The organism is Luteimonas sp. Soil_N_1, from assembly GCF_057656255.1.
Genome location: NZ_JBDGKS010000002.1, coordinates 190,042 through 247,712, shown reverse-complemented (window position 1 = coordinate 247,712; position 57,671 = coordinate 190,042). Strand labels below are relative to the sequence as shown.

Sequence of the window (57,671 nt, the reverse complement as noted above, 5' to 3'; positions counted from 1 at the left end):
GTCTCGAGCAGCCCTGATCGATGCCGGCCGATGTGCATCGGCCGATCGTGACGCTGCCTGCGGATGCGAGGCAGCACCCTGTCTGACGACCGATTGTTAGTTTTCCGTCAGACTGAATCCAATTGAAATCAATCACTTGCGACGAATCCGAGCGCTGCGGCGCTTCGTGGCGCGGTTCTCCTGGCGTCGCGCTGTAAGCGTTTCCGCGCCTGACTGCGACCCGGACCCGGAATCGGGTTTTTCGCCCTTGTAGGCCCCCGATCCGAGGAGTAGGGTCGGTTGTCCGGGTGGCACCGATTCCTTCCGCCATCCGGTCACTGAGCCAGGCCGATGACCGAGATGATCCCCCACGAGGTCCCCGTATTCCGTCCGCAGGACGGCGACGGCGACCTGATCGGATCGTCCGCCCCACGTTCCTGGATGCAGCCCACGTAGCGCCCCGCCCGTCGCCGGTCGGGGCGTTCGTATTTCCAGTCAGGAGGATTCCATGTTCGAAGCGCAATCGCAGACCGAACTCGAAGAGATCATGAAAGGAAACGTCGAGTTCCGGCAGCTCTACTACCGGCACAAAGAGCTGGACAAGAAGGTGCTGAACGCAGAGCTCGGCGTGTTCGCCGTCGATGAGACCACGCTGTCGCAGATGAAGCGCGAAAAGCTCGCGGCAAAGGATCGCCTGACCCAGATGTACGACCAGATGCAGAAACACTAGGTTCGTCTGTCGCGGGCGGTGGTGGCCATCCTCGTCGGTCGCCATCGCCCGCGAATGTTGTCCGCGGATGCGATAATCGCGATCTGTCTCGCTGCAACCCGGACCTGCAATGCCGATCGCCGACTCCGTTCTCGACCTGATCGCCGACACGCCCATCGTGCGTGCGCGCCGCCTCGATGCGGGCCCCTGCGAACTCTATTTCAAGCTCGAGAGCCAGAATCCGGGCGGCTCCATCAAGGACCGCATCGGCCTGCGCATGATCGAGGCCGCCGAAGCGCGCGGTGACATCGCGCCCGGTGCGACGCTGGTGGAAGGCACCGCCGGCAATACCGGCATCGGCCTGGCGCTGGTGGCCCAGCAGAAGGGCTACAAGCTGATCCTCGTGGTCCCGGACAAGATGAGCCGGGAGAAGATCTTCAATCTCAAGGCGATGGGCGCCGAGGTCGTGCTGACCCGCTCCGACGTCGCCAAGGGCCACCCCGAGTACTACCAGGACCTCGCCGAGCGCATCGCGGGCGAGACCGAGGGCGCCTATTTCATCAACCAGTTCGGCAACCCCGACAACCCGGCCGCGCACGAGCACGGCACCGGGCCGGAAATCCTGCGGCAGATGAGTGAGGTGGGTGGGCTGGACGCGATCGTGTTCGGCTGCGGCAGCTCGGGCACGATGACCGGCCTGTCGCGCTGCTTCGCCAAGGACGCGCCGGACGTGGAGCTGGTGCTGGCCGATCCGGTCGGCTCGATCCTCGCCGAATACATCAATGACGGCGTGCTCAACGACAAGTCGGGCAGCTGGATGGTCGAAGGCATCGGCGAGGATTTCCTGCCCGGCATCTCCGACTTCTCGCGGGTCAAGCAGGCCTACGCGATCAGCGACCAGGAAAGCTTCCTCGCGGCGCGCGAACTGCTGCGCACCGAGGGCATCCTGGGCGGCTCGTCGACCGGCACCCTGCTGGCCGCCGCGCTCAAGTACTGCCGCGCGCAGACCACGCCGAAGAAGGTGCTGGTGTTCGTCTGCGACACCGGCAACAAGTATCTGAGCAAGCTCTACAACGACTACTGGATGCTCGACAACGGCTTCCTGGAGCGCGAACAGCACGACGACCTGCGTGACCTGATCCTGCGCCCGTACTCGCGTCGCGACACGGTGGTGCTGCAGCCGACCGACCTGCTGGTCACGGCCTACCAGCGCATGAAGCTCTACGAGATCTCGCAGTTGCCGGTGATGGAGGGCGACCGCATCGTCGGCATCCTCGATGAAAGCGACGTGCTGCTGCATGTGTACGGCGACGAAGCCCGCTTCCGCGAGCCGGTGTCGTCGGCGATGGTCAGCAAGCTCGACTTCCTCGACGTCAAATCGCCGGTCGAGGCCCTGCTGCCGGTGTTCGACCGCGGCCAGGTCGCGATCGTCACCGATGGCGACAGATTCCTGGGTCTGATCACCCGCATCGACCTGCTGAACTACCTGCGCCGCCGCGTGCAGTGACGCCTGCGCGTTGATCGCCGCGGCTCTGAACCTGTCGTTCAGGGCTGCTGGCTAGAATCTCCCGTCCTTTCAGGAAGCTGTCATGTCCGACTCCAGTTCCCGGCAGCGCGAGTTCGCGCTGGCCACGTTGGCGATCCACGCCGGCCAATCGCCCGATCCCTCGACGGGCGCGGTGATGCCGCCGATCTACGCGACCTCGACCTACGCCCAGTCCAGCCCGGGCGAGCACCAGGGCTTCGAGTACTCGCGCACCCACAACCCGACGCGCTTCGCCTACGAGCGCTGCGTGGCGGGCCTGGAAGGCGGCACCCGCGGCTTCGCGTTCGCCTCCGGCATGGCGGCGACTGCGACCCTGCTCGAGCTGCTCGACAGCGGCGACCACGTCATCGCGATGGACGACCTCTACGGCGGCAGCTACCGCCTGTTCGAGCGCGTGCGCACGCGCAGCGCCGGGCTGTCTTTCAGCTACGTGGACATGACCGACCCCTCGACGTTCGAGGCGGCGATTACCGACAAGACCAAGCTGGTCTGGATCGAGACGCCGACCAACCCGATGCTCAAGATCGTCGACATCCGGGCGATCGCGGACATCGCCCACAAGCGCGGCCTGATCGTCGTCGTCGACAACACCTTCGCCTCGCCGATCCTGCAGCGCCCGATCGAGCACGGCGCCGACATCGTCATGCACTCGGCCACCAAGTACCTCAATGGCCACTCCGACATGGTCGGCGGCATGCTGGTGGTCGGCGACAACGCCGAGCTCGCCGAACAGCTCGCGTTCCTGCAGAACTCCGCAGGCGCCGTGCAGGGCCCCTTCGACAGCTTCCTCGCGCTGCGCGGTCTCAAGACCCTGCATCTGCGCATGAAAGCGCACTGCGAGAACGCGCAGGCGCTGGCGGAGTTCCTCGACGCACATCCCGCCGTCGAGCACGTGATCTACCCCGGCCTCGCCTCGCACCCGCAGCACGCACTGGCGAAGCGCCAGATGGACGGCTTCGGCGGCATCATCTCGGTCCGCATCAAGGGCGGCTACGAGGCGGCGAAACGGTTCTGCGAGCGCACCGAACTGTTCACACTTGCCGAATCGCTCGGTGGTGTGGAGAGCCTGGTCAATCATCCGGCTGTAATGACGCACGCGTCGGTGCCGGCTGAGCGACGTGCCGAGCTGGGTATGCATGATGATCTGGTTCGGTTGAGCGTCGGCGTGGAAGCGCTCGATGATCTCCGCGCCGATATCGATCGCGCGCTGGAGGCCTGACATGCGTACCAGCATGTCTCCGACCCCGCTGTTCTCGATCGGCGGGCCGTTCAGCGCATGGATCAAGCATCGCTCGCTGACGATCGAACTGTCGCGTCGCGACATCCTCGGTCGTTATCGCGGCGCGAGTTTCGGACTGCTCTGGTCGTTGATCAGCCCGTTCCTCATGCTGATCGTCTACACACTCGCGTTCGGTTACATCCTCAAGGCCAGGTGGCCGGGGACCAGCGGCAATACCTCCGACTTCGCCATGTTGCTGTTCCTGGGTCTGCTCACGCATGGATTCTTCGCCGAATGCCTGACCCGTGCGCCGACTCTGATCTCGGGTAACGTGAATCTGGTCAAGAAGATCGTGTTTCCGCTCGAAGTGCTGCCCTGGACGGTGGTCCTGTCGGCACTGTTCCATGCGACGACGAACATCGTGGTGTTTATCGTGCTCAACTTCCTGCTCCGTGGCGAGATCCACTGGACGCTGGTGTTCTGGCCGCTGGTACTGACGCCACTCGCTTTCGTAGCGTTGGGGACAATCTGGCTGCTGTCGTCGCTGAGCGTGTTCCTGCGTGACATCGCGCAGATCACCGGTGTCCTCGCGACAGCGCTGCTGTTTCTGTCCTCTGCGATCATTCCGGTCGAAACGTTGCCTGAAAGCTATCAGGCGATCTTCCGGCTCAACCCGCTGACCTTCATCATCGACCAGGTGCGCGAAGTCGCGTTCTGGGGACGTATTCCGGACTGGTCGGGGCTGCTCGCCTATCTGGCAGGCGCCATGGTCTTTGCCTATCTTGCGTTCGCGGTATTCCAGAAGACCCGCCGGGGGTTCGCCGATGTCCTCTGAACCGGTTTCCGTCGGCATGGACGGTGTGATCATCGACGCCAGCGGCGTCGGCAAGTGCTATCAGATCTACGACCGGCCTTCGCATCGTCTGTTGCAGGGACTGTTCGGCGATTCGAAGCGTTTCTATCGCGAGTTCTGGGCCTTGCGCGGCGTTAATCTGCAGGTGCGTCGTGGCGAGACGTTGGGCATCATCGGCAAGAACGGGTCCGGCAAGTCGACGTTGCTGCAGATGATCGCGGGCACGCTTGCTCCCACCGAAGGTCGTATCGATATCCAGGGCAGGATCGCTGCGCTGCTTGAACTGGGGAGTGGCTTCAACCCCGACTTCACCGGGCGTGAAAACGTGTTTCTCAACGCGTCGATCCTCGGCCTGTCGAGCGCGCAGATCGAAGCGCGGCTTCAGGACATTCTGGACTTCGCCGACATCGGCGAGTTCATCGACCAGCCCATCCGCAACTACTCCAGCGGCATGGTGATGCGCCTGGCGTTCTCGGTCATGGCGCACGTGGATGCGGACGTGCTCATCATCGACGAAGCACTGGCGGTGGGCGATGCGTTCTTCACCCAGAAGTGCATGCGCTTTCTGCGCGAGTTCAAGGCGCGCGGCACCTTGCTGTTCGTCAGTCATGATGACGCTGCGGTCAGTGGCCTCTGCGACAAAGCCCTCTGGATCGACAGTGGTCGCCCGATGGCATACGGCGAGTCACGCGACGTCGTGCAGCAGTACCTCGAGTCCGTCATCGCGAATCGCCAGGGCGAATCGACGGTGCAGTCGGCCCCGGGGCAAGGGGTGGCAGCCGAGCGCGCGCGACATGACATGCGGCGCGACGTGGTCAACGCGTCCAATCTCCGCAACGACATCGAGATCGTGCCGTTCGATCCCAATGTCCAGGGGTTCGGCGAGATGCGCGCGAAGATCCTCGAGGTCACCCTGCGTGATCGCGACGGGCGCGACCTGTCGTGGTGCGTCGGCGGGGAGTCGGTGGTGCTGGATGTGAATTTCAGCGCAGAAGGCGTGCTGGAACGGCCGATCGTCGGTTTCTATGTCAAGGATCGGCTCGGCCAGCTCCTGTTCGGAGACAACACCTACGTGTCATCTCTGGTCAATGGGGTTGCCTTCGAGACGGGGACCCGGGGGCGCGCGCGCTTCGAGTTCGAGATGCCACGTCTGAAGGCCGGCGATTACTTCATCACTGTCGGAATTGCCGATGGGGGCAAGGACGAGCATGCGATCCAGCATTGGGTGCACGAAGCACTTGCTCTGAAGTCGCTTTGCCAGTCGTGGTCGATCGGCATCCTGGGGCTTCCCATGTCGAAGATCTCGCTGGAGGTGGTGGAATGAATGATTCCTTCCGGATCGAGCAGCACCCGGTGGTGCTCCTTCGGCCGCATCTGTCGCAGCCGTACTCCTGGACTGGACATATCCCGTTCGCGTACCTGGCCATCGATCTGCTGCGGCCGGGCCTGCTGGTCGAGCTGGGCACGCATTCGGGAAACTCCTACCTCGCGTTCTGCCAGGCGGTCGACCATCTCGGGCTGGAGAAGAGTCAATGCGTCGCCGTCGACTCCTGGCAGGGCGATGCGCATGCACAAGGCTATGGCGAAGGCGTGCTGGACGCGCTGCGTGCCTACCATGACCCGCGCTACGGCAGCTTTTCCCGGTTGTGTCGCCGGTTCTTCGACGACGCCGTGGGCGAATTCGAGGATGGCAGTATCGACCTTCTGCACATCGACGGTCTGCACACCTACGAGGCGGTGCGGCACGATTTCGAAACCTGGCTTCCCAAGCTCAGTCCACGCGCGGTGGTGCTGCTGCACGACACGGCAGTGGAGGAGCGGGGCTTCGGTGTAGGGCGTTATCTCGGAGAGCTCTCGACGCGCTACCCGACCTTCAGCTTTCCGCACAGCAATGGTCTTGGCGTGGTGCTGGTCGGCGAGGACGTGCCCGAGCCGATGCGTGCGTTTGCCGACGCGTTTGGCCGCGATGCAGCGCTTGCGGACTTCCTGGCAGCGGCAGCCCCCGATCCGGCAGCTACCGGTCTGGTGGCGAGCGCGCAGGCCCATGAAGACGTGCGCGTGTACTTCCGGCGGTCGGGCGGGGACTTCGACGAGTCCCGCCAGGCGGTCGCCAGCAGGCCACTTGCCGCAGGTCCCTCCGCGCTGCGTTTCGCGCTTCCCAGGGACGGTACAGCGAACCGCCTCCGGATCGATCCGGCGGAGCGTGCGGGCGTGTTCGGAATTGCGCGGCTTGCATTGCTGGACGACGAAGGCGGCCTCCTGCAGGAGGTTGGCGGCCTGGAGGCACGCCTGGTCGCACTGGAGGGCGATCTGCTGCGACCGCAGATGCCGAACTGGCTGCGTTGGGTTTCGCTTGGTCGTGATCCGCATGTCGAGCTGGATCTCCCAGAGCTCGAGCAGGACGGCGTGCGTTCCATCGAGCTGACTCTGGACTTCGAAGCAGTTGTCGCGGAAGAGGGCGCACAGGGTGTGTTCGATTCGCTGAAGACTGCGTTGGACGGAATCCTCGTGCAGGCCAGAACGCAGACGCATGTGGCACATCTGCTGGAGGCCGCGCTGCAGGAAGTGCGGGATATCGGCGCATCAGCTTCGGACGTACCGCAGGCGGTCGGCGCGGAGTTGCGTTCCGAGCTCCGGCTTGCATTCGAGGCACTGCAGGACCGGGTCACGACCGCGTCCGAGAATGCGGACCGTGCCGCAACGGCCATGCCTGCGCTGATGGACGCGATCGCGACCCTGCAACATGCCGCGAACGGCTCGGCACAGTTCTCCCTCGATCTGCTCGCCGATCACAGCGGCCGGTTCCAGGTCATTCTTGACCATGTGGGAGGTTTGCCGGCGGCACACACACGAATGCAGGAACAGGTGCACGCAATCGGCGAGACTGTCGAAAGGATCGAGCAGGCCCAGAACAAGTCCTGGTGGAAAAAAGCATCTCCCCATGATTGATGCCGGCGCGCTCGACGCACCTTCCGAATGGAAGCTGATCGCAAGTTCACAACTGCAACTCGAAGGCGATGCACTGGTCAGCGAAGGCAGTGATCCCCATCTGGTGTTTGCGCTCGCCGCAGACCTCGCGCCTGGCTGGTACCGCCTTCGCGTGCAAGTGGATGGGCGGATTTCACTCCCCAGTCTGTATCTGGATTGTGGCGAGGGTATGCGCGAAGCCGAACGTCAGGATCTCGACCTGGACGATGCCGGCGGAATCGATGCGATCGTCCGTGTGTGGGGCGCTTTGCGGCATGTCCGGCTGGATCCCAGTACCCGCCCCGGGCGATTCTCGCTCGGCAGAATCCGCTTTGAAACGATCGCGCCCAGTGAGGCTGTCTGGCGGATGTGGCACGCCCTCGGTCGCGGGCCGGCAGCAGAGCTGGCATTGACCGACGAATCGGCCCAGGTGCGGGCCGAGCAGCTATGGCCTGCCTACAGGGTGCAGGACGTCGGTGGTGCCCGCATCGCGTACAGGCACTGGCTGTCATCGAACCGGACCACCGTGCGTTCAGTGGAAGCCGGGCCTTCAACTCCACCACAGGCGACCGTGATTACGCTGGTTCTGTTGCCTGGCGCAGGGAGAGCTGCCCTGCAGGCTGCGGCGCAGGCGCTCGGCGAACAGCTCGTCCCGGGCGTGGAGCTCATCCTGCCGGCGGTTGCCGCGGGAGCTGGACCTGCGGAGGCGCAGGTCCTTGCGCCCATGACGCCCGGCGTTGCACCTGGTCTGGAACAGGCAAGCGGATGTTTCATCGGCTGGATCTCCGCCGACGAACGCGTGCCGTGCGATGCCCTCCACCAACTGTGTGATGCCCTGGCTGGCAAGGCAGACATCGGTGCGCTCTATACCGACGAAGATTTCGCGGACTCTGCGGGAGATGCGGATGCCCCGTACTTCAAGCCCGCCTGGGACCCGGATCTCCAAAGCCAGCATGACGTGGTCGGTCCATCGTCCTTCTACCGGGTGGATCTGCTGCGGCAGATCGAATCGGACATCCGTGCCGATGGCGCCGCATGGGCGCACGTCCTGCCTTTGCGGATTGCCCGCCTCGCAGGGGACGCGAGCATTCGACACCTGCCCGTGCAGGCGCGTCGCCACCTCGCTGCGCCGGGTCCCGCGCATCGCCCCTTGCGCACATCGGGTGCTTCGGCCGATCAGGTCGCCGAGGCATTAGCACGACTGCGTCCGCTGGACGCCGCGGGCGCGCTCGTTGCCGACGAGAGCGGGCTCCCTCGCCTGCGCTATGAGCTTCCGCAGCACATCCGGTGTGACATCGTCATTCCGACGCGCGACCGGCTTGACCTGCTGTCGGTCTGTGTCGACAGCATTCTCGCCCGCACGGACGGCGTCGATTACGGGATCGTGATCGTCGACAACGGCTCGACACAGGTGGACACCCTCGCGTATCTGGAACAGCTTTGCGAAGACAAGCGGGTCCGCGTGATCCGCGATGACTCTCCGTTCAATTATTCGGCGCTGAACAATCGTGCCGTGGCGGATTCCACCGCCGACGTGGTGGTCCTGCTCAACAACGACATCGAGATCACCGAGGGTACGTGGCTCCGGGAGCTGGCGATGCACGCCTGCCGTCCAGGAGTCGGGGCCGTGGGTGCCAAGCTTCTCTACCCCGACGCAAGCCTCCAGCATGCGGGTGTGATCCTCGGCGTGGAGGGCGTGGCGGCGCACGCGTATCCGGGCTTCCCCCGATTCCATCCGGGTCAGTTCGGTCGTGCGTTGGCGGCCCAGCGGATGTCGGCGGTCACGGCAGCGTGCCTGGCAATCCGGCGCTGTGTTTTCGAGGAGGTGGGCGGGTTGGACACCGAGCTGGCCGTCGCGTTCAATGACGTGGATTTCTGCCTGCGCGTCGGCGAGGCGGGATACCGCAATCTCTGGCTGCCCTGGGTCTGGATGTACCACCATGAATCCGCCAGCCGTGGTCAGGAAGACAATCCGGAGAAAATCGCCCGCTTTGCAGCCGAAGTCGGGGCGATGAAAGCGCGATGGGCGAACGTGCTTGTCAGCGATCCCGCCTACAATCCCAATCTTTCCCTCTTCGGTCGGGCTTTCTCGATCGATCCCGCCCGGTCTGCGGCATGTGTGTCGCGGGCCAGTACGCAGGTTGACCGTTGCAATGAATGCAGAGCTGAGTCCGATACAGCAGCTTGAGCGCCTGGATGGCGCGGGTGCCCAGACCCGATGGCGCGCCTCCGGCAATGATCCGTACTTCGACGTAAGCCTCCCTCAAGGGGCGTTGACAGGTGGTTGGTACATCGTCGAACTGGAATTCGAAGTCCTCCGTGGACGCATTCACGGCCCCGTGCTGTATCCGGACTATTCTAGGAGCCATGTACTCGAGGCGGATCGTCTGTCAATTCCGCTCAGCGACGCGCGTGCAGGCCGGCATTCGGTGCGTCGGCTGGTGCGGTTCGTCGCGGATGTCACCGCCTTGCGGTTCGATCCAACGCTGATTCCGTGCGAGTTTCGCGTGCTCGGGTTTTCACTTGAAAGGATCGGAAAGTCCGCCGCGGCACGCACGATGGCGTACACCCTATGGAATCGGAGTTCGTGGACGGAGCGCGCGCGGCTGCTGCGCGGGGCCGCTCTCGACGTGTTGCATGGCCCCAGGCGTATGGCCGATCGGCTTTATCGCCTCTATGCAGCTGAAGTGACGACGATGAGCGTCTCCGATTATCAGGTGTGGGTGGACTTCTACGACGACTGCTCGGAAGAGGGCGTCGCGCTGACACTGGATACGATGCCAGTGGTTGAAAACGGGCCCCGCTTTTCAATCGTGGTGCCGACCTACAATACCGATCCCGAGTGGCTGCGTGCATGCATCGAAAGCGTGCAGGCCCAAGCTTATCCGCACTGGGAGTTGTGCATTGCGGATGACGCATCGCCTGATCCACACGTCTGGGCGTTGATCGAAAGCCTTGCAGCAGAAGACTCCAGAATCAAGGCAATCCGGCGGAGCAGCAATGGACACATCGCCGCTGCTTCGAACAGCGCGCTCGCGCTGGCCACGGGCAGCCACATTGCGCTGCTCGACCACGATGACGCGTTGCATCCGTTGGCCCTCGCGTGGTGTGCCGTGGCGCTCGATCACAATCCCCGGTGGCGGATGCTCTTCACCGACGAGGACAAGATCGACACTGAGGGCAATCGCAGCGATCCTTACTTCAAGTCAGACTGGAATCCCGACCTGTTCCTGTCGCAGAACTGCGTTTGCCACCTTGGAGTTTACGAGCGCGCGCTGATCGAGGAAATCGGAGGCTTCCGTGAAGGGTTTGACGGGGCCCAGGATTGGGATCTTGCACTGCGCGCCAGCGAAGCTCTCCTGTCTGACCAGATCGGCCATGTACCCAAGGTGCTGTATCACTGGCGAATGATCGAAGGATCAACCGCGCTGGCGCCGGGTGAAAAGAGCTATGCGCACTTCGCCGCTCTGCGCGCTATCCAGGATCATTTCGACCGCACCGGCACACCTGCCAAAGTCGAAGAGATGCCCGGATACAGCGGGTACTATCATATTGCCCATGAGATTCCAGAGCCGCAGCCAAGGGTCAGTTTGCTCATCCCGACACGAGACCGTGTCGACCTGTTGCGACAGTGTGTGGATTCCATCCTGGAACGTACGACCTACCGAAACTATGAAGTCGTAATTCTCGACAACGGGTCGGTAGAGAAAGAAACGATCGCGTATTTTCGAGAGCTGAAAGCCCATTCGAATGTCCGGGTGCTTCGTTACGACGCGCCGTTCAATTACTCGAAGATCAACAATTTCGGAGCGTCCAGCACTCAAGGCGAAATCATCGGACTGCTCAACAACGACATCGAGGTCATCAGTCCGGACTGGTTGACTGAAATGGTGTCCCACGCGAATCGCACCGAGATCGGTGTGGTCGGTGCGATGCTGTACTACCCCAACGATACGATCCAGCACGCAGGTGTGGTTCTTGGGATCGGGGGCGTAGCGGGGCATTCCTATGTCGGCATGCCACGTGGCTATCCCGGGGACAAGCATCGGGCCGGTCTCGTGCAGAGCATCAGTGCAGTAACCGCCGCTTGCGCCGTCGTTCGGCGTTCCGTTTTCGAAGAGGTCGGTGGTCTCGACGAGGCACTGGTGGTGGCGTTCAATGACGTCGACTTCTGCATCCGCGTGCGCGAGGCCGGGTATCGGAACCTCTGGACGCCGTTTGCGGAGCTTTATCATCATGAGTCCGCGTCGCGCGGATATGAGAATACCCCTGAGAAGATCGAGCGGTTCAAGCGGGAAGAAGGCTTCATGAAGCAGCGTTGGGGAGGCCTGCTCGAGTCCGATCCCTACTACAACCTTAATTTCAGCCTGACGAATACGCCGTTCACGCTGTCCTACCCACCACGCGTCCCGCACGCCTGCACTGCTGTGGGAGCGCGTGGATGAGATTGCGCGTGGTTGCGATGGCTCTTGCGGTCATCGCTTTGGTTTTCTGGGGTCTGGCATTCAACGCTGCGCTGCGCGGCCACGTTGCCACAATCGAAGTCGGCTTCTCCAACCCTGACACCAGCCTCGGCACACAGCTTTTCTTTGCTTCTTCGGGGGGGTTCTCCGAGCAGGGTTCGGCAATTGCACAGAGCCCGATGCCCACGTGGCGCATGCGGGTTCCGGTTGATCGTACAAGTACGCTTCGTCTTGACCCGCCCTCAGGGTCACCCGTGTCGATCTGCAGGCTTGATGTCCAAAGCGGCGGGCATGCCTTGACCCTTTCGGATTACAGAGTCGCAGGATTCCATCAGATCGCCGACATCCGGACACAGGAGCAGTGTCTGATAATCACGCCGGTCCAAGATGCAACCGATCCGCAGGTGCTGCTTGAACTGGTAGGAACACCTCTTTCCCCCGACCGGGCGGCAATGTCGGCGTGGTTTGCGCTGGGTTTGATCTTCGCAATAGCGTCCAGTGTTCTCGTTCGCCGCGCCTCGGTTACCCCACCAGGCACTGGCTTATCGGAGCGAATCGGAGGTCAGCTCGTCGCGATCTATATCGTGATCTCGCTCGCATTCGGTGCGGCTTACGCGATCATCACGCCGCCAGGGGCGGTGCCCGACGAATACGCGCATGTCACCAAAGCCGTCAAGATAACGAACGGTGTGCTGGTAGGTTCGACCGGGGATCGGCTGTTTCCCAACATCTTCGAGATGTACGGCGGCTTCAATGGTTATCTGGATCCAAGCCTGCGTTTTTCTGTAGTGCAATTGTTGTCCCAGATTGAAGCACCGGTCCCCTGCGAAGCGACCACTGCGGCGTTGCCGCATGGCGCGGACGGTTACGCCCCGCATCTGTACGCGATCCCTGCCGCTTCTTACGCCTTCAGCTGCGCCACCGGACAGGATCTCGGCACGTTTCTGCTGCTCGCGAGGCTGGGCAATCTTCTTCTTTCGACCTTGCTAGTTGCGATTGGTATATGGGCAACGATGCGTGCACGATGGGCATTGTTCGTGTGCGCGCTTTTGCCCATGAGCTTGTTCCAGCTTGCCTCAGTGTCCGTTGATGCGGTGTACCTCGCGCTGACTTTCGCTTGGGTTGGCGCGGTGTGTGGCGTGATCGAAGGGCGGATATCCATACGGAAAGCCGTTTGGCTGCTCGGGCCGCTTGCGATCGCGCTTGCGATCTCCAAGCCGGGCTCCGCTTGGGTGCTGAGCGCGATCCTGTTTGCCAGGCCAACTTACCTTCGCGTTGTCGGAAGCTTCACGCCTGCAGCGATGAAGTTCCTTGTCTTGCCGTTTGCCGTGCATTTCGCCTGGGTTCTGTATGCGGCGGGATCCGCTGCGCCTCTTGAAGGAGTTGACCCTGCTGCAAACCTCGCGCGATTCACTAGTGAACCACTGGGTGTTGCCAAGGTATTTGCACAGACCTTCTTCGGGTCGCATGGCCTTTGGCTCTGGAAATCTTCTCTTGGCGTTCTGGGGTGGTTGGACGTCAATCTCTCCCGTTGGAGCTATGTCGGTCTGACGGGATGCATCGTCGCTGCGTGCTGGATGTCACTAAGGGGCGGGCTGAAAAGCTGGACGCCCTGGGTGGCAGTTGCGTTTTCGGCAGTCGCTGCGTTGATGCTCGCATTGCCTCTGTTTCTGTTCTGGACTTATCCGGACTCGGCCGTCGTTATGGGCCTACAGGGTCGATATTTCATACCTTGCATCGTCTTCTCCATGTGCTTCCTGGCGCGCGAGACGGGCCCCAGGGTCCGCACCATCCTGAGCATTTGTGTGCCCCTCGTCATGATGCTCGCACTTGCAGATGGGTTAGTCGCGCTCATCGAGCGTTATTACTTCTGAGAAAGAGTATGTATCGCGAAATTCTGATGATCGCTTTCGTCACCTGCTGTACGCTTGGAAGCCAGCTGATGGTCAAGCGGGCGGTGACGCTGCTTGCCTTGCGTGAACCAGTGCCGACCGGGATCCACTGGCTGATCGCCGCCTGTCTTTCTCCTTATGTAATCGCTGCCGTCGCGATCCAGGCCGTGGGCTTCATCACCTGGGTGGTGATCGTAAGCCGGGTCAAACTGGGTCTCGCATTTGCGATTTCCGGCGCCTTCCTCTACATCCTGATTGCTGCGTCGAGCTGGCTGCTTTACGGAGAGCGCCTTCAGCCGTTGCAGTGGATGGGGCTTGTGCTGGTATCGTCCGGCGTTCTTCTGATGATGTTGGCAGGCAAGCCGGCTTGATCGGGCAGCAGAGCGCTCCCGGCGCGCTTTGTTCACTACGTGGCAGTGCAGCGCTGGCCGATCCCAGCGCGCGATGCCTTTGCCGTGTTCGCAGGGGTAGCTGTGTTAGAGCATGCGAGCCGTTTTCGTTATGCTATCCCTCTTCTACGACTCCACCGGTTCTCTGGGCGGCGGCGCAGTGCCGTTTGACCCGGGTGAGACCGGCAGCAGTTCAGCCAGGCCGCGACAGGTCATGGCGATCCAATAATCAGTCAGGAACCCAAATGACGAAGCGCGCACTCATCACCGGCATTACGGGCCAGGATGGCTCCTATCTCGCAGAGTTTCTACTCGAGAAAGGCTACGAGGTCCACGGAATCAAGCGTCGTGCATCGTCGTTCAATACGCAGCGTGTGGACCACATCTATCAGGATCCGCACGAGAGTGGCGCCCGCTTGCACCTGCACTACGGTGATCTTACCGATACGAGTAATCTCACCCGGATCCTCGCGGAGGTCCAGCCGGACGAGGTCTACAATCTCGGCGCACAGAGCCACGTCGCCGTGAGTTTCGAGTCGCCGGAATACACAGCGGACGTCGATGGCATCGGCACGCTTCGGCTGCTGGAGGCCATCCGTTTCCTCAAGATGACCGATCGGACGCGCTTTTATCAGGCATCGACCTCTGAGTTGTACGGACTCGTGCAGGAAACGCCCCAGCGTGAAACGACGCCCTTCCATCCGCGCAGTCCCTATGCTGTCGCCAAGTTGTATGCCTACTGGATCACCGTAAACTACCGCGAGGCATACGGGATGTACGCGTGCAACGGCATCCTTTTCAATCATGAAAGTCCGCGTCGCGGGGAGACTTTTGTGACCCGCAAGATCACCCGCGGGCTTGCCAATATCGCGCAGGGCTTGGAGTCGTGCCTGTTCATGGGCAACATCGACTCGCTCCGCGACTGGGGTCATGCCAAGGACTATGTGCGGATGCAGTGGATGATGCTGCAGCAGGATGTCGCCGAGGACTTCGTGATTGCGACCGGCGTGCAGTACTCCGTGCGTGAGTTCATTGCTTGGTCTGCAGCAGAGCTTGGAATTGAGCTGACGTTCTCCGGTGAGGGCGTGGAGGAAGTGGCCACTGTCGTGTCGGTGGCGGGCGACAATGCGCCCGCGGTGAAGGTGGGAGATGTTCTGATGAGGATCGACCCCCGCTATTTTCGACCGGCTGAAGTCGAAACCTTGCTGGGCGATCCAAGTAAGGCCAAGGAGCGGCTTGGATGGGTGCCTGAGATCACTACACAGCAGATGTGTGCGGAGATGGTGGCTGCGGACCTGAAGTCAGCGCAGCGTCATGCGCTGCTCAGGGCGCATGGGCATGACGTACCCGTCAGCCTGGAGGGCTGAATATGGGCTTTGAACTTTCCGGCAAACGCATCTGGGTGGCTGGCCATCGCGGCATGGTCGGTGGCGCCGTGGCCCGACGCCTTGCGAGTGAGGGCTGCGAAGTTATCGTCGCGGGCCGTGACGATGTCGACCTCGTCGAACAGTTGCAGGTTCGCGAATGGATGGCAGATAAGAAGCCCGATGCGATCGTGCTCGCGGCTGCCAAAGTCGGCGGAATCAAGGCGAACAGTGAATTTCCTGTCGACTTTCTTTACCAGAACCTGATGATCGAGGCGAATATTCTTCAGGCTGCACACGAGCAGGATGTCGCGCGCGTGCTGTTCCTCGGCTCATCGTGCATCTATCCGAAGCTTGCGCCGCAACCCATCGCAGAGGAAAGCCTGTTGACGGGCCCATTAGAGCCGACCAACGAGTGGTACGCGGTTGCCAAGATTGCCGGCATTAAGTTGACTCAAGCCTACCGCACCCAATATGCGCGCGACTGGATCTCCGCCATGCCCACAAATCTTTATGGGCCAGGAGACAACTACGACTTGGATTCGTCCCACGTACTGCCAGCATTGCTGCGCAAGTTCCATGAAGCCAAGCAAGCTGGATCCAAGAGCGTGACAGTCTGGGGTTCAGGCACACCTCTGCGTGAGTTCATGCACTGCGATGACCTGGCAGATGCGCTTGTGTTCCTGCTGAAGGAGTACTCCGGCTACGAACATGTCAACGTAGGCTCGGGCGTCGAAGTCACCATCCGCGAACTTGCCGAAACAATCGCAACCGTGGTGGGTTACGAAGCCGAGCTGGTGTTCGACGCCAGCAAGCCGGACGGCACGCCTCGCAAGCTGATGGACTCCAGTCGTTTGAAGGGGCTTGGGTGGGACGACAGTCGCAACCTGAGAGACGGCGTCGCCGATGCATATCGGCACTTCCTGGCCGCAAACGTCTAGGCTTTTCGCCACAGCGGAGGGCATCGTCGCCACGGTGGCCTTCCCCTTGAAGATGGGTCAACAGTCCTGTAGCTGGATAACGCGCGATAAGCTCTATTTTGCCGACCCTCGCGGGTCGGGACACGACGCGCCGCGAGATCAACAGCCTCGATCAAATCGTCCCAGGTAAGGGCCGCAGGCCACTGCTGTGTATGTCCAAGCAGTTCAGTCGCGGCCTTGGGGCGGGTGTTGTCAGATCGAGCCAAGGAATGGCGAGCTCTGCGCAGTGCAATCTTCTCGAATTCGTTCAGCTCTCAAGCGCTGCTGCCGCGATGGCGCGCGCGCGCGCACTCACACGGTTTGCCGCCATCGATGAAGCCCAGCGGATCGGCAATGCCCAGAGTGGCATCAGTGGACGAAGTGCGGGCGGCAAATGCCGCTTCTTGACGGCTTCCGATTCGGCGCTCGACGCACTGCGGTTCGCCACTGTCAGCGAATCGGGATGCCAACGGAAGCCGGAAACCGGTTCGCGCGTAAAGGCAAACTCGCCAAGCGAGCGCAACTTCAAAAAGGCGTCGAGATCCATTGCGTACTTGAGCGACGTATCGAAGCCACCAATTGCCTGCAGCTCGTCTAGCCGGACCATCGTGCCAGGGTGTGGAATCAGATCGGGGCCCCATGCCAGGATCAGGGTAGCAAGCGCACCGGCGTTGCTCGTCGCGATAGTGCGACCGGCAGAATCGATGTAGTCGCATCCGCCGAAAGCCAGTACCGCCTTGGGGCGCGACTCCAGGATGCTTCGGAGTTTCCCCAGACCGCCGGGGCGGAAAATATCGTCGTCTCCGATCCAAGCGTAGTATTTTTCAACGCTGCGCGCGTCCAGGCCGCAGTTGATTGCGGCTGAAATACCCTGCCTTGGGTCGTCAACGACAACGGCACCTTTGGATGCGGCCAGTGCTCGCGCAGCGGTCGCGGCGGGTGGCGCAACGACGACCAAGGTGAGAGACACGTCGCCGCGCTGTGCTTCGACCGAATCGAGTGTTTCGCGCAACGTATCCAGTCGATCGCCCAAAGTCGGGAGTACGACGAGCACTTCAGGTTGGGCCATGACTGGATCCTCTTCAACACTTCATAAGCAGATGCGGTAACCAGACAGCACAAAACGCCTGTTGACGGGCCGTCCGATGTGGACGCAAGTATAGCGACAATGCATATGCGATCACGTTCGATGCGCCGCGAAAGAGTTGCAGGCCGAGCGCTCTGACTAGACTTGTAACGCACGGGTGCCCGCAAGCGATTTGTGATGGCGTTTTTGTCCACCCTAGTGTCTTGATCGACGCTGCGTCGCTTGCATATCTGGCCGTGATAGCGGGAGGGCCTTTCAGACAGGCAAGCATTGGATTTCGCACAACGCAGCTGCTGTGGCGAATGCAAGCGCTTTCGCGGGGTGGCCCTTCGCCTATACCATGCCGGGGCTGAGAAGCGGTGCTATCAGCCATCTGTGATGGCAGCGGCTGCAGCCGAAGCGTCAAGCCAAGCGTCGCCAACATACTGCGTGTGCGCGGTTACTTATGAAGCAGGTCATCCATGATCAATGAAGCAGTTGTCGGAAAAGCCGGAAGCCCATACCCAATCAATGTCCGGACAGGGATCGTCATTCCGTCCTATCGAGTGACACGACACATCCTAGATGTCATCGCAGGCATTCCTGCGTGGGTGTCGCGGATCTACGTCGTCGATGACAAGTGTCCGGATCAGAGCGGCGCACTCGTTCGCGAGCAGTGCCGGGATCCGCGGGTGACGGTGGTCCTCAACGAGATCAATCTCGGCGTAGGCGGCGCCGTGATGGCAGGATACCTGCGCGCCGAAGAGGACGGTTGCGACATCATCGTCAAGATGGATGGCGACGGACAGATGGATCCCGAGATACTGCCCCGTCTTGTTGCGCCTATCGCGGCAGGGGGGGCCGACTACACGAAGGGCAACAGATTCTACGATCTTGCGCAAATCGGAAAGATGCCGCCCATCCGGATCTTTGGCAATGCAGCGCTTTCCTTCATGACGAAAATATCATCCGGATACTGGGACCTATTCGATCCGACGAATGGCTACACGGCGATCCATGCGCGCATCGTTCCGAAGTTGCCGATGGACAAGATCAGCCGCCGGTATTTCTTCGAGACCGATATTCTGTTCCGTCTGAATACACTGCGCGCTGTCGTCGTGGATATTCCGATGGACGCCAAGTACGGCGATGAAGAGAGTGGGCTGAAGGTGGGGCGAATACTGTTTGACTTTATGTACAAGCATGCGAGGAACACGTTCAAACGCGTTTTCTATAACTATTTTTTGCGTGATGTCTCGCTTGCAAGCATTGAACTGGTTGGTGGGCTGGTGCTGCTGGCCGCAGGCTCGACTGCGGGCGCGTATTTCTGGCTGGACGCCGCAAATTCCGGTGTCACGGCGTCAGCGGGACGCGTGATGCTTTCGGCGTTACCCCTCATTTTGGGGCTGCAGCTACTGCTCGGCTTCATTGCTTTCGACATCGCATCGGTGCCACGGCGGGCCGTACACAAGCTTTTGCGCTGATCGATAGACGAATCAAGACACTTTCTGGGCAGCAGGCGCTGTGTTGCGCTACCTCACACGGGCACACAGTCCGGGCGTCCTAGGATTGCCGACAGAAAAAGAGGCCCTCGCGAGAGGGCTTCCAATTCCTATCCACCAAACCCGCGAGCTAGACGGTCAGGTCAGCGCCGCTTCGAGCTCCGGCAACACTTTGAACAGGTCGCCCACGAGGCCGATATCCGCGATCTCGAAGATCGGTGCGTCGGCGTCCTTGTTGATCGCGACGATCGTGCCGGCATCCTTGATGCCGGTCAGATGCTGGATCGCTCCGCTGATGCCGATGGCGACATAGAGCTCGGGGGCGATGATCTTGCCTGTCTGGCCGACCTGCAGCTCATTGGGCACGTAACCGGCATCGACTGCGGCGCGCGAGGCGCCGACCGCGGCGCCGAGCTTGTCGGCAAAGTCGAACACGATCTTGAAGTTCTCTTCCGAGCCGACACCGCGGCCGCCCGAGACGACACGCTTGGCACTCTGCAGGTCGGGGCGGTCGGTGCTGCCTGCGGCGAGACCGATGAAGCGGGTGTGCGTCGGCAGTTTGGCGTCGACGCTGGTGGTTTCGACCGTTGCGCTGCCGCCGCGTGCCGCTTCCTGCCAGGACGCGGTGCGCACCGTGGCGACGACCGGCTGGTCGGCCGGGGCTTCGACAGTGACGATTGCATTGCCGGCATAGATCGGGCGCTTGAAGACATGGCTGCTCTCGACCGTCATCAGATCGGAGATCTGGTTGACGCCCAGCAGCGCGGCGACGACCGGCAGCAGGTCCTTGCCGAATGTCGTCGACGGCGCGAAGACGTGGCTGTAGCCGGCGGCAAGCTTGGCGATCTGCGGGCCCAGCACCTGCGCGAGGGTTTGTGCGTTGGCCGGATTGGCGACGGCGAGCACCTTCGACACGCCGGCAATCGTGGCGGCTTCGGTGGCGGCGCCGGCGGGATCCGCGGCAAACACCGCGACGTCGATGGCGTCGGGCGACAGCGCCTGCGCCGCGGCGACAGTCTTGGCGGTCGCGCTGGCGTTCAGGGTGCCGTCGAGGTGTTCGGCGATGACAAGGACTTTGGACATGAGGTTCTCCTGCGATCCGGCCCCGGGCCGGATGTCACTGGGCTCCCGCGCGCGCGGGAGCGACGGAATTCAGAGCAGGCCCTTGGCCTTGAGCGCGGCGACCAGTTCGGCCGCGTCCTTGACCATGACGCCCTTGCCGCGCTTGGTCGGCGCCTCGTAGTGCGTGGTCTTGAGCGTGTCGACCGACTCGACGCCGAGGTCGGCGAACGGGATCGATTCCATCGGCTTCGACTTCGCTTTCATGATGTCGGGCAGCTTGATGAAGCGCGGCTCGTTGAGGCGCAGGTCGGTCGTGACGACGGCCGGCAGGTCGACTTCGAGCGTCTCCAGGCCGGCATCTACTTCGCGCGTCACCGTGGCCTTGCCGTCGGCGATTTCGACCTTCGAAGCGAAGGTCGCCTGCGGGCGGCCCCACAGCGTCGCCAGCATCTGACCGGTCTGATTGGCGTCGTCGTCGATCGCCTGCTTGCCGAGGATCACCAGATCCGGCTGTTCCTTCTCGACAAGCTTGAGCAGAGTGCGTGCGGCCGTCAGCGGCTGGATCGCCTGGTCACAGACCACGTGGATGGCGCGGTTGGCGCCCATGGCCAGACCGTTGCGCAGGTGCGCCTGGGCGTCGGCGGGCGCGATCGTCGCGACGACGACCTCCGTCGCGATGCCCTTGTCGCGCAGGCGCAGGGCTTCTTCCAGCGCGATTTCATCGAAGGGGTTGGCCGACAGCTTCACGCCGTCGGTGACCACGCCGGACCCGTCCGGCTTGACTTGGATGCGGACGTTGTAGTCCACCACGCGCTTGTAGGCGACGAGGATCTTCATCGGTACGGCATTCCTTGTGCGTTGCGGATCACCCGGCCACGGCGGCTGGCGCGGGGCAATCCGTCAATTCTAACGGGGCGGCCTCCGGCGCGCGAACTCCGGGTTACGCCTTCCGGGTGTTCATGTTCGTGCCGAAATCACCCGGGGTGAGCCGGTATCCTTGGCAACTGGCCCCGAAGGGGGCATTTCGATCGTCCACAGGAGTGAATTCGTGCCCACATGGCTCGTCACCGGCGGCGCCGGTTTCATCGGCGGTAATTTCGTACTGGAGGCCGTGCGTCGCGGCGTCCGCGTGATCAATCTCGATGCCCTGACCTATGCAGGCAACCTGCAGACGCTGGCGTCGATCGAATCGGCCCCGAATCACCTGTTCGTCCATGGCGACATCGGGGATTGCGATCTGGTCGCGGGGCTGCTGGCCGAGCACCAGCCTGATGCGGTGCTGAACTTCGCCGCCGAGAGCCACGTCGACCGTTCCATCGACGGCCCGGCCGCGTTCATCGAAACCAACGTCGTCGGCACACTCGGTCTGCTCGAGTCGGTGCGCGACTACTGGAAGGTATTGCCTGACGGCCGTCGCGAGGCATTCCGTTTCCTGCATGTGTCGACCGACGAGGTCTACGGCACGCTCGGGGAGACCGGCAAGTTCTCCGAAACCACGCCGTACGCGCCGAACTCGCCGTACTCGGCGTCGAAGGCCGCGTCCGACCATCTGGTGCGTGCCTTCCACCACACCTACGGGCTGCCGGTGCTCACCACCAACTGCTCGAACAACTACGGGCCGTACCACTTCCCCGAGAAGCTCGTCCCGCTGGTGATCGCCAAGGCGTTGGCCGGCGAGCCGCTGCCGGTCTACGGCGATGGCAAGCAGGTCCGTGACTGGTTGTTCGTCACCGACCACTGCGCCGCGATCCGCACGGTGCTCGAGAAGGGCCGCGTCGGTGAGACCTACAACGTCGGTGGGGATTCCGAGCGTCAGAACATCGAGGTGGTCGAGACGATCTGCCGCCTGCTCGACGCACGCCGACCGCGTGAGGACGGCCAGTCGCGCGCGACGCAGATCACCTACGTGACGGATCGTCCGGGCCACGATCGCCGCTATGCGATCGACGCATCCAAGCTCCAGAGCGAACTCGGCTGGAAGCCCGAGCACACCTTCGAGACCGGCATCGAAGCGACAGTGGACTGGTACCTCGACAACCAGCCTTGGGTACAGCGCATCCTCGACGGCAGTTACCGTCTGGAACGTATGGGAGCTGAGGCATGACTGCGCGCAAGGGCATCATCCTCGCCGGCGGCTCCGGCACGCGGCTGTATCCCATCACCAAGGGCGTCAGCAAGCAGCTGTTGCCGGTGTACGACAAGCCGATGATCTATTACCCGCTCAGCGTGCTGATGCTGGCCGGTATCCGCGAGGTGCTGATCATCAACACCCCGCACGAGCAGGTGCTGTTCCAGACCCTGCTCGGCGACGGTTCGCAGTGGGGGATGGATATCCAGTACGCCGTGCAGCCGAGCCCGGACGGTCTGGCGCAGGCGTATCTGATCGGTCGGGACTTCGTTGGCGGCAAGCCGAGCTGCCTGGTGCTGGGCGACAACATCTTTCACGGGCACGGCCTGACGGACACGCTCAAGAACGCCGATGCGCGCAGCGATGGCGCGACCGTCTTCGGCTATTGGGTCAACGATCCCGAGCGCTACGGCGTGGCCGAGTTCGATGCCGCCGGCAAGGTGATCGATATCGCAGAGAAGCCCGAGACGCCGCGTTCGAACTACGCCGTTACGGGCCTGTATTTCTACGACGGGCGTGCCAGTGACTATGCCGCCGAGCTGAAACCTTCACCGCGTGGCGAACTGGAAATCACCGATCTCAATCGCCGCTATCTCGACGAAGGCGCGCTGTATCTCGAGCAGCTCGGTCGCGGATTTGCTTGGCTCGACACCGGCACGCACCAGTCCTTGCATGAGGCCTCGAATTTCATCCAGACCATCCAGGATCGTCAGGGTCTGCAGGTGTGCTGTCCGGAGGAGATCGCTTACGGCAACGGCTGGATCGATGCCGAGCAGTTGTTGGCACTCGCCCGGCCGCTGTCCAAAAACGGCTACGGTCAGTACCTGATGTCACTCGTCCACCGTGGAGTCGTGCGTTGAAGATCATCGAGACGAAACTGCCGGGTGCCGTCGTCATCGAGCCGGCCGTGTTCGGCGACGCGCGCGGTTTCTTTTTCGAGACCTGGAATTCCGAGCGGTTCGGTCAGCACGGCCTGCCGACGAATTTCGTGCAGAGCAACGTGTCGTCATCCTCCAAGGGCGTGCTGCGCGGGCTGCATTACCAGTGGCCGCGTCCGCAGGGCAAGCTGGTCAGCGTGCTGCGCGGTGAGGTGCTCGACGTCGCTGTCGACATCCGCCGCGGGTCGCCGACATTCGGTCAGTGGGAGGGCGTGATCCTGAGCGAAGAGAACAAGCGCCAGTTCTGGATTCCGGAGGGCTTTGCGCATGGTTTCGCGGTGCTTTCAGACAGCGCGGTCTTCAGCTACCTGTGCACCGACGTGTACGTGAAAGAGGCCGATGCCGGCGTGCGCTGGAACGATCCCGCGATCGGTGTCGACTGGCGGATCGACGCGCCGTTGCTGTCCGACAAGGACACGCACGCACCGTTGCTGGCCGACATCGCACAGGACCGTCTGCCGGTGTTCGCCGCATGACCTCGCTGGTCTTCGGTGCGAACGGTCAGGTGGGGCAGGAACTGCTGCGTGCGCTCGCGCCGCTGGGCGCTGTGGTCGGCACGACCCGGACCGGCACGCTGCCCGACGGCGGCGCTTGCCGGACCGCGGACTTTTCGGATTCGGAATCGGTCGTGGCGCTGCTCGATGCGACGCGGCCGACGCGTGTGATCAATGCCGCCGCGTACACCGCGGTCGACAAGGCCGAAAGCGAGCCCGCGGCGGCGCAGGCCGCCAACGCAGAGACCCCGGGCGCGATCGCACGCTGGTGTGCCGCGCACGATGTGCCGCTGGTGCATTACTCCACCGACTACGTGTTCGACGGCAGCGGCACGCGTCCGTATCGCCCTGACGACGCCACGGCGCCGCTTGGCGTCTACGGCGCCAGCAAGCTCGCGGGCGAGAATGCGATCCATGCAGCGGGTGGCCGCCATCTGATCTTCCGTACCGCATGGGTCTATGCCGCACACGGCCAGAACTTCCTGCGCACGATGCTGCGCGTGGGTGCTGAGCGCGACATGCTGCGCGTGGTTGCCGACCAGATCGGCACGCCGACACCGGCGGCACTGATCGCGGATGTCACCGCGCAGGCCCTGCAGGGAGACGTCGCGGTTTCCGGGACCTGGCATCTGACGGCAGCGGGTGAAACCAGCTGGCACGGATTCGCGCAGGCGATTTTCGAAGGTGCGGTCGAACGTGGCCTGATCGCGCGTGCGCCGACGGTCGAGGCGATCACCACGGCCGACTATCCGACGCCGGCCAGGCGTCCGGCGTATTCCCGCCTGGACACCGGCACGCTCGAGCGTGATTTCGGGATCACGTTGCCTGACTGGCAGGCTGCGCTGGGCGATGTGCTCGATACCCTGGCCGCCACGCAGCGCTGAGGCGCTGCGGCCGGACACGTGAGAACGGCGCCCTCGGGCGCCGTTCTGCATTGGGGCGGGGTCGACCGGATTCAGGCGCGTCCGTAGGTGTCCTCGAAACGCACGATGTCGTCCTCGCCCAGGTAACTGCCCGACTGCACCTCGATCAGTTCCAGCGGCACCTTGCCGGGGTTGCGCAGCCGATGCGTCACGCCGAGCGGAATGTAGGTGCTCTGGTTCTCGCTCAACAGCAATACGTCGTCGCCACGCGTGACTTCGGCAGTGCCGCTGACGACGATCCAGTGTTCGGCGCGGTGGTGGTGCATCTGCAGGCTCAACACGCCGCCGGGCTTGACGGTGATGCGCTTGACCTGATGACGCGGACCGTTGTCGATCGAGTCGTAGGCGCCCCACGGACGGTAGACCTTGCGATGCCAGGCTGCCTGCGGCAGCTCGCGCGACTTGAGTTCGGCCACCACATCCTTGACCTGCTGGATGCGGTCGCTGCGCCCCACGAGGATCGCATCGGGCGTTTCCACGACGATCGTGTCTTCCAGACCGATCATCGCGATCAGGCGCTCGCCATAGGCGTACGTGTTGCGGCAGTCGATCGAGACGACCTCGCCGTGATGGGCATTGCCGTCGGCGTCCTGCGGCGAGACCTCGCGCAAACTTGCCCACGAGCCGACATCACTCCAGCCGGCATCCAGTGGCATCACCACGGCCGCGTCGGTTTTCTCCATGACGGCGTAGTCGATCGAATCCGACGGGCTCGCGGCGAAAGCATCCGCATCGAGGCGGGTAAAATCCACGTCCTGGCGCGCGGCGGACCACGACGCGCGCACCGCAGTCAGCATGGCCGGCGCGTGACGCTCCAGTTCGGCGAGATAGGCATCGGCGCGGAACAGGAACATGCCGCTGTTCCAGAAATGATCGCCGGACGCGACATAGGCCTGGGCGCGCGCCAAGTCCGGCTTTTCGACGAAAGCCTGGACAGGCACAGGGCCGTTGCCGTTGCCGGCTGCTGCCTGGATGTAGCCGTAGCCGGTCTCCGGTCCGCGCGGCACCACACCGAACGTCACCAGCTTGCCGGCTTCGGCCGCAGGCAGCGCGGCGCGTACCGCCGCGTGGAAGGCCTCGGGCGTCTGTACGACATGATCCGACGGCAGCACCAGCAGGACCGCATCGGGCGTTCTGCGCAGCGCTTCGAGCGCGGCTGCGGCGATCGCAGGCGCCGTGTTCCGACCGACGGGTTCGAGCACGATCGCCGCCGGCGTTGCGCCAACCTGCTGCAACTGCTCGGCAACGACGAAGCGGTGCGCTTCATTGGCGACGACAATCGGACCGGCCTCACCTGCCAGCGATGCGACGCGGAGCCAGGTGGCTTGCAGCATGGTGTGGTCACCGACCAGCGGCAGGAACTGCTTGGGATGCATTTCGCGTGACAGCGGCCACAACCTGGTGCCGGAGCCACCGGAGAGCAGAACAGGAACAATCTTGGACATAGGGGAATCTCAGGGCTTGGCCGACAACAGGTCGGAGATTTCACGGGTACGCGCTTCGAGCAGAGCCTGATTCGCACGCGTCTCGATGTTGAGCCGCAGCAGCGGCTCGGTGTTGGAGCTGCGCAGATTGAAGCGCCAGTCGCCGAAGTCGGCGCTGATGCCGTCGGTCCGGTCGATCTCCGGTGACTGCGCGGCGTAGTGCGCCATCACGCGGTCGACCGCAATCTTCGCGTCTGCGACGCGGAAGTTGATCTCGCCACTGCACGGGAATTTCGCGACCCGCTCGGCCACCAGATCGCCCAGCGAACGACCACTGGTGGAGACGAGTTCTGCGATCAGCAGCCATGGAATCATGCCGGAGTCCGCATACGCGAACTCGCGGAAATAGTGGTGCGCGCTCATCTCGCCGCCGTAGACCGCGTCTTCAGCGCGCATCTTCTCCTTGATGAAGGCGTGGCCGCTCTTGCACAGCACCGGCACGCCGCCGGCGGCTTCAACCTGCTCGACCGTGTTCCAGACCAGGCGCGGATCGTGTACGACCTTGCCGCCCGGTTGTTTGGCCAGGATCGCCTCGGCCAGCAGGCCGACGAGGTAATAGCCTTCGATGAAAGCACCGGTCTCGTCGAAGAAGAAGCAACGATCGAAATCGCCGTCCCAGGCGATGCCGAAATCCGCGCCGTGTTCGCGCACCGCGTCGGCGGTCGCCTGCCGGTTCTCCGGCAGCAGGGGATTTGGAATGCCGTTGGGGAAATTGCCGTCGGCCTCGTGGAACACGCGCACGAACTTGAAAGGCAGGTGGGGCGCGAGCAGGTCGACGATCGAGCCGGCGCCGCCGTTGCCGGCATTGACCACGAGCTTGAGCGGACGCAGGGCCGTGGTATCCACGTAACCCAGCAGGTGATCGATGTACGCGGACTTGTCGGTCGCAGCGGTCTCGGTACCCGGCGTCGAGACGGGCGTAGGCAGGTTGCCTGCCTCGACCGCGTCGGAGATCGCGAACAGGCCGGTGTCCGAACTGATCGGACGCGCATGCTCGCGCACCAGCTTCATGCCGTTGTAGTCCATCGGGTTGTGGCTGGCGGTCACCATGACGCCGCCAGCCGCACCGAGATGGTCGACCTGGAAATAGACCTCCTCCGTGCCGCCGACGCCGATGTCGATGATCTCGCGCCCTTGGCTGCGCAGGCCGTCCGACAACGCGACCTGCAGTTCCGGACTGCTCAACCGCACGTCACGGCCCAGCACGATCGCGCCGGGCGGCAGCTGCGCGGCCAGTGCAATGCCGATGTCGCGGGCAAGGGCGGGATTGAGTTCGTCCGGCACGCGGCCGCGGAGGTCGTAGGCCTTGAAGGCGGGCAGGGGCATGGTCGATCCAGCGGTGGGGAAGCCCGATTCTAGCGTCTCGCGCGGACAGGACCGTTTGCGCCACTGCACCAAGGTCCAAGGCCGTGTGCACGCGCAACCGGTAGAATCGAAGGCCGTTGCGCCATGAGGATCGAAATGAGCGAGCAGAGTTCCGCCGCGGGTCGACGCGGCAAGCAGTATCCCGATGCCGCGACGGCATTGGCCGACATCGTGGCCGATGGCCAGACCTTCGCGGTCGGCGGCTTCGGCCTGTGCGGCATTCCCGAAGCGCTGATCGCCGCACTGCGCGATTCGGGCGTCAAGGACATCACCGCGATCTCCAACAATGCGGGCGTGGACGGCTTCGGCCTCGGCCAGCTGCTCGAGACCCGGCAGATCCGCAAGATGATTTCGTCGTATGTGGGCGAGAACAAAGAGTTCGAACGCCAGTACCTCGGCGGCGAACTCGAGCTGGAATTCAACCCGCAGGGCACGCTGGCCGAGCGCCTGCGCGCCGGTGGGGCCGGCATCCCGGCGTTCTTCACCGCGACCGGCTACGGCACCATCGTCGCCGAGGGCAAGGAAACGCGCGAATTCGACGGCAAGCATTACGTTCTGGAAACCGCGCTGGTCGCCGACGTCGCGCTGGTCAAGGCGTGGAAGGCCGACACCGCCGGCAACCTCGTGTTCCGCAAGACCGCGCGCAACTTCAATCCGGCCTGCGCGATGGCCGGCAAGGTCTGCGTGGTCGAGGTCGAGGAGCTGGTGGAGATTGGCGCGATCGATCCCGACCAGGTGCATCTGCCCGGCATCTACGTCGACCGCATCGTCGTCAACACGACGCCGGAGAAGCGCATCGAACAGCGCACCGTGCGAGGAGTGAAGTAATGGCCTGGACCCGTGACGAAATGGCCGCGCGCGCTGCGCGCGAGCTGACCGACGGTGCGTACGTGAACCTCGGTATCGGCCTGCCCACGCTGGTGGCGAACCACATCCCCGATGGCGTCGACGTCTGGCTGCAGAGCGAGAACGGCCTGCTCGGCATCGGTCCGTTTCCGGCTGAGGACGAGGTCGATGCCGACCTCATCAACGCTGGCAAGCAGACCGTCACCGCACGCAAGGGCGCGAGCTACTTCGGCAGCCATGACTCGTTCGCGATGATCCGCGGCGGGCACATCGATCTGGCGATCCTCGGCGCGATGCAGGTCACCGGCAGCGGCGATCTCGCGAACTGGATGGTGCCCGGCAAGATGGTCAAGGGCATGGGCGGCGCGATGGATCTCGTCGCCGGCGTCAAGCGCGTCGTCGTGCTGATGGAGCACGTCGCAAAGGACGGCAGCCACAAGATCCTGCCCGAGTGCACCCTGCCGCTGACCGGCGTCGGCGTGGTCGACCGGATCATCACCGATCTGGCGGTGTTCGATGTGACGGCCGATGGGCTCGTGCTGGTCGAAGCGGCAGACGGCGTGGATGCAACAGAGTTGAAGTCCAAGACCGGTGTCGCATTCGCGAACGCGAACTGAGCCTCAGGTCCCGGCGCGTCTACCACCCGCCGGGACCTGGCCGCGTCCGGTAAACGCGTCCTCGACGCCGATATCCGCGAGCCAGTGCGCCTGCCAACGGCCAGTGCCGATGCACACGAGCGGGATCTGTACCGCAGCGGCATCGAATGCCAGTTCGTCCGCGAGCGGGCCTGCCGCCGCCAGGGCATCGTCGATGAATGCCAGCGCGCCGGTGTGGACGGCCTCGATGATGGACCAGCGGGTAGTGTCGATATCGCCGGCATACCGCGGGTACCGCACGCCGTCGCGCATCTCGAAGCCCGCAAACTGCGCATGGGGCGCGGTCAATATGCTTTCCAGCAACAGATCGTGCGCGAGGACCGGCGAGTGGCCGTCACTGCGTCGCGCATCGTGATACCGGGCCTGTGCGTCGCCGACGCCGGACAGCCGGGCCTCCGCGCGACCGTCGAGCGCGAAGTAGGCGCCATCAACCGGTCGCGCCAGCAGACGCGACAGATGTCGCTGGATCGTGCCTGCATAACCGATGTCCGCCACGAGTGCCGGTGCGACGCCGACGGTGTCCTGCCAGTAGGCCTGATAGTGGCCCCGCGCCGCTTCGGCGGCCTCCAGCAGTGCGTCGAGGGCCGGCGCCAGGCGGGCGATGGTGGCATCGCGCATCTCCGGCAGGAACACGGCGTCCTCCATGGTCGCGTTGCCGATCCGCGCGCGCACGGCGGCAGTGGCGGTGGTGCCCAGTCGCGCGTCGAGCAGGTCGGCCAGCGTGCCGTTGTAGGTGCCGTCGAGCAGCGCCGGCAGATCGTCCTGGCTTCGCAGCGTCGCCAGACCCGTGGCCTGGCGCGAGGCGAGGAAGTAGCTGCCTTGCAGCCCGCGGGTCAACGCCGGTGCGGCGTCCTGCAAGCGTTGGAATGCCTGGCTCAGCAGATGGCCTTCCCGGCTCAGGAACAGCAGCGCTTCGACGCCGCGACCGCTCGCCATACGTGACAGCCAGGTCAGATAGTCCAGCACCATCGGGCCGATGAGCACATAGCCCAGTGTCCGCGGCGCCATCACGGGCGTGCCATGGAAAGCCTCGGGCTGGGTATCCGCAATGGCGCTGAAATGGTTGGCGATCAGCCCCAGGCGCAGTTGCTCGGACCAGGGCGCATCCGGCGTCGTGCGCAACGGACGCAAGGCCGGCATGACATCCAGCAGCGCGGCTGCACGCAGGACGTGCACGGGTGTCAGCATGCCCTGCCAATGCGGCTGCTGGATGTCGGCATGCTCGTTGTCGCCGACGTGCAACCAGGTGGCGGGCGCGATGCCTTCACGTTTCGCGAGTACGGGCCAGACACTGCCATCGTCCTTGCGCAGGCCGGTTTCGCACGACACGTAGCACGCGTCGGTCAGCGAAGTCACTGCAGCGGGAAGCACGTCGCGCAACGTCGCCGCATCCAGATACATGTCCGACAGGGCGATCAGGCGCTTCCCGCGTGCCCCCAGTGACGCCAGCGCCGCGAGGACGCCAGTGCGTGGCGACAGCAGCCGGCGTTCCGTCGCGAGCTCGAGCGCGGAGAGCGCTTCGACAGGCGCGGCAGGCGCGAGCGCTGCCATGGCCGTGTAGATCTCGCCAAGTGTCGGGTCCCGGCGCAGCGCATGCCGTGCGCGTGCCTCGGCGCTGGCCCTCAGGCCGCTGAAGTTCTCGACGCCCAGTGAAACGTTGACCAAGCGTGACAGGTAGGTACGTGCGGCTTCCGGAGACAGGAACGGCCGTTGGACCAGCGTGTCGAACACGTCGAGCGATACCAGGGCCGCATCGACAGCCGCGACGTCGAGCCGGGCCTGCAGCGAAGACGCGAAGTAGGTCGGCCAGTTCCGGTTGCCCTCGCTGGACAACGCCAGCGTGCCGTCACGCGGCAGGACGCCGGCGCGATAGCCGCCTGCCCGCGCGACGGCGACGAACAGCCGTTCGAGCGCGTGCTGCACGGTGCTATCGAGCTGTCCCGCCTCTTCCGGAAATGCGTCGAGCTCGAGACCGAGCGACAGCAATGGCCGGATTGCGTCGATCCGCGCCCAGAACATCGAGCCGGCGGGGAAGTCGATATAGGCGTGCGGGTCGATGGAAAACCCCATGCGGCTTGCGAGGCTGCGGGCATCGGCCACATTGCCGAGCCAGGTATGGCCCCAGAGCGGCACCGTTTCGTGGCTCTCGGGATAGATCATGCCGAGCGTGGGTTCGGCCGCGAACATGCCCAGTTGCCACGCGATCCGGTCCCGGTCGCCCAGCAGTGCGTTCACGAGATAACTGCGCCACTGGTTCTGCACGCTGCCCGTGTACAGCGACTTCTTGCTGTGCAGGTGTCCGACGATGTCGAGTCCGAGAAGCGCTTCGCGGAACGTGACCAGCAGCGGGGCGATGTCCCGGCCGCGGTTCGGCACGCAGGCGATCTCGATGCGCTCGATGGCGTCCACCCCGTCAAAGACACGCCGCACGTGCGCCGCCGCATCGGCATCGGTCACCGAAACCAGCAACACCACGGGCACCGGCATCCGCGACAACGCGAGCGCGAACTCTTCGGCGAGATCCGGATAGAACAGGTGCAGCATCACACCGACCCGCAGCGTCGAGCCGTCGAGCGACTGTGGCGGCGGGAAGCGGAAATCGTCTTCGGGCGCGGGCGCTGCCGGGAGCGGCCGGCCGGCCGCCTGCATGCGTGCCAGGACGCCCCCCGGGCCGAGCGCGCGCAGCATGCGCCAGGCGCGCGCGACGAGTGCGACCAATCCCCGGACACCGCCCCCGCGGACGTCGATGCCGCGGCGGATGGCGCCGAGCAGTCCGTTCATACGTCGCGTCACCATGCGTCTGCCCGCAGGGCCGTGGCGCTGCATGCGTGGGGACTGACACACTTTCTGACCGGTGACATCATCATGCGCATGATTGTCGCGGCTCGCGCCCGCATGCCGCAAACCGCGTGCGTCTGCGGCATGCTGGTGCGATGGAAGCGCTGCGCGACATCGCGGATCTCGAAGGGGCTGTGCAGTTGGCGCAGCACTGGCTGCCGGCTGACGAAGCGGACGCACTGTTCGAGGCCTTGCATGCTGAGATTCCGTGGACGCGTCATCGCCTGCGCATCTTCGGGCGCGAGGTCGAGGCGCCGCGGCTCAGTTGCTGGATCGGCGATCCCGGAGCGGTGTATCGCTACTCGGGTTCGCGCTTCGCGCCCGAGCCTTGGCCTGCGGCATTGGCGGCGGTGCGCGATGCGGTCTCCGGGGCTGCAGGCGTCGCTTTCAACAGCGTGCTTGCCAATCTCTATCGCGATGGCCGGGATGCCATGGGCTGGCACAGCGATGACGAACGCGAGCTCGGCACTGCACCGGTGATCGCATCGCTGAGCCTCGGCGCGACGCGGCGGTTCGTACTGAAGGCGCGGGCGCCGGATGTGGACGACCGTATCGCGCGGCACGTGCTGGCATTGCCGCACGGCAGCCTGCTGGTGATGCGTGGGGAGACGCAGATGCGCTATCGCCATGCCTTGCCGCGGACCGCGCGGCCGGTCGGTCCGCGGATCAATCTGACCTTCCGGAAGATCTTGGCCTGAGCCGCGCTCCATCCTCACCCGGTGGGGCATGAAAGTGGATGCGCATGCCTCGGATGCGACGCCACAGACCCGGCAGCAGATGCACCGTTGCAGCCGCGACTACCTTCACCTGCAAAGGCAGGGCGGCGCATCAGTCCGCCGCAACAACGTCGCCCGGCGCCGCGTCGAACCCGCCCTGCAGTATCAGCGTCGCGGCGTGGCCGACGCCGAGGGCCTGCGGTCGTGCGTCAATTCGTGCGTATTGCCAGACTCCAGAATCCAGCCTGACATCTCGCTGCTGACCTGTTGCAGCGCCATGGAGAACGCGTCGACGACCTGTGCGACCTCGGTGCTGGACGCCGGCTGGGCCACGAGGAACGTGCGTGAGCCAACGACGGTCTGGTCGATGTTGTGGATGAGTTTGACGTTGGCTTCGATCGTCGCCGCCGGCAATACGTTGCCGTTGTAGTCGGCCTCGAAGCGGCGCAGGTCGATGACCAGCTTGTAGTCGGCGGTAATGCCCGCGCCCTGGCGCGCGACGGCCGGGATGTGGCCGGAGTCTTCCAGCGTACGCAGCACGGTGTCCTGCAGCATGTCGGTCGGCGTCTTCGCCCAGCTGGCGCCGCGGTAGACCTGCAGCTCGGACGGCGTCGGGCGCACGGCGATGCGGAAACTGTCGATCATGCGCGCGGCGGTCGGCGGACTCAGCGTGAGCTGCCAGTCGGCGCGTGGCCACGCAGGATTGGCCTCCACGCGGGGATCGGGCGCGTAGATCGTCGAGCGGTCGCGATCGCCGCCACCGCCGCCCAGCAACGAGCTGCAGCCGGCGAGCAGGGTGCCGAGCGCGAGTGCGACGGCAAGGCGGGGCAGGGCGCGTCGCGTGGAGGTCATGAGCGTGATCATTCGGGTTCGAATTCCTTCGGCGCGTCGCGGCCGAGCAGGTAGCGCGCGGGATTGGCGTCGAGACGGTCGCTGATGCGGCGCAGGTCGCGGACCAGCGAACGCAGTTCGCCGAGCGTCGGGCCGAGCTGCGACAGGCCGTCGTTGGCGAAGCTGCTGATCGCCGCGCGGTTCTCGTTGAGAATGGTGTCGGCGCCACCGGCGGCCGAGTCCATGCGCGCGAGCGTGCTTTCCAGACTCGACACCAGCGTCGGCAGTTTCTGCACCAGTTCGCGGTCGAAGTTGGTCATCGCACGGTTGGTCGTGGTCAGCGTCTGCTCCAGCTGTTCGCTGGCGTTGCGCGCATTGACGATGATCGCGGCCAGATCCTCGCGCTGCCCGGCGACCGAACCGGTCATGCCTTCGATGTTCTCCAGCGTGTTGGAGATGCGCGCGACGTTCTCTTCGCTGAGCACCTGGTCGAGACGCTCGACCAGACGGTTCGCGGTGTCGGAGATGTTCTGCAGCGCCGAGGCTTCGGTCTGGATGATCGGCACGCGGTCGCTGTCTTCGGACACCAGCATCGGTGCTTCGGGCGAACCGCCGGTGAGCTGGATGATCGGCGAGCCGGTCAGGCTGGTCATCGACATGCGCGCGCGGGTATCGGTCTTGACCGGTGCGTTGGCCTGCAGGCGCAGGCGGGCGATGACCTGACGCGGGTCCTGCGGCGCGAGCTGCAGGTTGTCGACCGTGCCGACGGCGATGCCGTTGTACTGCACGCTGCTGCCTTCGCTCAGGCCGGTCACCGGCTCGCGGAAGACGACATCGAACTCGTTCCAGCTGCGGTCGGACGAGTACTTCGCCGCCCACAGCGCGAAGCCCAGCAGGGCGATCGACGCGATGAGCGTGAACGCGCCGATGAGGACGTAATTGGCTCTGGTTTCCATCAGTGGGCTCCCGGGCCGTCGGCCCTGGCATCGCGTGCGGCACGGCCGCGCGGGCCGTGGAAATAATCCTGGATCCAGGGATGGTCGATTTGCTCGATCTCCGCCACCGGCGCCACCGCGATCACCTGCTTGTCGGCCAGGACCGCGATGCGGTCACAGATAGCGTACAGGGTGTCGAGGTCATGTGTGATCAGGAACACGGTCAGTCCCAGCGCTTCCTGCAACGTGCGGATCAACCGGTCGAACGCAGCCGCGCCGATCGGATCGAGGCCGGCCGTGGGTTCGTCGAGGAACAGCAGCGGCGGGTCGAGGGCCAGCGCCCGCGCCAGGCCGGCGCGCTTGCGCATGCCGCCCGACAGTTCCGCGGGCAGCTTGTCGAGCGCGTTCGCCGGCAGGCCCGACAGCTTGACCTTCAGCAGTGCCAGCTCGTAGCGCAGCGAGTCGCGCAGGTCCGGGTGATGCTCCTTCAGCGGCACCTGCACGTTCTCGCCCACGGTCAGCGACGAGAACAGCGCGCCGTCCTGGAACAGCACGCCGGTATTGCGCTCGATGTGCCGGCGCTCTTCGAGGTCGCGCGACAGCGCATCGGCGCCCAATACTTCGATCGTGCCAGCCTGCGGCGTGCGCAGGCCGAGGATGGTGCGCATCAGCACCGACTTGCCCGTGCCCGAACCGCCGACCACGCCGAGGATCTCGCCGCGACGCACGTCGAGATCGAGATTGTCGTGCACGGTCTGCGCGCCGAACCTGTTGACCAGGCCACGCACGCGGATGGCGATTCCGTCGCCGGAATCATCCTGTGCGTGCGCATCGCGGATGGTCGTCTCGGACATCGTCACCATCCCACGTGCATGAACCAGATCGCGGCGAACGCGTCGAACACGATCACCAGCGAGATCGTCTGCACCACGCTCGATGTCGTGCGCTCGCCGACCGACTGCGCCGTGCCCTTGACCTGCAGGCCTTCCAGACAGCCGATCAGTCCGATGACCAGCGCGAAGATCGGCGCCTTGGACATGCCGACGAAGAAATGCCGGACATTCATGGTTTCGTACATGCGCGCCATGTACGCCTGCGGCGGAATGTCGAGGCTGAAGGCGCCCACGGTCAGGCCGCCGACGAGGCCGGCGATCATCGCGATGAAGGTCAGCAGCGGCAGCATCACCATCAGCGCGACGACGCGCGGAATCACCAGCAGGTCGACCGGGTCGAGCCCGAGCGTGCGGATCGCATCGACCTCCTCGCGACTCACCATCGCGCCGATCTGCGCGGTGAACGCACTGGCGGTGCGACCGGCGAGCAGGATCGCGGTCAGCAGCACGCCGAACTCGCGCAGGAATGCGATCGACACCAGTTCGACGACGAAGATCGTCGCGCCGAACTCGGCAAGCACGGTCGAACCGAGAAACGCGATCACCGCACCCACCAGGAACGACAGCAGCGCGACCAGCGGCACTGCGTCGAGGCCGACCTGTTCCATGTGGTGCACGGTCGAGGTCAAGCGGAAGCGTCGCGGCGAGACCAGCAGGCGACCGAGCTTGACCAGGGTTTCGCCGAGAAAGCTGACCAGCGACACAACCTCGCGCCAGTTGTCGTGCATCGTCTCGCCGAAGCGGGCGAGCGCGGCATACACGCCGTAATCGCGCTTCTTCTTCGGCCGGTCGTCGGCGACGTCCTCGATCGCCTCGACCAGCGCGTGGTGGTCGTCGCGGAAGCGGAACGTCGAGAAATCCAGGCCGCGTTTCTCGGCGAAGCGCAGCAGCTGCAGCACGCCCACTGAATCCAGCCGGTCGACGCCCGTGGCGTCCACGTCACCCGCCGGCGCTTCATTCGCGCGCAGTACCGTCTCGATGTCGCCGGCATGCGCCAGCGTCCAGTGTCCGCGCAGCCGCAGCGACCCACCGTCACCGGACTCGGCGCTGGGCGTGGCGTGTTGGGGGACAGTCATGCAGGCATCGGTCGGTCGAGGTGCAAACGCCGGTGAGCATACCGAAATCATGCGTGACGCCGCGCATCACGGCGGTACGCCTACCGGGCGCCGGGTGGCCGTGCGATCCTGTGCCGATGTCAGGTGCCACGCCGCTCACCACCGCCAGCTACGCCACGCGCATCGCCTTCGTGGTCGAACTGGCCGAGCATCTGCATGCCTATGGCACCACCGCCCAGCGCCTGGAAGGCGCGGTGATCGCGGTGACCCAGCAGCTCGGCATCGACTGCGAGCCGTGGGTGAACCCGACCGGCATGGTGCTGTCCTTCAGCGATCCCCTGCGGCCGCCGGGTGACAGCGACACCACACGCGTCATCCGCATGTCGCCGGGCGACGTGAATCTCTACAAGCTGTGCGAGACCGACCGCATCGCCGAGCAGGTCATGGCCGGCGAGATGGATCTGGCCGAGGGCTACGCCGCCCTGCGCGCACTCGACCAGCGGGAGCCGCGCGCCTGGGGCAAGGCGTTGCAGGTCATGGGCTTCGCGATGGTGGCGATGGGCGTCGCCGGCCTGTGGCGGTTGCCGTGGGCCGACATCGCGACGGCGGGCACCATCGGGCTGCTGATCGGCCTGCTCGACATGGTCACGCGCAACGGCACGCGGTTGAAAGAAGCACACGAAGCGCTGGCCGGCATGCTGGCCGGCCTGGTCGCGATCCTGGTGTCGGCCTTCGTCACCCCGTTGAACCTCAATACCGTGGTCATCGCCTCGCTGATTGTGATGCTGCCGGGTATGGCGCTGACCAATGCGATCAACGAATTGACCAGCCAGCATCTGGTGTCGGGCACCGCGCGATTCGCCGGTGCGATCACGACGGTGCTCAAGCTCACCATCGGCACGATCATCGCGCTCACCCTGATGCAGATGCTCGGCGTCACCCCGAACGTACGCGCGCTGCGGCCGCAGCCCGACTGGGTGGAGTGGGCGGCGCTGGCGACCGCCGCCGGTGCGTTCGCAATCCTGTTCCGTGCCGGGCGCCGCGACGTGCTGCTGGTCATGGGCGCCGCCGCATCCGGCTATCTCGTCTCGCGCTGGGTCGGCGCCGCGCTCGGGCCGAACATCGGCCTGTTCGTGGCCGCGCTGGTGACCACCGCCGCGGGCAACGGCTACGCGCGCTGGGCGAACCGCCCGGGTGCGGTGATCCGGGTGCCCGGTCTGATCATGCTTGTGCCCGGCAGCAACAGCCTGCGCGGTCTGATGAATCTGGTGCAGCAGCAGGACGTGGCGGCCGGCCAGGAAGCCGCGCTGGTGGTGATGAACATCGTGCTGGCGCTGATCGCCGGCCTGCTGTTCGGCAATGTCGTATTGCCGGCGCGCAAGAACCTCTGAGCCGCACACGAAAACGCCCTCCTAGTGGAGGGCGTCGTCGAGTGTCACTGCGCGGCGTGAACCGCCAGGCTCACTTCTGGATCAGGAACTCTTCCAGCTTGCGGCCCTTCTTGGTGTGCGCGGCCAGCCACAGCGGCTGCTTGCCACGACCGGTCCAGGTCTCGGCCTTGTTCGCCGGGTTGCGGTACTTCGGCGCGACCTTGCCGAGCTTGCGGCCCTTGGTCGCACTCTTGCGCGCCGCCGGCGCGGCAGCGGTGGACGCTGCACGCGGTGCGCCGCCACCGAACAGTTCGGCAATGCTGTAACCCTCGGCCGCGGCCAGGTCGGTCAGTTTCTTGCGGACGGCCGTCAGCGGCTTGCGCTTCTTGAGCGTCGTCTTGCGCTCCTTGGCCTGGGTGATCAGCGCATCGAGCTGCTGGGGGGAAAATGCATTGAGGTCAAACGCCATTTGAGTCGGCTCCGGCTGATTATTGGGAATACCAGTCCATTGGCATGGGCGGCATCTTAATCCTGTTTATCCCGGGCCGACAAACGCCGTGTACACGGCTGCGCGGCCGGTATGTGCAGGCCGCGTGAGCATTCTCGATTATCCAGCGGTAATACCGCCGGTCTCGTGTCGGAAACCCTCAGCCGCGCAGGCGCGAAAACAGCGCTTCGCGATCGAGATTCTCGGCTTCGCTGGCATGGCGTGCGCGATATTCGAACGCGCCGGACTCCAGTCCACGTGCCGAGACCACCACGCGATGCGGGATGCCGATCAGCTCGATGTCGCCGAACATCATGCCCGGACGCAGGCCGCGGTCATCGAGCACGGTCTCGAAACCGGCCGCGCCGAGTTCGCGATACAGCGCATCCGCCGCCTCGGCCACGTGCGCCTCGTTCTTCGGATTGATCACGCACACCGCCACCTGCCACGGCGCCATCGCGACCGGCCACAGGATGCCGTTGGCGTCGTGGTTCTGTTCGATTGCCGCCGCGACGATGCGCGACACGCCGATGCCGTAGCAGCCCATGAAGGGCACGCTCGCCTTGCCGTTGGCGTCGAGGACCTTGAAGTTCATCGCCTCGGCGTACTTGCGGCCGAGCTGGAACACGTGACCGACCTCGATGCCGCGCGCGACCTTCAGTTCACCGCCGTCTTCGGCGCGGTCGCCGGCGACGACGTCACGGATGTCGGCGACGACGTCGGCCTCGGGCAGGTCGCGGCCCCAGTTGACGCCCGCGATGTGGAAACCGCTTTCGTTGGCGCCGACGACGAAATCGGCCAGTGCGGCGACTTCCAGATCGGCCACGACGCGGATCGGTTTCGCTGCACCGATCGGTCCGAGGAAGCCCGGCGCAGCGCCCAGATGTGCGGCGATCTCCGCTTCGGTCGCCATGCGGTAATCGGCCAGGCCGTCGACCTTGGCAAGCTTGATCGCATTGACCGCGTGGTCGCCGCGCACCAGCGCGAGCACGAAAGTCTCGCCGGCCATCAGCGCGATCGACTTCGCGGTGCGCGCGAGCGGAATGTCGAGCAGGGCGGCAACGTCCTCGCAGGTCTTCTGCGTCGGCGTGTCGACCTTGCGCAGGTCTTCCGATGCCGCCGGACGCGGCGCGGGTGCAGCGGCGCGCGCGGCTTCGACATTCGCGGCGTAATCCGAGCCGGTCGAGAACACCAGCGCGTCCTCGCCCGAGTCGGCGATGACGTGGAACTCCTGCGACGCGTCACCGCCGATCGCGCCCGAATCGGCCTGCACCGAACGGAATTCGAGACCCAGGCGGGTGAAGATGCGCGTGTAGGCGGCATGCATCTTCTGGTACGAGGCGGCCATGCCGGCCTCGTCGATGTCGAACGAGTACGCATCCTTCATCAGGAATTCGCGCGCGCGCATCACGCCGAACCGCGGGCGGATCTCGTCGCGGAACTTGGTCTGGATCTGGTAGAAATTCATCGGCAGCTGCTTGTAGCTGGCCAGTTCGCTGCGGGCGAAATCGGTGATGACTTCCTCGTGCGTCGGGCCGAAGCAGTACCAGCTCTCCTTGCGGTCCTGCATCTTCAGCAGCTGGCCGCCGAATTTCTCCCAGCGGCCGGTTTCTTCCCACAGCTCGCGCGGCTGCACGGCCGGCATCAGCAGTTCGATCGCACCGGCGGCGTCCATCTCCTCGCGCACGATGCCCTCGACCTTGCGCAGCACGCGCAGGCCCAGCGGCGACCATGTGTAGAGACCGGCGCCCAGCTTGCGCAGCATGCCGGCCTTGAGCATCAGCTTGTGGCTGGCGACCTCGGCATCGGCGGGCGTTTCTTTCTCGGTGCGGAGGTGGAACTGCGACAGGCGCATCGGCGGCATCTGGCTGGGAACGGGGGGCGATAGTGTGCCATGCGCCCCGCGCGTCCCGGCGTGCCGCCGGGGTTCAGCGGCAGTAGGCGCGGACCGCGGCTTCCGACAGCGCGAGCTGGTCGGCGCGTTCGCTGCCGGCGAGTTCGCGCGGCTTGCCGTCGGCACCGAGCTGCTGCACCGCGCCTTCGCCCTTGAGCGCGGCGACGTTGCTCCGGGCGAGTTCGCACTGGGTGTTGTTGCCACCGGCGTTCGTGGTGGTCGCCGTAGCCGCGGGAGCAGCGACCGGCGCAGGCGTGACCGGCGTGGACGAAGCGGCGTTGCCGTGCATGTTGCGCACCTCGAAGCGGGTGCCCGCGGGCGGCGGCGTCTGCGAGTAGTGGGTCACTCCACTGGCGTCCTTCCAGCTGTAGACCTCGCTGGCGGCCAGCGGTGCGGCCGCGATGAGCAGTGCGAGGGCGGTCACGAGAGTGCGGCGCATGGCGGTCCCCGGCAGTGCACGAATGTGGCGGCGATTGCAGCACTCCGGGGCCGCAGGTGCAACTGCGGGTGCCGGCGGGCGCGAAGCAGGCGCTACACTGCGATACATGAGCGAGACCGACCCGACCCCGCGCCGCGGCCGCGGCATCTACCTGCTGCCCAACCTCTTCACCACCGGCGGCCTGTTCGCGGGATTCTTCGCGATCATCGCCGCATCGCAGGGTCGCTTCAGCGCCGCCTGCATCGCGATCTTCGTCGCGGCGATCCTCGATGGTATAGACGGACGGGTCGCGCGACTGACCAATACGCAGAGCGAGTTCGGCGTGCAGTACGACTCGCTGGCCGATCTGATCAGCTTCGGCCTGGCGCCTGCGCTGGTGATGTACCACTGGTCGCTGCTGGCGATGCGCGTCGACGGTGCCACGCTCGGCAAGGTCGGCTGGCTCGGCGCGTTCCTCTATGCCGCCTGTGCGGCGCTGCGCCTGGCGCGTTTCAACAGCCAGGTGGCGACCGTCGACAAACGCTACTTCGTCGGCCTGGCCAGTCCGGCCGCGGCAGGCCTGATGGCGAGTTTCGTCTGGACCTGCCACGAACTCGATTTCACCGGCGATGCCCTGCGGTACGTCGCACTTGCGGTCACCGTGGTCTGTGGCCTGCTGATGGTCAGCCGCATCCGCTACACCAGCTTCAAGGGCAGCGGCACCGGACCGAAGGCCGATCGCGTGCCGTTCGTGGCGCTGGTCGTCGCGGTCGGCCTGCTGATCGCGATGTGGGTCGATCCGCCCAAGACGTTGCTCATCGCTGCCGTGCTGTACGCACTGTCGGGGCCGACCTTGTGGCTGTGGCGGCGCCGCGGAGGCACGGAGGCCACCTCGTGACCTGGGATGCGCTGCAGATCGCGGCGCTCGATGCGCTGGGCCATGACCGCTATCGCGTGCAGGTACCCGGCCAGGTGTTGCCGGACGATCCGCTGGTCGAGCCGCTGCTGCGCGCCGCCGGTCTGGATCGCAATGGCGACGGCGCATTCGCATTCGTGCGCAGCCTCGGTGCGCTGTCGGAGCTGCGTTCGGCCGCAGCCAAGCGCGCCCTGTGGCCGCGCTTGCGCCAGTTGCGCCGTCATGGCGGCTGAGCCCGACACGCACCCGGTTCCTGGCGCCACCGCTGCGGCGCGCGACTGGTCGCTGCGCCCGATGCGTGCGACCGACGTCGATGCGGTCATGGAAGTCGAGTTGCGCGCCTATCCGTTTCCGTGGACGCGCGGCATCTTCGACGACTGTCTGCGCGCGGCATATCCGGCGTGGGTGCTGCATGTCGACGGACGTCTCGGCGGCTATGGCGTTCTGAGCGTCGCGGCGGACGAGGCGCACGTGCTCAACGTCTGTGTCGATCCCGACCTGCAGGGCCGCGGCCATGGACGCAGACTGTTCCGCGCGCTGGTCGACCTGGCGCAGCAACACGGCGCCCAGCGCGTGTTTCTCGAAGTGCGCCCGTCGAATCCGAATGCGGTTGCGCTGTATCACGACGAAGGTTTCAACGAGATCGGCCGGCGGCCGCGCTACTACCCGGCGCACAACGGCCGCGAGGACGCGATCGTCATGGCCCGCGAACTGTTCGGCGCCGACTGACACCCACGCCATCTGGCGCGCGCTGCGCGCCCTGACCGGAGATCCGCCATGGGCGAACACACCCGCATCGACAACGAGAAACGCATCGCGCTACTGATCGATGCCGACAACGCACCGGCGGCGAAGATCGATGTGATCCTCGCCGAGGTCGCACGCCACGGCGTCGCCAACGTGCGCCGCGCCTACGGCAACTGGAAAAGCCCGCATCTCGGCAGCTGGGAGAAAGTGCTGCACGAATATGCGATCCGTCCGATCCAGCAGTTCGCCTACAGCACCGGCAAGAACGCCTCCGACATGGCGATGGTCATCGACGCGATGGACCTGATGTACGCGCGCAACCTCGACGGCTTCGCGATCGTGTCCAGCGATGCGGACTTCACCCCGCTGGTGATGCGCCTGCGCAACGACGGGTATGCGGTCTACGGCTTCGGGCAGGAGAAAACGCCGACGCCGTTCGTCAAGGCGTGTTCGACATTCCTGTATCTGGAGAAACTCCGTGCGGCCGACGAGGTCGACAGCGGCGGCACGACCAAACCGCGCACGGGCGGTGAGCTGCAGGCCGATCGCGAACTCGTGCAGCTGCTGCGCAACGCGGTCTCCGCAGGCGCGGACGATGCCGGCTGGTCGCATCTGGGCGAGGTGGGCAGCCACGTGCGCAACCAGGGCTCGTTCGACGCGCGCAACTACGGGTATCGCAACCTCAGTGCGCTGATCGATGCGACGGGTCTGTTCGAGGTGCGCCGGGCCGGGCAGGCGGTCGAGATCCGCGAGGCGCCGAAGAAGCCGGCGGCGAAGCAGGCCTCGCGTGCCCGCGGTCGCCGCAAGCCGGCCGCTGCCGACTGACGCTTCCGCGTCCGGGCCGACTCAGTACAGATCGACCGGATCCACATCCAGCGACCAGCGCGCACGGCGCGCTTCGGGCAGGGCGTAGATCAGCGGCAGCGCCGCATCGAGAATCGCGTGCAGGCGCGGACGCTGGTCGGCAGCGATCAGCAATTGCGCGCGATACACGCCTGCGCGGCGCGGCATCGGTGCGACTACGGGACCGTCGAGTAAGAGCGTCGGCATGCCAGAAGCGTCGCGGCCGGCATGCGGCGCGAGCACGCGGCGCGCGGCCTGCAGGAATGCCATCGGCGGTTCGGCCTGCTGCGACTCGGCGCGCAGCAGTGCGAGCGGTGCGAACGGCGGAAATCCAGCAGCTTCGCGTTGCATCAGTTCGCCTGCGGCGAAGGCGTGGTAGCCACCCTGGATCAGCGTCAGCAGCAGCGGATGCTCGGGGTGGTGGGTCTGCAGCAGCACCTGGCCGGCTTTCTCCGCGCGTCCGGCGCGTCCGGCAACCTGGATCAGCAACTGCGCGAGTTTCTCGCCGGCGCGGAAGTCGGCAGAGAACAGGCCTTCGTCGATGCCGACCACGCACACGAGCGTGAGATTCGGCAGATCGTGGCCCTTGGCCAGCATCTGCGTGCCGATCAGGATGCCCGGCTGACTGCCGAGTTCGCCCAGAAGATTTTCGAGCGCATCGCGACGACGCGTACTGCCGCGGTCGATGCGCAGCACCGGCACATCGGCGAAGCGCGCGGCCAGCAGTTCCTCGATGCGTTCGGTGCCCACGCCCTGCGGCTGCAGACCGAGACTCGCGCAATCCGGACACGCCAGCGGCGCGCTCGCACGATGGCCGCAGTGATGGCATTGCAGGCGACGTCCGCCGGCGTGCACGGTCATCGGATGCGGGCGATCGGGCGTGCTGCAGCGCGGACAGTGCGCGCTCCAGCCGCAGTCATGGCACAGCAGCACCGGCGCGTAGCCGCGACGGTTCTTGAACACCAGCACCTGTCCACCGGCGGCGAGCGCAGCGGAGATCGCGGCGAACATCTCCGGTGAAAGGCCGGCCTCGAGCGGGCGCTTGCGTACATCGAGCACACGCACGGTCGGCGGTTTCGCCGCGCCCGCGCGATGGGTCAAGCGCAGATGCGCGTAGCGGCCGGAAACCGCGTTCTGCAGCGATTCCAGCGACGGCGTCGCGCTGCCCAGCAGCACCGGCACGTCGAGCGCCTTGGCGCGCACCAGTGCGAAATCGCGCGCGTGGTAGCGGATGCCGTCCTGCTGCTTGTAGCTGCCGTCGTGTTCCTCGTCGACGACGATCAGCCCGGCATCGGGCAGCGGCACGAACACCGCCGAACGGGTGCCGACGACGACGCGCGCCTCGCCCCGCGCCGCGGCGGCCCAGACCCGCGCGCGTTCGCCATCGCCCAGCCCCGAATGCAGCGCGTGCACCGGGACGCCGAGGCGGGCGCGGAAACGCGCCAGCGTCTGCGGGGTCAGGCCGATCTCCGGCACCAGCACCAGCGCCTGTCGCCCGCGCGACAGGCAGTCGGCGATCGCATGCAGGTAAACCTCGGTCTTGCCGCTGCCGGTCACGCCATCGAGCAGCAGCGCGGCGAAGCCGGTGCACGCGGCGACCGCATCGACCGCCTGCTGCTGTTCGTCATGCAGGGCGGGCCCGGGCTGTGGCGTGGGCGCCAGCTGCGAGGCCGGAATCGCGAAACGTTCGGCCAGTCCACGGCCGGCCAGCGTGCGCGCGGCGGCGCGCCAGCCGTCCATCGCCAGATCCAGCGCGTCCTCGTCTCTGGGCGTCGGCGCCAGCAGGGCGGCCAGCCGCTGCGGGCGGCCACCGGCTTTGAGTCCGGCCAGCGCGGTCTGGCCGGCTTCGGTCAGCCGCCAGGCCCAGGCGTGGGTGTCGGGCAGCGCCTCGCCGCGGCGCAGGGCGGCGGGCAGGGCCGTCGCCAGCACTTCGCCGAGCGGCGCGTGGGTGTAGCGGGCCAGCCAGCGCAGCGAGGCGGCAAGCTCGCCGTGCAGCAGCGGGGCGGCGTCGAGCCATTCGATCGCCTCGCGCAGCGCCTGCGCGGGGTCGTCCGGCGCGCCGACCCCGGCGACGACCCCGACCAGCTCGCGCGGTCCGAAGGGCACCCGCACCCGGCGCCCGACATCGCCCGGCCCGACGGTGGCACCGGCCGGCGCGCAGTAGTCGAACAAGCGCGGCAGCGGCACCGGCAGGGCGACACGGAGCACGGCGGCGGTAGAGGAGGGGGCGGTCACGGCGACATTTTATCGGTTCGGGAAAGTCCCACCGGCATTTGCGGCGCGAACCTGCCTTGACTTGGACGTTGTTCCTGCAAGTGTCGGAAATAAAAGGGAAAGCGGCTTATCCACACGATCTGTGGATAACCCTGTGCATGAACGTCTCCAACCGCGATGTTATGCCGTGTTCAGTGCTGAAAAAGTGCCTTGGACAAAAAAGTGCCATTTCGTTAAATGTCATACGTATCAAAGGCTTATCCGTGAAACATTGTTGTCATGCAGCACCCTGCCGTGCTTCGCTTCAGCTGCATGACAGGAATGTGAGCCCTGTGAACAACTTGCACGGTCCCGGATGGTGCAGGGCCGCGATGTCAAGGCTTGGGTGGAGCCGGGTGATCGCTATGATGCGCGGCCGCCCTTGCGTCCTGCGATGACCATTTCCCAGCCGCCACCGCCAGGTATGTCCGCCGCCGTCGCCGCATTCCTGCGTGGCGTGGAGCGGCGGGCGGCTGCGTTCGCGCAGTGGCAGAGCGGGGACATCGAAACCGGTGACGCCGCGTTGGCGGTCGCGATGACCGACTTTGCGCAACTCGCTGGCAGCACGCCCTTCCCCGACTGGCCGCGCCGCTTCTGGGCGCAGTTGCTGGCCTCGCCGGCACTGCGTGCCCCGATGGTGCTGTCCGAGGACGGCGACGGCCTGCCGGCGCTGGCCGGTCTGGCCGGGGGGCCGCGTGTGACCGTGCTGCTGCGGATGGTCGCCGGGCTGGCCGAGCACGAGGCCGCCGCAGTCCTGGGTGTGACCCGGGCGACCTATCGCCTCGGGCTGCAGCGTGCGTTGCCGCATCGCGAAGACGGCAGTCCGGATCCCGAGGCCTGGAAACACATTGCCGACGCGACGCGGACGGCGATCCGTGCACTGCCACCCGACCGGCTGGCGCGTCTGGCCGGTCTCCGCGAGGCCGCACTGCGGGGTCAGGTGCCGCCGCTGCGGCGGTTTCCGCTGCAGGACGTGGGCCGGGCCGTCGAGGTGGAAGCCGCCGTGGTGCCGCCGCCGACGCGTGCACGCTGGTTGTGGCCGGCGCAGGGCGCCGTGCTGCTGACAATGCTCGTGCTGCTGGCGTGGACCTGGCGCGACGTCTGGCCGGGCGCGGGCATCGAGGACACGGTGCCGATCCGGGTCGAGGCCCTGCCCGCGGCCGAGGCGCCGGCAGCGACCTTCGATGACGAGGTCGCGCTGCTGACCGAGCCCGATTTCGAACTGCTGGCCGGATCCGACACCGCCGCCTGGCGCGAGGATCCGGCGTTCTATGCGTGGCTGTCGACACGGATCGAGACGCCGCCCGACGACACCCGCGATGCGCACCTCGAAAGCGTGCAGGACACCCCGGACGACGCGCTGGAGACCACCGATGCCGATCTCTGAGCGTCCGCTGCGCGGAACCGGGCTTGCCGCCGCGCTGGTGCTGTTGTGCGCGCCCTGCATCGCGGGTGCATTGCCGCCGGCATTGCAGGCCGGCACGCTGCCGGCGCCCGAACGTGCACGGCTGGAAGCGCGCGCGGCGCGACTGGCGGACATGACGCCGGATGACCGCAGCGCATTCGCTGCGCGCGTGGCGGCCTGGCATGCATTGCCGCCGCAGGAGCGCAATCGCCGGCGGATCTCGTACGGGGCGGCCGAGGCATTGCCGCATGCCGAGCGCATGCAGCTGCAGCAGGCCGCGGTGCATTTCGGAACGCTGCCCGAAGACGCGCAGCGGGCACTCCGGCTGGAGTTCGAACAACTCGACCAGGGGCTGCGGCGTGGCTGGCTGCTGGGCCCGGTGCTGGGCCTGGACTGGCCGGGCCTGCATCCCCTGTTCTCGGCGATGCCCGAGTCCGAGCGCGCACCCGCGCTGCTGGCACTGCGTGCGATGTCGGCCCAGGCACGCACCGATCTCGCAGCGCTGGCGCAGCGCACGCCGCCGCAGGAGCGTGATGCCCTGCGGGCCGAGTGGCTTGCGGTGCCGGCCGACGCGCGCGACGCCTGGCTGCGCGCACGCGTGTCCGGCGCACCCTGACGCGCCGCTACATCGCGTACAGCGCGTAGCCCGCCATCGGAATCGCGACGCTGAGAAACAGCGCGAAATACGCCATGCCGATGATCGCGAACTTGACCAGCGTCCATGGCCACGACTGGCCGTAGACACGCTTCTGCATCAGCAGCAGATAGACCGGCATCGCCCACAGCAGCAGGATCTGCGCGAAGCCGACGATGCCCGTCGACCACGCCGCGTGTGTCGCCAGCCAGGGCGATGCGAGCGCGCCGCACAGCACCAGCAGCAGCGCGAGCATCAGCGCCGCATGGCTGTAGAGGCCGACCACGACGTGTTCGAGATACAGCCGGGCGCGGAACAAGTAGAGCAGCTTCAGCAGCACCGCGAACAGCGGCACCAGGATGAAGAGCGCGGTCGGCGCGACGCCGAGCAGGGCGCGCACGAAGATCTGCGGATCGTCGTTGAACCGTGCGATGTTGCGCTCGATGCGCTCGCCGATCGGGCCGCCGATGGTCGGCGGGCCGGACATCGGCATGTCGGCATCGATGGGCGCGGGCGTCGCCGCGGCCTGTGTGTCACCGGCTGACGCACCGTCTGCGGGAACCGCACCGGTGCTGGTCGGCGCTGCGCCGTCGGGCGCGAGTGCCGCGATCCGCTTGTCTGCCTGCGCGCGCACGTCCGCCGCGGCGATGTCCAGCTGCGGGGTCACGCCCGGCAGTGCGCCGACGGTGCGGCGGGTCTCGGCGATGCCGGCGAGCGCGTCGTCGCGCATCGTCCGCACCTCGTCGACCGTCTGCGCCTGTGCGAACTCGGTGGCGACATCGTCGGTGCGCACCATCTGGCCGGGCTGGACATCCTGCATCGCGTCCTGGACCACGAACTTGGCGACGAAGAAGGTCAGCAGCGTCAGGATCACGAACAGCCGCATCGGCGCGACGTAGCGCACGCGGTGGCCGCCGAGATAGCGGTTGGCGATGCGGCCCGGCACGAACAGGTCGCGCAGCGTGCGGAAGATGCGGCCGTCGAGATGCCAGAACGATTCGAAGACTTCCTCCACCGCGTGGGCCACGTGGCGCACCGGGCTGTGCGTGGACTGGCCGCAGGCATGGCAGAAGTCGCCGTGCAGCGGCGTGCCGCAGTTCTCGCAGGCGGACAGATGCGCGTCATCGGACGGCAGCGGCGGCAGGGCAGCGTGGGACATGCGCGGACGGATTCCTGGCAGGCGCGCGGCACGGCAGCCGCGAACCCGGATTGGTGGACGGACCTTGGAACGCCGCGTGTCACTCCCCGTGTGCGGCGTGGCGCTAGAATGCCCCTCCTTCGCGCCCCGGTGCCAGCGCACGCATCCGTCGTACGCGCGGCCGCAGTCGCAGAGCCGTCCCCATGTCTTCCGCAATCACGCCGCCGCCCTTCGGTCATGAGGTGCGGCGCACCGCTGTTCTGGCCGCCCCGCTGGTCGCCGGCCATGTCGCCACCGGCCTGATCGGCTTCGTCGATTCCGTCATTGCCGGCCACCACGGCACCGCCACGCTGGCGGCGGTCGCGGTGGGCACCGCGATCTTCTGGCTGCCGCTGATGGTGCCGATGGGCACGCTTATGGCCGTGCCGCCGTCGGTGTCGCAGCTCGACGGCGAAGGCCGCCATGCCGAAGTCGGCCCCCTGTTCCGGCAGGCGATGTGGCTGGCAGCGGGTCTGGGCCTGGCGCTGTTCGGGCTGCTGACGGCGCTGGCCGCCGCGTTGGGTCCGTTCGGCATCGCGCCGGACATCGTGCCCGGGGCCACCGCGTTCCTGCACGGCATCCGCTGGGGCGTGCCGGCGCTGACGCTGTACTTCTGCATGCGCTACCTCAGCGACGGCCTGCACTGGACGTTGCCGACGATGGTCTTCGGCTTCGGTGGGCTCGTCGTGCTGGTGCCGATGGGCTATGCGCTCGCGTTCGGCTGGGGACCGTTCCCCGAAGGCGGCGCCGGCGGGCTGGGCATCGCGTCCGCGATCATGATGTGGACCCAGTCGATCGCATTTGCCCTGTATCTGGCGCTGTCGAAGCGTTTTGCGCGCTACCGGCTGTTCACCCGCTTCGACCCGCCGCGCTGGGCGGAGATCCACGCGCTGCTGCGCACCGGTCTGCCGATCGGCGTGACCGTGACGATGGAAGGCAGCCTGTTCGTGGTGACTGCGCTGCTGATCGGCAGGCTCGGCGAGATCGAGGCCGCCGCGCACCAGATCGCGATCAACGTCGCCGCGCTGTGTTTCATGGTGCCGTTCGGCCTGGCCGAAGCGACCACGGTGCGGGTGGGCAATGCGATCGGGCGCGGCCTAGGCAGTGCCGGCGTGCGCCGGGCGGGCTTCGCCGGTCTGGTACTGGTGCTGGTGACGCAGACGGTGTCAGGCGTGCTGCTGCTCCTGGGGCACGACCACGTGGTGCGCATCTACACCGAGGACGCCGCGGTCGCCGCGCTCGCCGGTTCGCTGCTGCTCTACGCCGCCGCGTTCCAGTTTCCCGACGGCATCCAGGCGCTCTCGGCCGGCGCGCTGCGCGGGCTCAAGGACACGCGCGTGCCGATGTTCCTCGCCGCGGCTGCGTACTGGGGCGTCGGCATGGCGCTCGGCGCGACGCTCGGTCTGGGGCTGGGCTGGGGGCCGAAGGGCATGTGGATCGGCCTGATCGCCGGTCTGACCGTCGCTGCCGTCCTGCTGGGCACCCGCTTCCTGCGCAGCAGCCGGCGCGTGCCCGCGCCGACCGTGGATCCGACGGCACAGTGACGACCGGCGCATGCATTGGCCTGTCGCGCCCGGTAGGCTGCGCCATGGGTAGGACTATGGCCGCACCGCTGCCGGCGGCCGCGAACCGAATTTTCTTCTGATGGAGCTGTTTTCCGCATGAGTACTGTGCAGCCACGCGCGCCGCTGACGCGCTTCATTGTCGGCATCTGGGACGGGATGAATTTCATCCGCCGGTTGATCCTCAATTTCCTGTTCTTCGGCCTGTTGTTCCTGGTCGCACTGCTGATCCTGATCGCGATCGTCAGCGGCGGTTCGCGGCAGTCGCCGCTGCTCGAGCGCACCACGCTGGTCATCGCGCCGGAAGGCGCGCTGGTGGAGCAGTACAAGTCCGATCCCTTCATGCGCGCGCTGGCCGAGAACAGCGGCAGTGGCGTCGGCGAAGTGCAGCTGCGTGACGTGCTGCGCGCGCTGGAAGCGGCGAAGACCGACGACCGCATCGAGCGCGTGCTGCTGCGCACCGACCGCATGACGTTCTCCGGCTACGCGTCGATGCGCGAAGTGGCGGACGCCATCAGCGAAGTGCGCGCGGCCGGCAAGCAGGTCGTCGCGTTCGGCGAGTATTTCGGCCAGCAGCAGTATCTGCTCGCCGCGCAGGCCGACGAGGTCTACCTCGATCCCGAAGGCGGCATGATGCTCGAGGGCCTGGCCGGCTATCGCCAGTACTACCGCGAGGCGCTGGCCGACAAGCTCGGCGTGGACGTGCACCTGTTCAAGGTCGGCGAGTACAAGTCGGCGGCCGAGCCCTACATCCTCGACGGCGCATCGCCGGAGTCGAAGGAAGCCGACCTGTACTGGATGAACGACATCTGGCAGCGGCACATCGCCGACATCGCCAAGGTGCGTGGCACCACGCCCGAGGCGCTCAATGCCGGCGTTGCCACGCTGCCGCAGGGCATCGAGGCCGCCCAGGGCGACCTGGCGCAGTACGCGCTGTCGCAGAAGTTCGTCGACGGCCTGAAGACGCGTGGCGAAGTCGAAGACCTGCTGATCGAGCGCGGCGTCGCTGACGAAGATGCCGAGGGCGGCTTCCGCCAGGTCTCGATGCGCGATTTCCTCGCGCACGTCTCGCCGGCAAGCTCGGCTGCGGACCGTCGCGACCAGGTCGCGGTGGTCGTCGCCGAAGGCGGCATCACCGGTGGCGAGCAGCCGCCGGGCACGATCGGTGGCGAGTCGACCTCGGCCCTGCTGCGCGAGGCGCTCGACGACGAGCACGTGAAGTCGGTCGTGCTGCGCGTCGATTCGGGCGGCGGCGAAGTGTTCGCCTCCGAACAGATCCGTCGCGAGGTCGATGCACTCAAGGCCGCCGGCAAGCCGGTGGTGGTGTCGATGGGCGACGTCGCTGCATCGGGTGGCTACTGGATCAGCATGAACGCCGATCGCATCTACGCCGACGCGTCGACGATCACCGGTTCGATCGGCATCTTCGCGCTGGTGCCGACCTTCCCGCGCACGCTGGAGAAGATCGGCGTGCGCACCGACGGCGTCGGCACCACGCCGTTCGCGGGTGCGTTCGATCTGACGCGTGAGCTGCAGCCCGAAGCGGGCCAGGCGATCCAGGCGATCATCGACCGCGGCTATGCCAACTTCATCGGCAAGGTGGGCGAAGCGCGTGGCCGCAGTGTCGAAGAGATCGACACCGTTGCGCGTGGCCGGGTGTGGAGCGGGACCCAGGCGCTGGATCGTGGTCTGGTCGACGAACTCGGTGGCCTGCGCACCGCGATCGCCAAGGCCGCCGAACTCGGCGGGCTGGCGGACGACAGCTGGCGCGTGCGTTACGTCGAGAAGACCGCGACGCCGTTCGGCCGTTTCCTGACCGGATTCGTCGGGGGCCGTTTCGGCGGCGCGCTGGTCGGCCACAGCGACATTGCCCGCGGCCTGCTGGCGCGCGTGGCGCCGCGTGCCGAACAGGACCTGCAGCTGCTCGAAAGCGCGATCACGCCGCAGCCGGGTCGCCCGGTCAAGGCGGTCGCGTACTGCTTCTGCGAACTCTGAGTCCGCGCGGTTCCTGAAACGCAAACGGCCCGCCATTGGCGGGCCGTTCGAGTTGGCGGTAGCGGCGAGCCGGCCGCGCGGGACGCTCAGCGGCGGACGTCGAGCCGGCCGCTGTCGACCAGCGCGTCCACATCGGCGACGCCGACGAGATTGAAGTCGCCCGGCACGCTGTGCTTGAGGCGCGCAGCCGCAAGACCGAACGCGAGCGTGCGCGCATCGTCCAGACCCGACAGCACGCCGTGCAGCACGCCGGCGGCGAAGGCATCGCCGCCGCCGATGCGATCGACGATGCCGTCGACGGGCAGGGCATCGATGCGGTGCACGCTGCCGTCGCGACGTACCATCAGCGCGCCCAGCGCATGGCGGTCGACGCTGTGCACCGTGCGCTGCGTACATGCGATGCGCTGCAGATGCGGGAACGCGGCGAAGGCACGTGCCGATGCCTGCAGGGTGCGCTCGGCACTGGCGTGCTCGCCGGTCTCGGATGCCTCCGCGCCGAGCACGAGATCGATGTCGCGGTGATCGATGAAGGCGATGTCGGCCTCGGCCAGCAGACCGCGCAGCAATGGCGCCGGCGCGTCGTTCCAGGTGGCCCACAGCTTCGGCCGGAAGTTGCCGTCGAACGACACCGTCGTACCGCGGGCGCGTGCGGCGCGCACCGCGGTCAGTGCCGCGTCGGCGGCGTTCGGGCCGACCGCCGGCGTCACGCCCGAGACGTGCAGGCAGTCGATGCCGTTGAGCAGCGCCGGCCAGTCGTAGGTGTCCGGCGCCGCGCGTGCGAAGGCCGAATCGGCGCGGTCGTAGACCACGTCGCTGGGCCGCAGTCCGGCGCCAGCCGCGAAGAAATACAGGCCCATCCGGCCCGGCGCCCGGATGACCCGAGAGACATCCACGCCGTGCCGGCGCAGTTCGCCCAATGCGCCGTCGCCCAGCGCATTCGCCGCGACCGTACCGGCCAGCGCGGTGTTGTGACCGAAGCGTGCGAGCGACACCGCGACATTGGTTTCCGCGCCACCCACGTGGACATCGAGATGCCGCGATTGCAGCAGGAATTCGCGCCCGGGAGCGCCCAGACGCAGCAGAAGCTCGCCGAAGCAGAGTATGTATTTGGCCATTTCCGGATCATCCATCGGGTGGTGCCGCCGATGCGGCGGCGGAGAGGTCTGTCGCGCCGCAGCATGCTTCGCGCAGGACCTTCTGATAGCGTTTGGCCTGCGGTGTCATCCGGGCCTCCGGCAGCCACCTTAACAAGCGCGCCGAAGCAGTCAAGACGCGCCACACAATGAGCTTCGCACCCTGGGAGGGGACGAAATGACGCAGTTGCATCGCAGCAAAAAGACACCGGTTACCTTGTTGGCGGCAGGCATCGCCGTCGCATTGCAGATGGCGGCCCTGCCTGTGCTCGCACAGTCCACGCCCGTCGATGCGGCGACAGCCGATGTCGAGGAAATCGCACCGGTCAGCGATGCGACGCAGTTGGATGCCGTGCGCGTGGTCGGTTACCGCGCCAGCGTGGAACGCGCGCTGGACATCAAGCGCGGCGAAGCCGGTGTGGTCGATGCGATCGTGTCCGAGGACATTGCGGACTTCCCCGATCTCAACCTTGCCGAGTCGCTGCAGCGCATTCCGGGCGTGTCGATCACCCGCGACGGCGGCGAAGGCCGCAACATCTCGGTCCGTGGCCTCGGGCCGCAGTTCACCCGCGTGCGCATCAACGGCATGGAGGCGATCTCCACGACCGGCGGTACCGATACCTCCGGCGGCGTGAACCGTGGCCGTTCGTTCGACTTCAACACCTTCGCGTCCGATCTTTTCAGCCAGCTCATCGTGCGCAAGACCGCGTCGGCCGACGTCGAGGAAGGCTCGCTCGGCGCGACCGTCGACCTGCGCACCGCCCGTCCGTTCGACTTCGACGGTTTCACCATGGTCGTCGGCGGCCAGATGGGCTACAGCGACCTGTCCGAGGAGTACAACCCGCGCGGCACGTTCCTGGTCAGCAACACTTTTGCCGACAACAAGCTCGGCGCGTTGATGTCGGTGGCGTACACCGATCGCACGATCGTCGAAGAGGGCTCGGACTCGGTGCGCTGGGCCGGCGGTACGACCAACGGCGGCTTCAGCGCCGCCTCGCCGTTCGCGGCCGCGCGTGGTGCGGACATCTACCACCCGCGCATTCCGCGCTACAACAGCTACCGCAGCGAGCAGGAGCGCCTGGGCGTCACCGGCTCGATCCAGTTCCGTCCCAGCAGCAGCACCGAGCTGGTGTTCGACGGCCTGTACGCGCGTTTCGACTCCAACCGCTGGCAGGACAACATCAACGGCCTGTCCTTCAGCCGCAACCGCACCGGTACGCCGGGCAGCGCCAACTTCGTGCCGGGCAAGCCGGACGTGATCGTGCGTGAGGGCGAGATCGATTCGACCGGAAATCTGGTCTACGGCGTCTTCGACAACGTGAGCATTCGTTCCGAAGGTCGCTACGACGAGCAGACGACCGACTTCCAGCAGTGGAGCTGGACGCTGCGTCACGACTTCAACGATGCGTTCCGGTTGAACGCCCTCGTCGGCAATGCAAAGTCCGAATACGACAACCCGATCCAGACGACGGTCATCGCCGACCGCTACGGCGTCAATGGCTATTCCTGGGACTATCGCGGCGATCGCCGTCTGCCCGCGATCAGCTACGGCAATTTCGACCCCACCGACACCACGGGCTGGACCCTGTCGGAAATCCGCCTGCGCCCGTACCGGGTGGTCAACGAATACGACAATGCGTCGCTGGATCTGACCTGGATCGCGTCGCCGTTCTTCAGCCTCAAGGGTGGCGCGTCGTACAAGGATTTCACCTTCGACGTGCAGAGCTGGGGCCGCGGCGTTGCGGGCGGCAACCGCGTCGAAACCGTGCCGGCCGGCCTGGTGAGCAGCGCGGCCCTGTCCGACCTGATGCGCCAGTACAACATCCGCGCCGGTGGCGCAGGCAGTGCAGTGGTGCCCGATGTCGCGGCATTCGCGCGCTACCTGGGCATCCATGACGGCACCGGCCTGTTCGAAGTGCGCAACGACCTCAACAATCTCGCTGCCGACAACCGTTCGGTCAACGAGCGCGTCAAGGGCTACTTCCTGCAGGGCGAGTTCAATTTCGACATCGGCCAGGTGCCGATCCGCGGCAACATCGGTGTGCGTCGTGCCGAGACCCGCCTGACCAGCGATGGCTCGTCGATCATCGGCGGCCGTCCGGTGGCCACGCGCGTGATCAACGAGTACAGCGACACGCTGCCGTCGTTGAACGTGGTGGCCGAACTGACCCCCGATGTGCTGGTGCGCTTCTCGGCGGCGGAAGTGATGAGCCGTCCGGACCTGGGCTTCCTCAATCCGGGCGCATCGGTCAGCGTCGCAGGCGGCGCGCGCACGATCACCACGGGCAATCCGCGTCTGGATCCCTTCCGCGCGAAGACCCTCGACCTGGGCGCCGAGTGGTACTTCGGCGAGGGCGCGGCGGTCTCGGTCGGTCTGTTCTACAAGGACATCGACAGCTACGTGCAGACCTCGCGCGAAACGCGTCCGTACTTCACGTCGGGCCTGCCCGAATCGCTGATCGCCGGCACCGGCGCGACCGTCAATGACGACTTCACGTTCCAGCAGCCGCTCAACACGCCGGGTGGCGACCTCAAGGGCATCGAAGTCGGCTACCAGCAGCCCTTCACGTTCCTGCCGGGCGTGTGGAGCGACTTCGGCGTGCAGCTCAACTACACCTGGGTCGACTCCGAGATCCAGTACCTGAGTTCGACCGGTGCGCCGTCTGCAAAGGGCCCGATGGTCGGCCTGTCGCAGAACGCATGGAACGCCACGCTGTACTACGACAACGGCACCCTGTCGGCCCGCGTGTCCGCGGCGTATCGCGACGAGTATGCGAACAGCATCCCCGGTCGCGAAGGCACGGACATGGAAGGCACGGCGGCGACCACCACTGTCGATGCGTCGGTGTCCTACAACTTCAACGACAACTTCTCGATCTCGCTCGAAGGCCTGAACCTGACCGACGAGTGGAACGACATGTGGATCGACAGCAATCGCGACCTGCCGATCGCCTACACCCACACCGGCCGCCAGTACATGGTGGGGTTCCGCTACAAGTTCTGACCGCAAACCGGGGTTGGATCTGACAAGGCCGGGGCGGCAACGCCCCGGCCTTTTTTGTTGTCCGGTCACGCAGGGTCTGTGACCGGCAGCGCTTTTCAACAGCGCGATTTATTGCATTCGCTACCGTCTTGCTGCGTTGCAAGATGCCGGCCCGGAGGTGCGCTGGTAGCGTACGCACCCTCGATGGCCATCGGTGTCATTGATCAACCAGAGGAGGCGCGCAACGCGACCTCCCGTCAAACAAGCAGCACATACGTTTCGGGGAGTGGAGCGCGAATGGATCGGATCCGTGATGGCCGGAAGACACCGGTTACCTTACTGGCCGCGGGTATCGCGATGGCGCTGTCCGCGCCCGTGATGGCGCAGCAGGCCAATGACGAGCAGCGTGCGGTGGACATGGCCGCGGTGACGGTGACCGGCTATCGCGAGAGCCTGCAGAAATCGCTGGACGAGAAGCGCTACAGCGTCGAGCAGGTCGATGCGATCTTCGCCGAGGACATCGGCAAGTTCCCCGACCAGAACCTCGCCGAGTCGATGCAGCGCATCGCCGGCATCTCGATCGACCGCGAAGGCGGTGAAGGCCAGCGCATCTCGGTGCGCGGTCTGGGTTCCGACTTCACCCGTGTGCGCCTCAACGGCCTCGAAGCGCTGGCGACCGCCGGCAGCGGCAGTGCCGGCGTCAACCGCTCGCGCGGCTTCGACTTCAATACCTTCGCCTCCGAACTCTTCAGCCAGGTCAAGGTCAACAAGACCCAGTCGGCGCAGATGGACGAGGGCTCGCTCGGCTCGACCGTCGACCTGCGCGGTTCGCGCCCGTTCGATTTCAAGGGCTTCCGCGCATCCGCCAGCGCGCAGATGGGCTACAACGAACTGTCCGAAGAGAACGATCCGCGCGTGTCGGGCCTGGTCAGCAACACCTGGGCCGACGGCCGCGTGGGCGCGCTGCTGTCCGCGTCGTGGAGCCAGCGCACGATCTACGAGGAAGGCTACAACCCGATCCGCTGGGAGCACGGCAACCACCGCAACTCCAACCAGTCCAACGCCAACAACAACGGCACCTACGGCTTCTGTTCGCCTGCCGGCTACAACCCGCAGACGCCGCGTAACCCGCTGGCCAACGAGACGCCGATCGGCACCGGCAGCCAGGCCAACCAGGACCGCAACAACGGCTGGGGCAGCTACGGCATCAATGCCGCCAACTGTGGCATCGGCCTGCCGCGCCCGGCAGCGACGCCGGAGAACATCGCGGCCTACGAGACCGCGACCAACGCCTGGCTCCCGCGCTATCCGCGCTACGTGCGTACACAGCACGAGATTGAACGCCTCGGTGTCACCGGCGCGTTCCAGTTCCGCATCACAGACGACACGCTGCTGAGTTTCGACGCGCTGTATTCCAGGCTCGAGAAGGACCAGCGCGAGGATTCGCTCGGTGCCAACCTGCACCGTGCCGCCAACCTCGGCGGCAAGACCCAGATCATCGTGCGCGAGGCGCAGGTCGACGACCGCAACCGGCTGCAGTACGGCGTGTTCGACAACGTCGACTTCCGCACCGAGTCCAGCCAGATCGAAGAGTCGACCGAGTTCAAGCAGTTCAGCCTGCAGCTCGAACACCGCTTCAACGACGCGGTGCGCCTGGATGCCACGATCGGCCACTCGTCGTCCGATTACGGCCGTCCGGTGTTCTCGATGGTCAGCTTCGACAACGCCAACCTCGACGGTTTCGTGCTCGACCTGCGCGGTGATCCCGAGATGCCAAGCATG

48 protein-coding genes (2 of these 48 only partly in view) are annotated in these 57,671 nt (G+C 65.7%); 32 read left to right on the top strand and 16 right to left on the bottom strand.

What is annotated here, in order from left to right; translation table 11 throughout:
• From AC3A4E_RS14855 to fcl, 13 genes are all read left to right on the top strand, one after another.
• Positions 1–17: the 3' end of a hypothetical protein gene (locus AC3A4E_RS14855; protein ID WP_487632266.1), read on the top strand. Its footprint begins 571 nt before the window's first position; the window shows 17 of its 588 coding nt (coding positions 572–588); its start codon lies beyond the left edge, outside the window; the stop codon is at positions 15–17.
• Positions 18–487: 470 nt separating this feature from the next.
• Positions 488–709 carry an HP1242/YdcH family protein gene (locus AC3A4E_RS14850; RefSeq protein WP_055246405.1) on the top strand — a complete coding sequence of 74 codons (222 nt, stop codon included), beginning with the start codon at positions 488–490 and terminating at the stop codon, positions 707–709.
• 109 nt (positions 710–818) lie between these two features.
• Entirely contained in the window at positions 819–2,195 is a 1,377-nt protein-coding gene (locus AC3A4E_RS14845; RefSeq protein ID WP_487632265.1) for a pyridoxal-phosphate dependent enzyme, read from the top strand.
• Between the two features lie 82 nt (positions 2,196–2,277).
• Positions 2,278–3,453: a cystathionine gamma-synthase gene (locus tag AC3A4E_RS14840; protein ID WP_487632264.1), complete on the top strand. Its 1,176-nt coding sequence runs from the start codon at positions 2,278–2,280 to the stop codon at positions 3,451–3,453.
• 1 nt (position 3,454) lies between these two features.
• A complete protein-coding gene (locus tag AC3A4E_RS14835) occupies positions 3,455–4,288 on the top strand; it encodes an ABC transporter permease (RefSeq protein ID WP_487632263.1) in 834 nt (277 codons plus the stop codon).
• 16 nt (positions 4,289–4,304) lie between these two features.
• Positions 4,305–5,630, top strand: a complete 1,326-nt coding sequence (locus AC3A4E_RS14830) for an ABC transporter ATP-binding protein (protein WP_487632430.1) — start codon at positions 4,305–4,307, stop codon at positions 5,628–5,630.
• The gene (locus AC3A4E_RS14825; RefSeq protein ID WP_487632262.1) at positions 5,627–7,255 is read left to right on the top strand and encodes a class I SAM-dependent methyltransferase; all 1,629 of its coding nucleotides are present in this window, start codon (positions 5,627–5,629) and stop codon (positions 7,253–7,255) included. The genes AC3A4E_RS14830 and AC3A4E_RS14825 overlap by 4 nt, the downstream gene beginning before the upstream one ends.
• Positions 7,248–9,461 (top strand): glycosyltransferase family 2 protein, encoded by a 2,214-nt coding sequence (locus AC3A4E_RS14820; RefSeq protein ID WP_487632261.1) that lies wholly within the window; start codon positions 7,248–7,250, stop codon positions 9,459–9,461. Before AC3A4E_RS14825 ends, AC3A4E_RS14820 begins: the two co-directional genes overlap by 8 nt.
• Positions 9,427–11,718, top strand: coding sequence for a glycosyltransferase family 2 protein (locus tag AC3A4E_RS14815; protein WP_487632260.1), 2,292 nt, complete (start codon positions 9,427–9,429; stop codon positions 11,716–11,718). Before AC3A4E_RS14820 ends, AC3A4E_RS14815 begins: the two co-directional genes overlap by 35 nt.
• Positions 11,715–13,610, top strand: coding sequence for a DUF2142 domain-containing protein (locus tag AC3A4E_RS14810; protein ID WP_487632259.1), 1,896 nt, complete (start codon positions 11,715–11,717; stop codon positions 13,608–13,610). The genes AC3A4E_RS14815 and AC3A4E_RS14810 overlap by 4 nt, the downstream gene beginning before the upstream one ends.
• 8 nt (positions 13,611–13,618) lie before the next feature.
• The gene (locus tag AC3A4E_RS14805) at positions 13,619–13,999 is read left to right on the top strand and encodes a DMT family transporter (RefSeq protein ID WP_487632258.1); all 381 of its coding nucleotides are present in this window, start codon (positions 13,619–13,621) and stop codon (positions 13,997–13,999) included.
• A 263-nt stretch (positions 14,000–14,262) separates the two neighbouring features.
• Positions 14,263–15,384, top strand: a complete 1,122-nt coding sequence (gene gmd / locus AC3A4E_RS14800; protein ID WP_487632257.1) for a GDP-mannose 4,6-dehydratase — start codon at positions 14,263–14,265, stop codon at positions 15,382–15,384.
• A gap of 2 nt (positions 15,385–15,386) precedes the next feature.
• Positions 15,387–16,322, top strand: a complete 936-nt coding sequence (fcl, locus tag AC3A4E_RS14795) for a GDP-L-fucose synthase (protein ID WP_487632256.1) — start codon at positions 15,387–15,389, stop codon at positions 16,320–16,322.
• A gap of 286 nt (positions 16,323–16,608) precedes the next feature.
• On the opposite strand, the gene AC3A4E_RS14790 is transcribed toward fcl, so the two are convergent.
• Positions 16,609–17,409 carry a glycosyltransferase gene (locus AC3A4E_RS14790; protein ID WP_487632255.1) on the bottom strand — a complete coding sequence of 267 codons (801 nt, stop codon included), beginning with the start codon at positions 17,407–17,409 and terminating at the stop codon, positions 16,609–16,611.
• A 479-nt stretch (positions 17,410–17,888) separates the two neighbouring features.
• Here AC3A4E_RS14790 and AC3A4E_RS14785 point away from each other — a divergent pair, with 479 nt between their 5' ends.
• Complete coding sequence (locus AC3A4E_RS14785) at positions 17,889–18,890, top strand: glycosyltransferase family 2 protein (RefSeq protein ID WP_487632254.1); 1,002 nt, start codon at positions 17,889–17,891, stop codon at positions 18,888–18,890.
• A gap of 156 nt (positions 18,891–19,046) precedes the next feature.
• On the opposite strand, the gene AC3A4E_RS14780 is transcribed toward AC3A4E_RS14785, so the two are convergent.
• Positions 19,047–19,991, bottom strand: a complete 945-nt coding sequence (locus AC3A4E_RS14780) for an electron transfer flavoprotein subunit alpha/FixB family protein (RefSeq protein WP_487632253.1) — start codon at positions 19,989–19,991, stop codon at positions 19,047–19,049.
• Between the two features lie 69 nt (positions 19,992–20,060).
• Positions 20,061–20,807, bottom strand: coding sequence for an electron transfer flavoprotein subunit beta/FixA family protein (locus AC3A4E_RS14775; protein WP_232137934.1), 747 nt, complete (start codon positions 20,805–20,807; stop codon positions 20,061–20,063).
• A gap of 211 nt (positions 20,808–21,018) precedes the next feature.
• Between AC3A4E_RS14775 and rfbB the strand changes: the two genes are divergently transcribed.
• From rfbB to rfbD, 4 genes are read left to right on the top strand one after another with little or no spacing between them, the layout of a single operon-like run.
• A complete protein-coding gene (gene rfbB, locus AC3A4E_RS14770) occupies positions 21,019–22,074 on the top strand; it encodes a dTDP-glucose 4,6-dehydratase (RefSeq protein ID WP_487632252.1) in 1,056 nt (351 codons plus the stop codon).
• Positions 22,071–22,958 (top strand): glucose-1-phosphate thymidylyltransferase RfbA, encoded by an 888-nt coding sequence (rfbA, locus tag AC3A4E_RS14765; RefSeq protein ID WP_487632251.1) that lies wholly within the window; start codon positions 22,071–22,073, stop codon positions 22,956–22,958. Before rfbB ends, rfbA begins: the two co-directional genes overlap by 4 nt.
• Positions 22,955–23,512, top strand: a complete 558-nt coding sequence (gene rfbC / locus AC3A4E_RS14760) for a dTDP-4-dehydrorhamnose 3,5-epimerase (protein ID WP_487632250.1) — start codon at positions 22,955–22,957, stop codon at positions 23,510–23,512. The genes rfbA and rfbC overlap by 4 nt, the downstream gene beginning before the upstream one ends.
• Entirely contained in the window at positions 23,509–24,414 is a 906-nt protein-coding gene (gene rfbD, locus AC3A4E_RS14755; RefSeq protein WP_487632249.1) for a dTDP-4-dehydrorhamnose reductase, read from the top strand. Before rfbC ends, rfbD begins: the two co-directional genes overlap by 4 nt.
• A 71-nt stretch (positions 24,415–24,485) precedes the next feature.
• Here rfbD and AC3A4E_RS14750 read toward each other — a convergent pair whose 3' ends face one another.
• Together AC3A4E_RS14750 and AC3A4E_RS14745 are read right to left on the bottom strand one after the other, a co-directional pair.
• Positions 24,486–25,898 (bottom strand): mannose-1-phosphate guanylyltransferase/mannose-6-phosphate isomerase, encoded by a 1,413-nt coding sequence (locus AC3A4E_RS14750; RefSeq protein ID WP_487632248.1) that lies wholly within the window; start codon positions 25,896–25,898, stop codon positions 24,486–24,488.
• 9 nt (positions 25,899–25,907) lie between these two features.
• On the bottom strand, positions 25,908–27,263 hold the full coding sequence (locus AC3A4E_RS14745) for a phosphohexomutase domain-containing protein (RefSeq protein WP_487632247.1): 1,356 nt from the start codon (positions 27,261–27,263) through the stop codon (positions 25,908–25,910).
• Between the two features lie 135 nt (positions 27,264–27,398).
• Between AC3A4E_RS14745 and AC3A4E_RS14740 the strand changes: the two genes are divergently transcribed.
• Complete coding sequence (locus tag AC3A4E_RS14740) at positions 27,399–28,130, top strand: CoA transferase subunit A (protein ID WP_487632246.1); 732 nt, start codon at positions 27,399–27,401, stop codon at positions 28,128–28,130.
• Positions 28,130–28,765 (top strand): CoA transferase subunit B, encoded by a 636-nt coding sequence (locus tag AC3A4E_RS14735; RefSeq protein ID WP_487632245.1) that lies wholly within the window; start codon positions 28,130–28,132, stop codon positions 28,763–28,765. The genes AC3A4E_RS14740 and AC3A4E_RS14735 overlap by 1 nt, the downstream gene beginning before the upstream one ends.
• Before the next feature lie 3 nt (positions 28,766–28,768).
• Here the strand turns inward: AC3A4E_RS14735 and AC3A4E_RS14730 are convergent, their stop codons facing one another.
• Positions 28,769–31,585 carry a rhamnan synthesis F family protein gene (locus tag AC3A4E_RS14730; RefSeq protein WP_487632244.1) on the bottom strand — a complete coding sequence of 939 codons (2,817 nt, stop codon included), beginning with the start codon at positions 31,583–31,585 and terminating at the stop codon, positions 28,769–28,771.
• A 152-nt stretch (positions 31,586–31,737) separates the two neighbouring features.
• On the opposite strand from AC3A4E_RS14730, the gene AC3A4E_RS14725 reads away from it, so the two are divergent.
• Positions 31,738–32,340 (top strand): alpha-ketoglutarate-dependent dioxygenase AlkB family protein, encoded by a 603-nt coding sequence (locus AC3A4E_RS14725; protein WP_487632429.1) that lies wholly within the window; start codon positions 31,738–31,740, stop codon positions 32,338–32,340.
• 183 nt (positions 32,341–32,523) lie between these two features.
• Here AC3A4E_RS14725 and AC3A4E_RS14720 read toward each other — a convergent pair whose 3' ends face one another.
• From AC3A4E_RS14720 to AC3A4E_RS14705, 4 genes are read right to left on the bottom strand one after another with little or no spacing between them, the layout of a single operon-like run.
• Positions 32,524–33,210, bottom strand: coding sequence for an ABC-type transport auxiliary lipoprotein family protein (locus AC3A4E_RS14720; protein ID WP_487632243.1), 687 nt, complete (start codon positions 33,208–33,210; stop codon positions 32,524–32,526).
• Positions 33,211–33,218: 8 nt separating this feature from the next.
• The gene (locus tag AC3A4E_RS14715) at positions 33,219–34,145 is read right to left on the bottom strand and encodes an MlaD family protein (protein ID WP_487632242.1); all 927 of its coding nucleotides are present in this window, start codon (positions 34,143–34,145) and stop codon (positions 33,219–33,221) included.
• Positions 34,145–34,978 (bottom strand): ABC transporter ATP-binding protein, encoded by an 834-nt coding sequence (locus AC3A4E_RS14710; protein WP_487632241.1) that lies wholly within the window; start codon positions 34,976–34,978, stop codon positions 34,145–34,147. Before AC3A4E_RS14710 ends, AC3A4E_RS14715 begins: the two co-directional genes overlap by 1 nt.
• 2 nt (positions 34,979–34,980) lie before the next feature.
• Entirely contained in the window at positions 34,981–36,093 is a 1,113-nt protein-coding gene (locus tag AC3A4E_RS14705; RefSeq protein WP_487632240.1) for an ABC transporter permease, read from the bottom strand.
• A 116-nt stretch (positions 36,094–36,209) separates the two neighbouring features.
• Here AC3A4E_RS14705 and AC3A4E_RS14700 point away from each other — a divergent pair, with 116 nt between their 5' ends.
• A complete protein-coding gene (locus AC3A4E_RS14700) occupies positions 36,210–37,463 on the top strand; it encodes a threonine/serine exporter family protein (protein ID WP_487632239.1) in 1,254 nt (417 codons plus the stop codon).
• A 70-nt stretch (positions 37,464–37,533) separates the two neighbouring features.
• Here AC3A4E_RS14700 and AC3A4E_RS14695 read toward each other — a convergent pair whose 3' ends face one another.
• The 3 genes from AC3A4E_RS14695 to AC3A4E_RS14685 form a co-directional block, all read right to left on the bottom strand.
• A complete protein-coding gene (locus AC3A4E_RS14695; protein WP_487632238.1) occupies positions 37,534–37,911 on the bottom strand; it encodes an H-NS histone family protein in 378 nt (125 codons plus the stop codon).
• Between the two features lie 178 nt (positions 37,912–38,089).
• Positions 38,090–39,784: a proline--tRNA ligase gene (locus tag AC3A4E_RS14690; protein WP_487632237.1), complete on the bottom strand. Its 1,695-nt coding sequence runs from the start codon at positions 39,782–39,784 to the stop codon at positions 38,090–38,092.
• 73 nt (positions 39,785–39,857) lie between these two features.
• Positions 39,858–40,262 carry a DUF4124 domain-containing protein gene (locus tag AC3A4E_RS14685; RefSeq protein WP_487632236.1) on the bottom strand — a complete coding sequence of 135 codons (405 nt, stop codon included), beginning with the start codon at positions 40,260–40,262 and terminating at the stop codon, positions 39,858–39,860.
• A 106-nt stretch (positions 40,263–40,368) separates the two neighbouring features.
• On the opposite strand from AC3A4E_RS14685, the gene pssA reads away from it, so the two are divergent.
• From pssA to AC3A4E_RS14665, 4 genes are all read left to right on the top strand, one after another.
• Entirely contained in the window at positions 40,369–41,139 is a 771-nt protein-coding gene (gene pssA / locus AC3A4E_RS14680; protein WP_487632235.1) for a CDP-diacylglycerol--serine O-phosphatidyltransferase, read from the top strand.
• Positions 41,136–41,390, top strand: coding sequence for a hypothetical protein (locus AC3A4E_RS14675; RefSeq protein ID WP_487632234.1), 255 nt, complete (start codon positions 41,136–41,138; stop codon positions 41,388–41,390). Before pssA ends, AC3A4E_RS14675 begins: the two co-directional genes overlap by 4 nt.
• A 61-nt stretch (positions 41,391–41,451) precedes the next feature.
• The gene (gene rimI / locus AC3A4E_RS14670) at positions 41,452–41,886 is read left to right on the top strand and encodes a ribosomal protein S18-alanine N-acetyltransferase (protein WP_487632233.1); all 435 of its coding nucleotides are present in this window, start codon (positions 41,452–41,454) and stop codon (positions 41,884–41,886) included.
• Between the two features lie 48 nt (positions 41,887–41,934).
• Positions 41,935–42,729 carry an NYN domain-containing protein gene (locus AC3A4E_RS14665; RefSeq protein ID WP_487632232.1) on the top strand — a complete coding sequence of 265 codons (795 nt, stop codon included), beginning with the start codon at positions 41,935–41,937 and terminating at the stop codon, positions 42,727–42,729.
• A 21-nt stretch (positions 42,730–42,750) separates the two neighbouring features.
• Here the strand turns inward: AC3A4E_RS14665 and AC3A4E_RS14660 are convergent, their stop codons facing one another.
• Positions 42,751–44,982, bottom strand: a complete 2,232-nt coding sequence (locus AC3A4E_RS14660; protein WP_487632231.1) for a primosomal protein N' — start codon at positions 44,980–44,982, stop codon at positions 42,751–42,753.
• 442 nt (positions 44,983–45,424) lie between these two features.
• On the opposite strand from AC3A4E_RS14660, the gene AC3A4E_RS14655 reads away from it, so the two are divergent.
• Both AC3A4E_RS14655 and AC3A4E_RS14650 read left to right on the top strand, forming a co-directional pair.
• Complete coding sequence (locus tag AC3A4E_RS14655) at positions 45,425–46,387, top strand: hypothetical protein (RefSeq protein WP_487632230.1); 963 nt, start codon at positions 45,425–45,427, stop codon at positions 46,385–46,387.
• Positions 46,374–47,021, top strand: a complete 648-nt coding sequence (locus tag AC3A4E_RS14650) for a DUF3106 domain-containing protein (protein WP_487632229.1) — start codon at positions 46,374–46,376, stop codon at positions 47,019–47,021. Before AC3A4E_RS14655 ends, AC3A4E_RS14650 begins: the two co-directional genes overlap by 14 nt.
• Positions 47,022–47,028: 7 nt before the next feature.
• On the opposite strand, the gene AC3A4E_RS14645 is transcribed toward AC3A4E_RS14650, so the two are convergent.
• Positions 47,029–48,198, bottom strand: coding sequence for a DUF3667 domain-containing protein (locus AC3A4E_RS14645; RefSeq protein WP_487632228.1), 1,170 nt, complete (start codon positions 48,196–48,198; stop codon positions 47,029–47,031).
• Positions 48,199–48,380: 182 nt separating this feature from the next.
• On the opposite strand from AC3A4E_RS14645, the gene AC3A4E_RS14640 reads away from it, so the two are divergent.
• Together AC3A4E_RS14640 and sppA are read left to right on the top strand one after the other, a co-directional pair.
• Positions 48,381–49,760 (top strand): MATE family efflux transporter, encoded by a 1,380-nt coding sequence (locus AC3A4E_RS14640; RefSeq protein WP_487632227.1) that lies wholly within the window; start codon positions 48,381–48,383, stop codon positions 49,758–49,760.
• Between the two features lie 117 nt (positions 49,761–49,877).
• Positions 49,878–51,773, top strand: a complete 1,896-nt coding sequence (gene sppA, locus AC3A4E_RS14635) for a signal peptide peptidase SppA (protein ID WP_487632226.1) — start codon at positions 49,878–49,880, stop codon at positions 51,771–51,773.
• Positions 51,774–51,859: 86 nt separating this feature from the next.
• Here sppA and AC3A4E_RS14630 read toward each other — a convergent pair whose 3' ends face one another.
• On the bottom strand, positions 51,860–52,888 hold the full coding sequence (locus tag AC3A4E_RS14630) for a sugar kinase (RefSeq protein WP_487632225.1): 1,029 nt from the start codon (positions 52,886–52,888) through the stop codon (positions 51,860–51,862).
• A 196-nt stretch (positions 52,889–53,084) separates the two neighbouring features.
• Between AC3A4E_RS14630 and AC3A4E_RS14625 the strand changes: the two genes are divergently transcribed.
• Entirely contained in the window at positions 53,085–55,910 is a 2,826-nt protein-coding gene (locus AC3A4E_RS14625) for a TonB-dependent receptor (protein ID WP_487632224.1), read from the top strand.
• Between the two features lie 336 nt (positions 55,911–56,246).
• Positions 56,247–57,671: the 5' end (the start) of a TonB-dependent receptor gene (locus AC3A4E_RS14620; RefSeq protein ID WP_487632428.1), read on the top strand. It continues 1,671 nt past the right edge of the window; 1,425 of the gene's 3,096 nt are visible here — the first part of the coding sequence; it begins with the start codon at positions 56,247–56,249; its stop codon lies beyond the right edge, outside the window.

Excerpts from the sequence above, each read along its gene's own strand:
- AC3A4E_RS14850 (WP_055246405.1), top strand. The coding sequence starts at position 488 with ATGTTCGAAGCGCAATCGCAGACCGAACTCGAAGAGATCATGAAAGGA.
- AC3A4E_RS14845 (WP_487632265.1), top strand. The coding sequence starts at position 819 with ATGCCGATCGCCGACTCCGTTCTCGACCTGATCGCCGACACGCCCATC.
- AC3A4E_RS14840 (WP_487632264.1), top strand. The coding sequence starts at position 2,278 with ATGTCCGACTCCAGTTCCCGGCAGCGCGAGTTCGCGCTGGCCACGTTG.
- AC3A4E_RS14835 (WP_487632263.1), top strand. The coding sequence starts at position 3,455 with ATGCGTACCAGCATGTCTCCGACCCCGCTGTTCTCGATCGGCGGGCCG.
- AC3A4E_RS14830 (WP_487632430.1), top strand. The coding sequence starts at position 4,305 with ATGGACGGTGTGATCATCGACGCCAGCGGCGTCGGCAAGTGCTATCAG.
- AC3A4E_RS14825 (WP_487632262.1), top strand. The coding sequence starts at position 5,627 with ATGAATGATTCCTTCCGGATCGAGCAGCACCCGGTGGTGCTCCTTCGG.
- AC3A4E_RS14820 (WP_487632261.1), top strand. The coding sequence starts at position 7,248 with ATGATTGATGCCGGCGCGCTCGACGCACCTTCCGAATGGAAGCTGATC.
- AC3A4E_RS14815 (WP_487632260.1), top strand. The coding sequence starts at position 9,427 with ATGAATGCAGAGCTGAGTCCGATACAGCAGCTTGAGCGCCTGGATGGC.
- AC3A4E_RS14810 (WP_487632259.1), top strand. The coding sequence starts at position 11,715 with ATGAGATTGCGCGTGGTTGCGATGGCTCTTGCGGTCATCGCTTTGGTT.
- AC3A4E_RS14805 (WP_487632258.1), top strand. The coding sequence starts at position 13,619 with ATGTATCGCGAAATTCTGATGATCGCTTTCGTCACCTGCTGTACGCTT.
- gmd (WP_487632257.1), top strand. The coding sequence starts at position 14,263 with ATGACGAAGCGCGCACTCATCACCGGCATTACGGGCCAGGATGGCTCC.
- fcl (WP_487632256.1), top strand. The coding sequence starts at position 15,387 with ATGGGCTTTGAACTTTCCGGCAAACGCATCTGGGTGGCTGGCCATCGC.
- AC3A4E_RS14790 (WP_487632255.1), bottom strand. The coding sequence starts at position 17,409 with ATGGCCCAACCTGAAGTGCTCGTCGTACTCCCGACTTTGGGCGATCGA.
- AC3A4E_RS14785 (WP_487632254.1), top strand. The coding sequence starts at position 17,889 with ATGATCAATGAAGCAGTTGTCGGAAAAGCCGGAAGCCCATACCCAATC.
- AC3A4E_RS14780 (WP_487632253.1), bottom strand. The coding sequence starts at position 19,991 with ATGTCCAAAGTCCTTGTCATCGCCGAACACCTCGACGGCACCCTGAAC.
- AC3A4E_RS14775 (WP_232137934.1), bottom strand. The coding sequence starts at position 20,807 with ATGAAGATCCTCGTCGCCTACAAGCGCGTGGTGGACTACAACGTCCGC.
- rfbA (WP_487632251.1), top strand. The coding sequence starts at position 22,071 with ATGACTGCGCGCAAGGGCATCATCCTCGCCGGCGGCTCCGGCACGCGG.
- rfbD (WP_487632249.1), top strand. The coding sequence starts at position 23,509 with ATGACCTCGCTGGTCTTCGGTGCGAACGGTCAGGTGGGGCAGGAACTG.
- AC3A4E_RS14750 (WP_487632248.1), bottom strand. The coding sequence starts at position 25,898 with ATGTCCAAGATTGTTCCTGTTCTGCTCTCCGGTGGCTCCGGCACCAGG.
- AC3A4E_RS14745 (WP_487632247.1), bottom strand. The coding sequence starts at position 27,263 with ATGCCCCTGCCCGCCTTCAAGGCCTACGACCTCCGCGGCCGCGTGCCG.
- AC3A4E_RS14740 (WP_487632246.1), top strand. The coding sequence starts at position 27,399 with ATGAGCGAGCAGAGTTCCGCCGCGGGTCGACGCGGCAAGCAGTATCCC.
- AC3A4E_RS14735 (WP_487632245.1), top strand. The coding sequence starts at position 28,130 with ATGGCCTGGACCCGTGACGAAATGGCCGCGCGCGCTGCGCGCGAGCTG.
- AC3A4E_RS14730 (WP_487632244.1), bottom strand. The coding sequence starts at position 31,585 with ATGAACGGACTGCTCGGCGCCATCCGCCGCGGCATCGACGTCCGCGGG.
- AC3A4E_RS14725 (WP_487632429.1), top strand. The coding sequence starts at position 31,738 with ATGGAAGCGCTGCGCGACATCGCGGATCTCGAAGGGGCTGTGCAGTTG.
- AC3A4E_RS14720 (WP_487632243.1), bottom strand. The coding sequence starts at position 33,210 with ATGACCTCCACGCGACGCGCCCTGCCCCGCCTTGCCGTCGCACTCGCG.
- AC3A4E_RS14715 (WP_487632242.1), bottom strand. The coding sequence starts at position 34,145 with ATGGAAACCAGAGCCAATTACGTCCTCATCGGCGCGTTCACGCTCATC.
- AC3A4E_RS14710 (WP_487632241.1), bottom strand. The coding sequence starts at position 34,978 with ATGTCCGAGACGACCATCCGCGATGCGCACGCACAGGATGATTCCGGC.
- AC3A4E_RS14705 (WP_487632240.1), bottom strand. The coding sequence starts at position 36,093 with ATGACTGTCCCCCAACACGCCACGCCCAGCGCCGAGTCCGGTGACGGT.
- AC3A4E_RS14700 (WP_487632239.1), top strand. The coding sequence starts at position 36,210 with ATGTCAGGTGCCACGCCGCTCACCACCGCCAGCTACGCCACGCGCATC.
- AC3A4E_RS14695 (WP_487632238.1), bottom strand. The coding sequence starts at position 37,911 with ATGGCGTTTGACCTCAATGCATTTTCCCCCCAGCAGCTCGATGCGCTG.
- AC3A4E_RS14690 (WP_487632237.1), bottom strand. The coding sequence starts at position 39,784 with ATGCGCCTGTCGCAGTTCCACCTCCGCACCGAGAAAGAAACGCCCGCC.
- AC3A4E_RS14685 (WP_487632236.1), bottom strand. The coding sequence starts at position 40,262 with ATGCGCCGCACTCTCGTGACCGCCCTCGCACTGCTCATCGCGGCCGCA.
- pssA (WP_487632235.1), top strand. The coding sequence starts at position 40,369 with ATGAGCGAGACCGACCCGACCCCGCGCCGCGGCCGCGGCATCTACCTG.
- rimI (WP_487632233.1), top strand. The coding sequence starts at position 41,452 with ATGCGTGCGACCGACGTCGATGCGGTCATGGAAGTCGAGTTGCGCGCC.
- AC3A4E_RS14665 (WP_487632232.1), top strand. The coding sequence starts at position 41,935 with ATGGGCGAACACACCCGCATCGACAACGAGAAACGCATCGCGCTACTG.
- AC3A4E_RS14655 (WP_487632230.1), top strand. The coding sequence starts at position 45,425 with ATGTCCGCCGCCGTCGCCGCATTCCTGCGTGGCGTGGAGCGGCGGGCG.
- AC3A4E_RS14650 (WP_487632229.1), top strand. The coding sequence starts at position 46,374 with ATGCCGATCTCTGAGCGTCCGCTGCGCGGAACCGGGCTTGCCGCCGCG.
- AC3A4E_RS14645 (WP_487632228.1), bottom strand. The coding sequence starts at position 48,198 with ATGTCCCACGCTGCCCTGCCGCCGCTGCCGTCCGATGACGCGCATCTG.
- AC3A4E_RS14640 (WP_487632227.1), top strand. The coding sequence starts at position 48,381 with ATGTCTTCCGCAATCACGCCGCCGCCCTTCGGTCATGAGGTGCGGCGC.
- sppA (WP_487632226.1), top strand. The coding sequence starts at position 49,878 with ATGAGTACTGTGCAGCCACGCGCGCCGCTGACGCGCTTCATTGTCGGC.
- AC3A4E_RS14630 (WP_487632225.1), bottom strand. The coding sequence starts at position 52,888 with ATGGCCAAATACATACTCTGCTTCGGCGAGCTTCTGCTGCGTCTGGGC.
- AC3A4E_RS14625 (WP_487632224.1), top strand. The coding sequence starts at position 53,085 with ATGACGCAGTTGCATCGCAGCAAAAAGACACCGGTTACCTTGTTGGCG.